This is a genomic window from Streptomyces sp. NPDC037273 (assembly GCF_055603625.1).
The window spans coordinates 57,097-111,843 of the sequence record NZ_JBVJVO010000015.1 but is presented as its reverse complement, the minus strand read 5'-3'; the positions used below and the strand labels follow the sequence as shown (position 1 = coordinate 111,843).

Genomic DNA, 54,747 nt, shown 5'->3' with positions numbered 1-54,747 from the left:
CCTGGTGTCCGTATCTCCCGCGCAGTGATTTCGATGAAGGTGGTGTGCTCTGCGTCACGTTCCAGTTGAATGGCCGCAGCATGGGGGGAGTGCCGGATGAGTGCCTTCACGGGGTCGGCGAGTGAGACCGCTTCTGTTCCGGGGGCGGGGGGAGATCTGCTGGCGGCGTTGTTGGACGGGATGGACGCGGCGTTGTGCGCGTTCGACTCGGACGGGACGGTGACGCACTGGAACAGGGAGGCCGCGCGGATTCTCGGCTGGTCGCCGGGGGAGGCGATCGGGAGGCGCGGGTTCGGCGGGTGGGCGGCGCGGAGTGCGGATGCCGAGGAGACGCTGGGCCGGCTGATGGGGGCGATGAAGGGGCCGGGGCGGCAGGTTCACGAGTTCGTGCTGCTGCGGAAGGACGGCGGGCGGGTGCTCGTGCGGAGCCAGGCGGCGGGGGTGCGGGGGGCGGACGGGGAGCCGGTGGGCGTGTACTGCGCCTTCAGCGAGGTTCACGTGCAGCTCGACCTGGAGCGGTCCGTCGCCTTGAGCGAGGCGCTCTTCGACGACGCGTCCTGGGGGGTCGTGCTCGTCGACGCGGACCTGCGGCCCGCCATGGTCAACGCCCACGCGGCGCGCGCCTTCGGGACCGGGCGTACGGCGCTGCTGGGGCGGCCGCTCGGTGATGTGGTCGTCCACGGCGCCGAGGAGCTGGAGGCGGCGTTCCAGCACGTTCTGGCGACCGGGACGCCCTCCGCGCCCGCCGAGGTGTGGGTGACGCTGCGGACGGCGAAGGGCGAGCGGCGCCGGTGCTGGCGCAGCGGGTTCCTGCTGCTGCCGTCGCCGATGGCGGAGGAGCCCGTGCCGCTCGGGGTGGCGTGGCTCTTCCAGGACGTGACGGAGGAGCGGCTCGCGGCGCGCGAGGCCGACCGGATGCGGTTCCGCTGGAGCCAGCTGCACCGGGCGGGCGCCGCCGCGGCCGAGTGCGAGGACCCCGGCGAGGCCGCCACCGTCCTCCTCGACTTCGCCCTCGCCGGCTTCGCCGACCACGCGCTCGTCGACCGGCCCGCCGGCGAGCGCCGCCTCACCCGCGCGCTCGCCACCCCTGCGGGCTCCGCCCCGGGACCGGCCTCGCCCGTCGTCGGCGGCGGCATCCCGCTCCGTTACGGCCCCCGGCATCCCGCCCTGCAGGCCTGGGACCGCCTCGGCACCGTCCGCGCCACCGCCGGCCGTACCGCAGAGGTCTGGGCCGAGGCCCACCAGTGGCCCGCCGACGCCGCCCACGCCCTCTGCCTGGTCCTCCGCTCCCGCGGCGCGACCGTGGGCGTCCTCACCTTCCTCCGCGCCTCCTGCCGTGCCCCCTTCGAGCGCGAGGACGTCGTCTTCGGCGAGACCGTCGCGGCCCGCGTCGCCGCCCTCCTGGACCTCGGCGACTTCGGCGACCGGGGGTAGCCGCCGCCCCGCCCGTACACCCACTTTTTTGTGGGTACTTGTACGGGTCAGGGCGCCCGGGAGAACCTGGTGGTGGCCCGGACGAGAGGACGACGACGGGGCCTAGGAGGCGGCGGCCGCTTCCGTCATCCGGTCGATCCTGCGATGGCCCCAGTCCGACAACGGGCCGAGCAGCACCGACAGTTCGAGCCCGTACTCCGTCAGCGAGTACACGGTCTTCGGCGGCAGCACGTCGTGCACCTCGCGGTGCACCAGGCCGTCCGTCTCCATCTCGCGCAGCGCCTGTGTCAGCACCTTCTCGCTGATCCCGGGCAGCAGGCGGCGCAGTTCGCCGGGCCGCAGCGGCCCGGGTTCGAGCCGCCACAGCAACGACGTCTTCCACTTGCCGTCGATCACGGCGATCGCCGCCGTCACCCCGCAGACCTCCGTGTCCTGCGCCCTGAGGCGTGTCATACGCGTCCCTCTCGTCCCGACGGCCACTTCTTCTCTACCTCACCCATGTGCAAGGGAGTTCAACCATGCCTTCTTCCCGCCCCGAAGCCCGTACCGACGCCGGCCCTGACGCCCGTCCCGACGCCCGTCCCGACGTCCAGGCCTCCGTCACCGTGCTCGGGCTCGGCCCGATGGGCCAGGCTCTCGCCGGCGCCTTCCTCGACGCCGGCGTCCGGACCACCGTCTGGAACCGCACCCCCGGCCGTGAGGGCGATCTCCTCCGGCGGGGTGCCGTCCTGGCCGGGAGCGCGGAGGAGGCGGTCGCCGCGAGCCCGCTGACGGTCATCTGCCTGGTCAACTACGACGCCACGGACTCCGTCCTCAGGGAGCCCGCGGTCGCGAGCGCCCTGAAGGGGCGGACCCTGGTGAACCTGAGTGCCGACGTCCCGGAGCGGGCGCGCGACACCGGAGACTGGGCGGCCGATCACGGCATCGGCTACCTGGACGGCGCGATCATGACGCCGGCGCCGACCATCGGTACGCCCGCCGGGGTCTTCCTCCACAGCGGCCCCGAGCCGCTCTACGCCGAGCACCGGGCCGTCCTCGACGCCCTCGGCGGCGTCCACACCCACCTCGGCGAGGACATCGGCCGCGCGGCCGCCTATGACGTCGCGCTGCTCGACGTCTTCTGGACGTCCATGGCCGGCTACGTCCACGCCCTCGCGGTCGCCCGGGCCGAGGGGATCTCCGCCCGCGAGCTCGCCCCGTTCGCCCAGGGCATCGCGGCGATCCTCCCGCCCCTCTTCGAGGAATGGGCCGACGACGTGGACAGCGGCACCTACTCCGGCCGGATCAACCCCCTCACCTCGGGCCTCTCCACCATGTCCCACGTCGTCCACGCCTCCGAGGCGCACGGCCTCGACACCACGGTCATGCGCGCCGTGGAGGCCCTCGCCCAGCGCGCCGTCGACCGCGGATACGGCGCCGAGGGCTTCACCCGCGTCACCCAGGTGATCGAGAGCGCCTGACCCCGGGGTCAGGGACCGGGCCGGGCCTAGTGGCGGAAGAAGATGCGGTCGCCGTACTCGGTCATGACGCGGCCGTTCCACTCGTGGCCGCCGTCGACGTTGCCGGAGCGGAGGAGCGGGGGCTCGATGCCGCGGCGGACGAGGTCTTCGGCGGCGGCGGCCATGGTGGCCTGCATGAGGGCGCTGGTGACGACGGTGGAGGCGGGGGCGAAGGGGGCTTCGATGCCCTCGTGGGTGAGCTCGGCGTCGCCGATGGCGATCCTGGAGTCGAGGACGATGTCGCAGTGGTCCTTGAGGTAGCTGCCGGAGACGTGGCGTGACTTCGTCTCGGTGGCGTAGGCCACGGAGGTGACGCCGATGACGGTGAGGCCGAGGGCGCGGGCGTTCATGGCCATCTCGACGGGCAGGGCGTTGCGCCCGGAGAGGGAGATGATGATCAGGACGTCCCCGGCCCTGGCGGGGGAGGAGTCGAGGACGGCTCCGGCGAGGCCGTCGACGCGTTCGAGGGCGGAGCCGAGCGTCGCGGGCATGACGTCGACGCCGACGACGCCCGGCACGGCCAGCAGGTTCATCAGGGCGAGGCCGCCGGCGCGGTAGACGACGTCCTGGGCGGCGAGGGAGGAGTGGCCGGCCCCGAAGGCGAAGAGCCGGTTGCCGTTCTCGACGGCCTCGGCGATCGCGGCCCCGGCGGCGGCGATCTCGGCGGAGTCCTCGTCGCGGACCTGCTGGAGCAGGCGGATCGCGGCGTCGAAGAACTGTCCGGCCAGCTTGCTCTCGCCCATGGCGGCGGCTCCTTCTCGTCGTGGCTGTCGTCGTGGCACTCGTCGAGGTCGCGGATCACGGTGCGGTCTGGACCATTGCTCTGTCAATACCGTCTCACCCCGGTGCGGCCCGGTTGTCGGCCCGATGCGTCAGAATTGGTGGAGGGCCAGCGCACGACTCATCGAGGGGCACGTATGTCCGGACTTATCGACACAACGGAGATGTATCTCCGCACCATCCTCGAGCTTGAGGAGGAAGGTGTGGTCCCGATGCGTGCCCGGATCGCGGAGCGGCTCGACCAGAGCGGCCCGACCGTGAGCCAGACGGTGGCCCGGATGGAGCGGGACGGCCTGGTGGCCGTGGCGAGTGACCGCCATCTGGAGCTCACCGACGAGGGCCGCCGCCTCGCCACCCGCGTCATGCGCAAGCACCGGCTCGCCGAGTGTCTGCTCGTCGACGTGATCGGCCTGGAGTGGGAGCAGGTCCACGCGGAGGCCTGCCGCTGGGAGCACGTGATGAGCGAGGCCGTCGAGCGGCGGGTCCTGGAGCTGCTGCGTCACCCGACGGAGTCGCCGTACGGCAACCCGATCCCGGGCCTTGAGGAGCTCGGCGAGAAGGCCGAGGCCGAGGCGTTCCTGGACGACTCGATGGTCTCCCTGGCCGACCTGGACGCGAGTGGCGGCAAGACCGTCGTCGTCCGCCGGATCGGCGAGCCCATCCAGACGGACGCCCAGCTCATGTACACCCTGCGCCGCGCCGGCGTGCAGCCCGGTTCCGTCGTCTCCGTCTCGGAGTCCCCGGGCGGCGTCCTGGTGGGCAGCAGCGGCGAGGCCGCCGAGCTGGACGCCGAGGTCGCGGCGCACGTCTTCGTCGCGAAGCGCTGACGTAGGCGAAGCGCTGACGTACGCGAAGCGCTGACGTGGGCGATCGGGCGGTACGGGAAGGAGGGACGCCCCTCCTCCCCGTACCGCCCGCTCCCGTACGGCTCAGATGTACGGCGCCAGCACTCCCCACAGGCCGAGCGCGAGGACGCCGAGCGCGGTGAGCGAGCCGAAGAAGTACTGCGTGATCAGGGTGGGGAGCCACTTCCGCTGGACGTGGAGGCCGGGGCGCTGCGGGTCGTAGAGGACGTGGATGTGCTCGGTGGTGTTGCTCGACGCCTCCTGGGAGTACTCGTTCCCGTGGGTGTCGGTGTACTTGTAGTACTTCGAGCGCTTCCCGTTCGGGTAGTAGGTCGCGTCGGCCCGGACGGTGATGCCGCGCTTCCGGAGCACCCACCGGTCTCGCAGCATGCTCACGACGGAGAAGACGCCGAGCCCGCCGATGATCGCCCCGGACGCGCCGAAGAAACCGACCACGGCCATCCCGCCGCCGTGCGCGACGGCGGTCCACCACACATAGCCGGTGTACGCGGCCACGAAGGCGGTGGCCCAGAGGGACACCTTGCCCCAGGGAATCGCCCCGGGGTCGTCCTTGACGGTGACCAGGGCGCTGCCGGCCGGGTCCCGCTCCTCGGGGAGCGCGGCCGTCAGGGCCGTGTGGAACAGCTCGGTGGCGGTCGGGTTGCCGCCCGCGATCGCGTGCGGGGCGCCGTCGGTCAGGACGAGGGTGAGGGTCGTCCCGGTGTCCCGCCGCACCTCCTGGATGACGGCGAGGGGGATCTCCTTGCGCGTGGCGGGCGTCGTGACGACGAGCCGGTCGCCTTCGAGGACGGCCGACTCGACGCCCTTCGTGAGTATCTGGGGTGACAGCACGCCCTGTTGACCGGCGAGGGGGTGCTCCGGTTGTGCGGTACCCGGTCACGAAGGCGTATCGACCAGGCGTGTTGTGACCCGGGAGAGGTCAACACACCCCCGCGCGCCCCGTTTTACGCCGGAATGCTCACGCCCGCGCCCTCTCCGTGCCACGCTGGTAGGAGCCGGGCGTGGAGGGGGTGGGGCCATGAGGGCAGCGGACGACAGAGGGCCCCGGCGCCTTCCGGCGCCGGGGCCTGTCCTCCCCTGTGCTGACCTGGAGCCCCGAGCTCTCAAGGTCAATCCCCTCGGACCGTTTTCCCCGAGCGGTCCGCCTCCCGTTGAAGATCTCCCCTCGGCAGCGGGAGTCAATCCTTGAGTCCTGTCACTCGAACGAGGGGTGTTGGGTGGCAGGAGCGCATTTTCGAATGCGAGTTCGATAGTCTGGCGAGGTTCGACGGAAAGAGGGGGTGCCAGGGACATGGCGCGACGACTCGACGTCACCGGGGCCGACGGCGTACGGCTGGCGGCCTGGGACTTCACCGCCGGGGCCACCGGCCCCGGCGTCTTACTCCTCCACGGCCTCATGGGCCATGCCGCCCACTGGTCCCCGGCCATCGCCCACCTGACGGGCGTGCCGAACCCCGGCCGGCCCGGCCCCGGCGACCGCCCCGCAGGCGCCGCGCTGCCCCGTGTCGTCGCGCTCGATCAGCGTGGCCACGGCCGCAGCGGCCGGCCGCCGGGCGGTGTGTTCACCCGTGAGGCGTACGTGGCCGACGCGGCCGCCGCGATCGAGCAGCTCGGGCTCGGCCCGGTCACCCTCATCGGCCACAGCATGGGCGCCCTGACGGCCTGGCAGCTCGCGGCGGAGCGGCCGGACCTGGTCCGCGCGCTGGTGATCTGCGACATGCGGGCCTCGGCGCTCGGCGCGGCCTCGCAGCGCGAATGGCAGGACTGGTTCCGCCGCTGGCCGGTCCCCTTCCCGACGCTCGAAGCGGCCCGCCGCTGGTTCGCCGAGGACGACCCGTGGGTCGAGCGGCCCAACCCGGCCCGGGGCGCGTTCTTCGCCGAGGTCATGGTGCGGCACCCCGACGGCTGGCACCCCGTCTTCGATCCCGCCCACATGCTCACCTCGCGCGAGACCTGGGTCCACGACGCCCACTGGGACTCCCTCGCCGAAGTCCGCTGCCCCACCCTCGTACTCCGCGGCCTCGACGGCGAACTCGGCCGCGCCGAAGCGCAGGAGATGGTCCGCGTCCTCCCGCACGGCTCCTACGCCGAGATCCCCGACGCCGGCCACCTCCTCCACTACGAACACCCCGCCGCCTGGCACACCGCCGTCTCCCCCTTCCTCACCGGCCTCCTCACCCCCTGAGACCGCCGCACGGACCCACACGGACCCACGCGGACTGGACGCAGACCCACACGGACCGGACATCGCACCGTGACCCAGGTCACCCTTGAGGTTGACCCTGGGTCAGGCCGGAGGCTCATCGCAACGGCCCGCTGCCGAAGCGGGCCCCGCGAATCCGGAGGAACCCCATGTCCATCGACCTTCCCGCCCCGCACCAGGACCGCCCCGAGCTGCGGAAGGCGATCGAGGAGATCGCCGGCTCCGGACTCCTCGGCGTGCAGCTCCGCGTCAACGACGAGCGCGGCGAGTGGGTCGGCAGCGCCGGAGCCCGCCGTCTCGGCGCCGACGCCGAGCCGCTCACCGACGGCCACTTCCGCATCGGCAGCAGCACCAAGAACTTCGTGGCGACGGTGGTCCTCCTGCTCGTGGCCGAGGGCCGGATCGGCCTGGACACCCCGGCCGTCGACCACCTGCCCGGCGTCGGCCTCGACCGGCGCGTCACGGTCCGCATGCTCCTGCAGCACACCAGCGGCGTCTTCAGCCACACGGGCGAGCTGTACGAGGACGGGACGATCGTTCCGGGCGTCCCCTGGCGCGGCCAGGAGTGGGTGGAGAAGCGATTCCACACCTACCGCCCCGAGGAGCTCGTACGCCTGTCGCTGTCCAAGCCGCCGCGGTTCGAGCCGGGCTCCGGCTGGAGCTACTCCAACACCAACTACGTGCTCGCCCGCATGGTGATCGAGAACGTCACCGGCCGGACCTTCGCCGAGGAGCTCCAGCGGCTGGTCACGGGCCCGCTCGGCCTCACCGGCACCGTGGCGCCCGGCGCCTCGCCGGAGATCCCCGAGCCCCACAACCACGGCTACTACCGCTACGACGACGCTGCCGGACACGACAGGACGATCGACGTCACCCGCCACAACCCCACCTGGGTCGCCGCCGGCGGCGACATGATCTCGACCACCCGCGACCTGCACACCTACTTCTCCGCCCTGATGGCCGGCCGGCTCCTCCCGCCCGGACCGCTCGCCGAGATGCGCACCCCGGAGCCCACGATCGGCTACGGCCTCGGCCTGTTCGCCCAGGACCTGGGACCGGGCGCCGGCACCGTCTTCCACCACAACGGCGCCACCATCGGCTCGGCGGCCCTGATGTACAGCACGCCGGACGGCCGCACCACCATGACCGCCGGACTGACCTACGTGGACGACGCCGCCATGTCCGTGGCACCCGCCTTCCAGACCGCCCAACAGCTGCTCGTATCCGCGGTGTTCGGCGGCGGCCGGCCCGGTCCGGCGGGGCCGGAGGCCTGAACACCCGGGCCCCGTACGCTTCGAGACCGGGCCACCTGACGTCACGTCGGACCGGACCAGTCCGGACCAGACCCCGGACCGGAATGGAAAGCAAGGAACGGAAGGAAAGGGAGCGCAATCGCATGCGGACGACGGGCGGGGTCACGATCGGGCAGGCGGCGGAGTTCGTCGGCGTCACGGTGAAGACCGTGCGGCACTATCACAAGCAGGGGCTGGTCGAAGAGCCTCCGCGTGACACCTCCGGCTACCGGCGCTACGGCTCGGACGCGCTGCTGCGGCTCGTACAGGTGCGGACGCTGGCCGCCGCCGGGGTGCCGCTGGCCGAGGTCGGGCCCCTGCTCGACGCCGACGCCGGCGGGTTCGCCGACGCGCTCGCCGACGTCGCCCGGCAGCTCACCGGACGGATCGCGGAGCTGACCGCCCGCCTCGACACGCTGCACCGGCTCGCCGAGGGCGACCGCGCCCTGCTGCCCGAGCGCGCCTGCGCGGTCCTCGACCGCATGCACGGCCTCGGTTTCGCCCCCGACTACGTGGCCGCCCAGCGCGAGGCCCTGGTCCTGGCCAGGGTGCTGGTGCCGGAGGGCTTCGACGGCTTCCTGGACCAGCTGGAACACCGCCTGGACGACCCCGGGTACGTCGACCTCGCCAAGCGCGGCCACGAGGCCGAGAGCTGGGAACCGGACGACCCGAGGATCGAGGAGCTCGCCACCGCCATGGCCGACCACTACCTCGCCCACCCCGCCCTCCTGGGCACCCCGGCCGCCCACCGCGCCTGGAGCAAGGCCTCCGCCCAGTACCGCCTGATCGACAACCACGGCGGCGACCGGGCCCCGGTCGCCGCCCGCCTCACCGCCCTCACCGAAGCCCGGCTCCGCGCGGGGGGCGTGCCGCTGCCGCGCCCCTGAAAAGGACCCGCGGGCGGCTCGGCGGAGCAGGTACGTTCCTGCCATGTCACAAGCACCCAAGACCGAGGCACCCAGGCAGCCCGTCACCGCGGACGACCTCGAACTCTCCGTACGGCTCGCCGTGCAGACCCTGGCCGAGGCGCCGCGGGAGGCCTGGGAGGTCAAGGCCGGTTCCCTGGAGTGGGACTGCTGGGAGACCGTCGAGCACCTCAGCGACGACCTCTTCGCCTACGCCGTACAACTCGGCCCCGCCGCGCCGCCGATGACCGGGGAGGTGCCGTTCGTCTGGGAGAGCCGGCGCCCCGGCGGCCCGGCGAACGCCGTCCACGCCGACCGCGCGGCCGGCCCGGAGGGACTCCTCCAGGTCCTTGAGGCGAGCGGCGCGCTGCTGGTGGCGATGGCGCGCACGAAGCCGTCGACGACCCTCGCGCACCACTGTTACGGGGCCTCCGACCCGGAGGGCTTCGCCGCGATGGGCATCGTGGAGACCGTGGTCCACACGTACGACCTGGCCCAGGGTCTGGGACTCGACTGGACCCCGCCGTCCGACATCTGCGCCCGCGTGCTCGCCCGCCTCTTCCCCGACGCCCCGTCGACCACGGAGCCTTGGCCGACCCTCCTGTGGGTCACCGGCCGCACGGACCTCGAAGGCCGCCCCCGCCTCACGAAGTGGCGATGGGACGGCACGCCCCGGGCGTAGCACCGGGGGAGGAGAGGGGCGCCGTCCGGCGCCCCTCTCGGTCCGGGTCCTGGACGGGCGCCGTCCGGCGCCCCTCGCGGTCCGGGTCCTGGACGGGATCCGTCCGGCGGCCCTCGCGGTCAGGTCCTAGGCGGGCTGCGGGGCGGCCGTCCCCGCGGCCGCGGTCGCGGCGCCGCGGGTCTCCCGCATCAGCATGAGGCCGTTGACGACCATGAGGGTCGCGGTCAGGCAGTGGACGCCGAGGGCGGTGGCCACGGAGCCGTGGTGGGCGAGGATGTTGGCCATGTCGCCGTACGCGGCGAAGGCCTCGACGACCATCGCCCATGCCAGTGCGCGGCGCTGGCCGGTGATCAGCAGGGCGGCGAGGACGAGGGCCATGACGACGTCGCGGATTCCCTTGACGACCAGGAAGCCGCCGCCGTCGCCGGGGGGCCAGTTGGGGAGGCCGTAGCCGGGCGCGATGCTCTCCGGGCTGACGATGTACTGCGTCCCGAAGGAGAGGATGAAGAGTACGAAGACGGCGACGAGCACGGTGTTGATCTTCTTCAGCGACACGGTTCTTCTCCCGACGTGAGGCGTGGCGTGGCGGGGCTGTGCCCGGATCATGTGCCTGGATCAGACGAGGGCGGCGACCAGCAGGGTGAAGGCGGCGATGATGACGGCGACGCGGCCGTAGTGGTAGCGCTGCCAGCGCTGCAGCTGCTCCTGCCAGTCGGCGGGGCGGTTCTCGGGGGTCCAGGTCTTGTTGCGGTTGTTGATGGGGACGAGCAGCAGCACCGACATGAGCACGCTGACGACCAGGAGTCCGGCGGCGGTGACGACGAGCGTGGTGCCGCCGTCGCCCCATCCGGCGACGGCCCATATCGCGCTGAGGACGAGCGAGCCGATGTACCAGAAGGGCATCAGGGCGCCGAGCATCCGGCCGCCGTGGGCGTGGCCGAGCTGGCGGCTGTCCTCGGGGAGCGCGTCGAGGATGCGGTTCATGACGAAGAGGACGGAGAACTCCACCCCCACCATCAGTCCGACGACGACGGTGGTGACGACCTGGAGCGTGCTGAGCATGACGATCCCTCCGAGATCTAGCGCTGCTAGCTGTTGAGGCAACGCTAGCGCTGCTATCGCTCGATTGTCTAGCGGTGCTAGAATTTCTGTATGTCGGTAAAGGAACGCAAGGAGCGCGAACGGGCCGAGCGCGAGCGCCTCATCGTGGCGACGGCCCGCGAACTCGCCGAGCAGCAGGGCTGGGACGCGGTCACCACCCGCAAGCTCGCCGAGCGCATCGAATACAGCCAGCCCGTCCTCTACAGCCACTTCCGGGGCAAGCGCGAGATCATCGGCGCCGTCGCCCTGGAGGGCGCCGCCGAACTGGCCGGCGCGGTGCGGGCCGCGGCCTCCGCCGCGAACGGCCCCCGCGAGCGGGTCGCCGCCCTCGCCCACGCCTACCTCGACTTCGCCGAGCGCCACCCGGCGGTCTACGACGCCCTGTTCACCCTCGACGGCGGCCTCGCCTACGCCCGGGAGGACACCCCCGAGCCCCTCAAGGACGGTTTCGCCGCCCTCCTCGAATCCCTCGCCGAAGTCGCCGGCGAGGACGTCCCCCCAGGTCTCTTCACCGAGGTCTTCTGGTCCTCCCTCCACGGCCTCGCGACCCTCACCCGAACCGGCCGCCTCCTCCCCGAGGACGCCGAACCGCGGGTCCGGCTCCTGGTCGACCGCCTGGCCGTGCTCTGAGGGCCGGCCCACCCGCCCGCGGATCGCCGCCATCCACTGACAGGATCCACTGAGCCATCCACTGACAGGAGATGTCAGTGGATGGCCCCTAACCTGCGGCACATGAGCATCGTGGAACTTCGCCAGTACACCCTGCACCCCGGCACCCGCGAGGTGCTGATCGAGCTCTTCGAGCGCGAGTTCGTCACCGGACAGGAGGCCGTCGGCATCACCGTCGGCGGCCGCTTTCGCGACCTCGACGACCCGGACCGCTTCGTCTGGCTGCGCTCCTTCCCCGACATGGCACACCGCCGCCGCGCCCTGGAGGCGTTCTACGGCGGGCCCGTCTGGCTGGAGCACCGCGACGTCGCCAACGCCACCATGATCGACAGTGATGACGTCCTGCTGTTGCGCGGCCCCGGCTTCACGCCGGAGCCGCGCGCGGGCGAGGTGATCGCGACCGTCTGTCACCCCGCCGAGGCGGCGGGCTTCGACGCCTACGCCGCCCGCCATCTGGGGCCGGGCCACGCGCTCCACCGCACCGAGCACGCCGAGAATGACTTCCCCCGCCTGCCCGTCCGGACCGGCGAGGACGTCCGCGTGTGGTTCGGCGACACCGAGCCGGCCCCCTGGCCGGCCCGGCGGCTGCGACTGGAGCCCGTGCGCCTCACCTGAGGCCGGCCAGCAGTTCCGCGAACATCCGGGGCCGGCTGAAGTAGCCGACGTGCGAGGCCGGGAGGGTGTGGACGTCGAAGGGACGGTGCGGGGTCAGGGCGTCGGCCTTGCGGATCATGTGGTCCTGGACGGTGAGGGGGAGGCCGCGGTCGGCGGAGAGGCGGACGTACGTGTGCGGTACGCGCCCCCAGGTGTCCGGCTGGGCCAGCGCGGCCGGCTCCATCACCGCGTACGTCTCGTCCGGGTCGAGGGAGTCGAGCAGCAGACGGAACTGGTGATCCGTGGAGTCGGCCATGACGGCGGCCTTCAGCGCCGCGAAGAGGTCGGGGTCGCCGTGGGCGGCCCGCCAGTTCAGCCGGGCGACGCCCGGACCGCGTGCCCCCTCGTCGGGCACGGCGATCCGGGCGACCGCCGCGTCCAGCAGGTTGTCGTCGGGGACGCCCCAGGGTTCGGTCAGCATGGCCGGGTCGCTGAGGCAGAGGGCGGACAGGTAGACCACCCGGTGGAGCAGGTCCGGTACGGCGTTGGCGACGGCGGTGACGGTCAGGCCGCCGAGGCTGTTGCCGACCAGGACGATCGGCCCGGACCCGGCGAGCCGGCGGAGGGTGTCCACCACGTGGCGGACGTTGTCGCCCAGGGTGACACCGCTCAGCGCGGAGGGCGCGGCGGCGAGTGCCGCGAGGTCCTGGGGCTGTCGGTAGTAGGCGGCGGGAGTGTCGGCGAGGTCGCCGTGGCCCGGCAGGTCGACGGCGTGGGAGCGGTGCCCGAGCAGGGCCAGCTCGTTCTGCAACGGGCCCCAGGCCCGGGCGTTGCTGGAGCCGCCGTGAAGGAATACGAAGGTGGGGCGCGAGTCTGCGCGCATGCTGAAGATCCTCGTCATCCGGAGGTGAGGTGGGAAGGGCAGGCGGGTGACCCGGTACCGGCGGCGATGGCGCCGGCGGCACGGTCAGCGCGTCGAACGGACGCGGATCGCCTGCCGGTTGTGGATGACGGAGGAAGTCATGACTCAGACCTTCGTGTTCGGGTGCCAGTCCTCGGCGAGCAGGCCGAGGAGGACTTCGTCGAGGAATTCACCGAGGACCCAGGCGGAGGAGCGGAGGACGCCTTCGCGGGTGAAGCCGTTGCGTTCGGCGGAGCGGAGCATGGCGTGGTTGTCGGCGAGGGTCTCGATCTGGAGCCGGTGGAGGCCGCGGACGACGAAGCCGTAGTGGCAGAGGGCGGCGACGACGTCGGTGCCGTAACCCTTGCCGCGGGCGGAGGGGAGGAGGCCGAGGCCGATGTGGGCGCAGCGGTTGTGGGTGTCGATGCCCCAGAGGTTCGCGCTGCCGATCAGCGTGCCGCCCTCCAGCTCGACGACGGAGAACGGGACCCGGCTCGGCTCCGTGTCGTCCACGGCGAGCCGCGCGTCCTTCGCGCCGGGCGACACCGGCCGCCACGGGCCGCCTTCCGCCCGCGCGGAGTTCACCACGTCGTCGTACAGCTCGGTCCGCAGGATCGGGACGTCTTCCTCGTGCCGGGCGCGGAGCCCGACCTTTCCGCCGGTAAGCATGTACGTGTCCTATCCGACCGCCCGCGCCGTCGGCAATCCAATAACGCCGTCCTACGGCCTGCGGGCCAGCAGGTGGGCGTCCAGGAAGCCGCGTTCGGAGGCCGGGTCGTGGAGCAGGCGGGCGAAGGGGGTGAGCCCGGCGGCCGTGAGGAGGGCGGCGAGGCGGTCGGGCGTCCAGGCGTAGGCGGGGGTCACCTTGTGGTCGAAGCGGACCGGGCCGGCGTCCGGTCCCTGCGCCCCGAAGAACGACACCAGGATGAGGCCGCCCGGTGCCAGGGCGCGTACCTGCTCGGCGAGCAGCGCCGGCAGTTCCTCCGGCGGGGTGTGGATCGTCGAGTAGTGGGCGAGTACGCCGCCGAGCTCCCCGTCCCCGACCGGCAGGGCCTCCATCCGCGCCTCCTGGAAGCGCAGTTCCGGGTGGGCCCGCCGGGCGTGGGCGATCATGCCGGGCGAGAGGTCGAGGCCGAAGGCGTCAAGGCCCAGTTCGTTCAGCAGGGCCGTCAGGTGGCCGGGGCCGCAACCGACGTCCGCCACGCGCCGGTTGTCCGTCGCGCGGACGAGCTCGGCGAAGGTGCCGATCATGGCCCGCGCGAACGGCTGCCCTTCCATGCGGGGGTCCGCGAACAGCGATGCGTACAGCTCGACGACGCCGTCGTAGGCCGCCTTGGTCTCGTTCCGGTGATCCGCCACGGAGAGGACTGTAGACACCCCTTAGGGCGCGACGCGCCGCAGGATGTAGAACCTCCCGTCGTCGGGGTCGCCCAGGACGGCGTACAGCTTGGGGACTTCGCGGGTGCCGTAGACGTCGAAGGTGTCGAGGGGCCCGGCGCAGGTGGCGACGGTGAGGTCGATGTGCCGGATGTGCGGGGCGTCGGCGGGGTCGTGGTTCCAGGTGCCCGTGCCGGTGCATTCGCGGACCTCGGGGCCGTCGGGGTTCGCATAGCTGTAGGTGTCGAGGCCGGTGGTGCGTGCCGTGCCGTCCGCGGTGAGCGTGAGCGTGCCGCCCTGGCCGTCGGAGTACGTACCGGCGACCTGTCCGGCGTTCAGGCGCGGCGGTTCGTAGCCGAGTCCGGCGTACAGGGCGATTCCGGCGAGGGTGAAGGCGCTGACGCCTGCGAGCGTCCCGTACAGCGTGATCCGCCAGAACATGGTGGTGCCGGAGAGCCGCGGCCGGCTCGGGCTTTCGGGCAGCAGCAGCCGGCGGGCGACGAGGGCGGGGGCGGTGAGCGCGGCCGTCGCGACGAACCAGCCGGCGAGGCCCGCGAGGGGCCCGGCCTCCGCGAGTACGGCCACGGCGAGGACCGGCGGTACGGCTCCGGCGGCGGCCGCCACCGGCACCCACCACCACGCCTCCCGCCCCGAGAAGCGGCGGCCGAGCCAGGCGGCGGCGGTGAGGAGCGGCTTCACGACGGTCGCGGCCAGGACGGCGCCGAGGACGTAGAGCAGGGCGATCACGAAGGGCGAGAACACCACAAGGAGGCCGAGCCCCATCGGGTTGACCCCGGAGAGCGGCCCCTCCTGCGTCTGCCCCCAGGCGAGGGCGCCGATCAGCGCGATCACCACCTCGGTGAACAGCACGGTGGCGACGGCGGTGACCACGGCACCGAACCGGTCGTCCGGAACGGTCGGCTGCCACGTTTCTGAACGCATTCAAATCCCCTCCGGTGCCCATCATGCACCACCCGCGGACCACCGCGAAGGGCGACTCCTGTTCGTCGAGGGCTACCGGCCGCCGGTCGTCACCGCGGTCCGGCGCTCGCCGCCCACTGTTCGCGGGTGAGGCGCCAGACCTGGTCGAGGCCGGTCTCGGCGGGCGCGGTGGGGGTGTGGGGCCGCTGGAGGTGGCGGGTGAAGCCGAGGCGGCCGGGGACCAGGCCGCTGGGGGTGTTGGCGGCGTCGTGGACGACCTCGACGGCCACGATCCCCGGGAGGCGGAAGGCCTGCTCGGTCAGGGCGCGGGCGGCGCGGGTCGCGATGCCGCGGCCGGTGGCGGCGGGATGGAGCCAGTAGCCGATCTCCAGGGTGTCGGCGGTGGTGTGCTCGTCGTGGCGGTGGAGGCCGCAGGAGCCCACGATGGCGCCGTCGAGGAGCACCGCGTAGCTGTACTCCTCGCCACGCACCCACCGCCCCGCCCGCCCGGCCAGGAACTCGGCCGTCCTGGCCGGGCTGTGCTCCGCGACCCACGGCATCCACGGCCGCAGGTGCTCGACCGACTCCTCGGTCACCCGGCACAACTCCGGAAGGTCCCTCTCCCCTTCGAACGCGCGGAGCACCAGCCCCTCGCCGAGCTCGATACGGGTGTCAGGAACGGTGTGGCTCTGGGCTGTGTCCATGCGGCGAGGATCGTCGCCGGCGTCGCCGCGCCGCAACGGGATTCCGTGCCGCGCGCCCCGGAGCGGACCGGCGACCTGCGGACCTGCGGACCCGCGGACCGACGGACCCGCGTCCTAGCGGACGACGTCGAAGACGTTCTTCTGCAGGCCGTTGGAGTACACCTCGTGCTCGACCAGCTTCAGCTTCTGGGTGTCCTTGTCCGTGGTGCTGAAGAGGCGCTTGCCCGCGCCGAGGAGCAGCGGGAAGACGAGCAGGTGGTAGCGGTCGATGAGACCGGCGTCGGCGAGGCCGTGGTTCAGGGTGGCGCTGCCGTGCACGATGATCGGGCCGCCCTCGGTCTCCTTGAGCGCGGCGACCTCGTCGAGGGAGCGCAGGATCGTGGTCTCGCCCCAGTTCGTGACGAGGTCGTCCTCGGTGAGCGTGGTCGAGACGACGTACTTGGGCATCACCTTGTACTCGGCGAACTCGTCCATGCGCGGCCACACGGGGCTGAACGCCTCGTAGCTGGTGCGGCCGAGCAGCAGCGCGGCCGACTCCTTCTGCTCGCGGTCCTTGATTTCGTACGCCTCGGGGACGAACTCGACGTCCTTGAACGTCCAGCCGGAGTTGCGGTAGCCGGGCTCGCCGCCGGGGCTGTCCACGACGCCGTCGAGGGAGATGAAGGCGGTGCTGATCAGGGTGCGCATCTGGGGTTCCTTCGGGGTTCGTGGTCGCTTCATGGGGTCAGACAGTGCGGCCCCGCCGAACTCATCGGCGCCGGGCCGGGTTTCTCGGGAATCTTCAGGCGCGCCGCGCCCCGGCGGGCGCAGGCGCGGCCGGACACCGGCACGCTCGGTGGAAGGAAGCGGCCCCCGACTGCTCGTCATGGCCGGCAGATGGACGGTGACGTCCACGGCCCCGCCGCCGAACCGGCCTTCCGGGCGCGGGGCGTCGACCCGCAGGACCTGGTTCTCGTACGAGACGACGGTCTCCTCGGCGGCGCGGACGTCCCGCTTCTTGCCGGCACTGGCGGGCCGGACCTCGACCGCGACCTCGGAGCCGTTCCCGGCGACGTTCCGGACGCGTCCGGCGGGGATGTCGAGGGAGAGGGCGATGCGGGTGAACGCGACGATGGCCCGCTCGGACACCGAGCGGGCCATCGGGGCCGTACGAAGGCGGGAAGCGGCGGGCTCAGCCCTTGCTGACCGCCGTGAGGATCTCCGGCAGCCGCTTGGCGGTTCGCGGCGCGGCGAGCTTCAGGCCCGCGAAGGTCAGGCCGGCGCCGAAGAGGGCGCCGGCCGGGAGGAGGAGCCACAGGAGGGAGTGCTGGTCGGAGACGTGCAGGTAGATCGTGGCGGCGATGAGCGGGGAGCAGAGGACGCCCGCGAGGAGCATCCCGCCCATGATGGAGATCCAGGCGAGGGCGCCCTGGCCGGGGGCGACGTTCTTGTAGCCGCTGTCCTGGGGGATGGAGTACGGGAAGCTCGCCGAGGTGACGGCCCCGGTGCCGACCATGGCGCCGAGGAGACCGAGGGCGAGACCGAGGGCCTCGGGGAAGGCGGACCAGTCACCGAGGACGGCGGCGGTGAGGCCGGTCACGAGGACGGTGAAGGGGAGCGTGACGGCGAGGAGCGCCAGGGCACGCGCGCGGAGTTCGGCGTAGGCGTCGGCGGCGGTGGAGAGGGTCTGCGAGACCATCCAGAACGCGGAGCTGTCCTGGCCGAACTGGTTGTACATCAGCATGCCGAGCATGCCGGAGGCGAAGCAGGCGAAGTAGATAGAGCCCGAGCCCTGCAGGGCGTTGAAGAGCGGGACGATCACGCCGATGGCGAGCGAGGTCACCCAGGCGGCCTTGGTCTTCGGGTCGCGCCAGATGTAGCGGAGGCTGCGCTCCATCACCGCGCCCGTGCGGCCGGCCGGCAGGAGCCGGGCGAGCCGGCCCGCGCCGGTCTTGTCGCGGGCGCCGGCGTCGGAGGCGGCGCCGATGGTGGAGCCGTCGGGCTCGACCATCAGGCGTACGAGGCTCCGCCGCCACCAGTGGACCAGGGCGGCCAGCGTCGCCGCGGTGAGCAGCAGCCGGACCGCCGCGACCGCGTGGTCGCCGCGGCTGGCGGAGTCGACCGCGCCGATCGCGGCGGCGGGCGGCAGCCAGCCGACGACGGCCGTGGCGGGTTCGAGGGACTCCAGGCCGCCGGCCCGGCCGAGGCGCTGGGCGCCGAAGTTCACGAGCTGCATGCCGACGGCGATGATCAGGCCGCTGAGGAGCGCGAGGTCCCGGCCCTTGCGCGAGGTGAGGAGCCGGACGTTGGCCGCGGCCACGGCCCGGGACAGCGCCACGCAGGTCACGGCCGTCAGCGGGACGGCGAGGACGGCGAGGACGGTGGCGGCGGCGCCGTGGGCGACCGACAGGGCCGCCCCGAGCGCGAGGACGAAGGTCAGGGCGGGCCCGACGCCGACCAGGGAGGCCACGAGCAGGGCCCGTACCAGCGGCCGGGGCTGGAGCGGCAGCATCACGAGCCGCGAGGGGTCGAGGGTCTCGTCGCCGCTCGGGATGAACAGCGGCATCACCGTCCAGGACAGCGCGAGGGTCCCGGTGAGGAGGATCGCGATGCTCGCCGCGTCCGCGCTGCCCCGCATGAGGACGAAGGCGAGCACCATGCCGGCGGCGAGGACCGTCCCGAAGACGATGGTCAGGATGTACGCGGCCGTCCGCCCGCCCGACTGCCGCAGCCCGTTGCGCAGCAGCGACAGCTTGAGCCGTACGAAGACCGAGGTGAGCGACGGTACGGGAGTGGCGGGCGGAGCGGTGGAGGTGGACGCGCGCATCACCGGGCCTCGCCCGGGGTGCCCGCGGCGCCGCCGCCCAGCCAGTCCAGCGAATCCCCGGCCGCCGCCCGGCCGTTGGCGCCGACCAGTTCCAGGAACGCGGCCTGGAGCGAGGGCGCGTCGCCGCGGACCTCGGCCAGCGTGCCCTGGGCGCGGATCCGCCCGGCCGCCATGACGGCGACCCAGTCGCAGAGCGACTCGACGAGCTCCATCACATGGCTGGAGAAGACGACGGTGGCGCCGGAGGAGGTGTAGCGCTCCAGGACGCCGCGGATGGTCTGCGCGGAGACCGGGTCGACGCCCTCGAAGGGCTCGTCGAGGAAGAGGACCTCGGGGTTGTGGAGCAGCGCGGCGGCGAGGCCGATCTTCTTCCGCATGCCGGTGGAGTAGTCGACGACCAGCTTGTTCTGCGAGCCGGTCAGGTCGAGTACGTCGAGGAGCTGTGCGGCCCGCTTGTCGACCTCGGCACCGGGCAGCCCCCGCAGCCGTCCGCTGTACGCGAGGAGTTCGCGGCCCGAGAGCCGCTCGAAGAGCCGCAGGCCCTCGGGGAGGATGCCGATGCGCGCCTTGACCTCGGCGACCGAGTCGGGTCCTGCCCAGACGTCGTGCCCGGCGACCAGGACGCGTCCGTGGTCGGGCCGCAGCAGGCCGGTGATCATGGAGAGGGTGGTGGTCTTGCCGGCGCCGTTGGGCCCGACGAGCCCGATGAACTTGCCCGCGGGCAGTTCGAGATCGATCCCGTTCACGGCGATCTGCTGGCCGAAACGCTTCCACAGGCCCTCGATACGCACCGCGGGCACCGCACCGGCCCCCGGTGCGGTGCCCGCTGCGGCACCCGCCTTGTCGAACGCTCCGTCAAATGCCTGGTCAGGCATGGTCTGTCAATCCTTAGGTCGTCCCCGTCATCCTTACGGGGACCACCCTACGTTCGGGGCAGACCGGCCTCCAGGCTCAGGACGTGCGGCTCCTGGCCTCGGCCGCTTCCCGGCCACACGCGTACGCGAGGGGGCTGATCAGCTCCTCGGCGTCCGGCAGCCACCGGTTCGCCGGGGTGGGGCGGCGCGCCCACTGCACCGCGCCGAAGCCGCCGATCCGGGTCGGCGGGGCGGCCACGTAGTGCCCCTCGCCGCGGGTGGCGAGGTCGATCGAGGCGGGCGTCCAGCCCAGCTTGCGCACCAGGTCGGGCACCTTGGCGGCGGCACCCGGCAGCACGAAGAAGAACATCCGGCGGTCCGGGGTGCAGGTCACGGGGCCGAGCGTCAGCTCCATCCGCTCCATGCGCGCGAGCGCGAGGAACCCGGCGGACTCGGCGACCTCGATCGCGTCGAAGGTCCGGCCGGTCGGCAGCAGGATCGACGCCTTCGGCGTCTTCGACCACATGCGCCGCGCCCCGACCCCGCTCCCGGTGGCCTGGGTGGACCAGTCGGGTTTGACCGCGTGGGCGCCGGGGACGGCGCACGCCTCCGCGCCGCAGGAGCATCGCTCCCTGCCCTCGACGGCCTCAAGCCAGGTCCCGGGGAACACGTCCCAGTGCCGCTCTTCCGCGTACCGCACGGCGCTGTCCAGCAGTTGCTCGCCTCGCTGCTGGGGGATCTGTGCGGCTTCCGTGACTCCGATGGTCTCTTCCACGGTGAACACAACTCCCCCCGTCACCTGGGGTTACGGGCGTGACGGCCGGGGTGTTGACGCATCGATCCTGCACGCGGGGCGCATGGGTGCACTCGCGGGGGCGCGCGGCGGGCCGGGGAGCGGGGGTGGGTACCCACAGGTGGGGGCGCCGGTCGCGAAGTCGCGGCCGACGTGTCCGGTTTCGCGTGTTCACATCGGCATTGACCGGATATCCACCGGGCAGTGATCACTTCACCGGTGATCACCGCACGGCCTCAGGGGGTACTCATGGCAGCCAGGCCACTCGTTCCGCGTCAGCTCAACGAACGGCTCCAGGCGCTCATTCAGGAGGCGGCCTGTTCCAACGCCGGCCTCGCCCGCAGGGTGAACATGGTCGGCGCGGAGCGCGGCCTCGACCTGCGGTACGACAAGACGTCGGTGGCGCGCTGGCTGCGCGGGCAGCAGCCGCGCGGCCGGGCGCCCGGGATCATCGCCGAGGCGCTGGGCCGCAAGCTGGGGCGCACGGTCACCATCGACGAGGTCGGCATGGCCAACGGCCGCAACCTCGCCGCCGGGGTCGGCCTCCAGTTCGCGCCGACCGTGCCCGGGGCGATCGAGCAGGTCTGCGAGCTGTGGCGCAGCGACGTGGGACGCCGGGACTTCCTCGCCGGCTCCACGGTGGCGGCCTCCGCGCTCGTCGAACCCAGCAGGGACTGGCTGATCACCGTCCCCGACCCGCACGTCGCCCGGCTCGCGGGCGCCCGCGTCGGAGTCGCCGACGTGGCGGCCGTCCGGGAGATGACGAGCGCGCTCGTCGACCTCGACCGGCGGTTCGGCAGCGGGCACGTGCGCCCGGTGGTGGTGCACTACCTCAACAGCGTGGTGTCGGGCATGCTGTCCGGCTCCTACCGGGAGGCGGTGGGCCGGCAGCTGTTCGGGGCGGTCGCGCGCCTCACCGAACTCGCCGGGTACATGGCGGTGGACACCGGCGAACCGGGCCTGGCCCAGCGGTACTACATCCAGGCCTTGCGCCTCGCCCAGGCCGCCGGCGACCGGGGCTACGGCGGGTACGTCCTGGCCGCGTCCATGAGTCATCTCGCCGCGCAGCTCGGAAACCCGCGCGAGATCGCCCAGTTGGCGCGGGCCGCGCAGGAGGGCGCGCGCGGGAAGGTGCCGCCGCGGGCCGAGGCGATGTTCTTCGCGGCCGAGGCGCGGGGGCACGCGCTGCTCGGCGACACCGTCGCCTTCGAGGCGGCGGCGGGCCGTGCCGTACGGGCCCTGGAGCAGGCCGATCCGGAGTCGGGCGACGACCCGGTGTGGATCGCCCACTTCGACGAGGCGTACCTCGCGGACGAACTCGCCCACTGCCACCGGGACCTGGGGCAGGCGGACGCGGCGGCGCGGGCCGCCGAGCAGTCGATCGCGGGGCACCCGGAGACCCGGGCGCGGCGGCGCGCGATCGGTCTCGCGCTGCTCGCGGCGGCCCGGGTCCAGCAGCGCGAGGTCGAGCAGGCCTGCCGCACGGGCACCCGGGCCCTCGAACTCCTGGGCACCCTGCGGTCGTCCCGGGGCGCCGAGTACCTGGAGGACCTGCGGGACCGCCTGGAGCCGTACGCGGGGGAGGCGGTGGTGCGGGAGTTCGGGGCGCGGATGGACCTGGCGGCGGCGTAAGGCGGGTCCGGCGGGGTGCCGCGCGGTGTGAAAGAAGCTTGTGTAACCGGGCTCACACGTGTGTGCGGAGCCCCGGGCGCACCCGGTAGCGTGAGCCGACGATTCCGTAGGTTTATCAGTAGGAGTCCCGGTGACGCAGAACGGACAGGGTCCGGAGCCGCAGTACCCGGCGGTGCCCCCGGCGCACGACGGCGCCCGCGCGGGAGCACAGCCGTGGGACGGCGCCTGGGGTCCCGCCGGCGCGCAGCCGGGCGGGCAGCCGCTGCCGCCCGCGCAGCCGCTGCCCCCGGAGGCGGCGCCGGGCGCCGCCGCCGACATGCAGTCGACGCAGTACCTCGCGCCGATCCCGCCGCAGCAGGCCCCGCAGGCTCCTCAGGCCTTCCCGCACCAGGCGCCCCAGGGTGCCCCGCCCTTCCCGCCGCAGGCCTCGCAGGGCTTCCCGCAGCAGGCGGCCGCGCCGCAGCCCGGGTACGGCTACCCGCAGCCGGGCGCGCCGGCCGCCGACATGCAGGCGACCCAGCACATCGCGCCGGTCCCGGGCGCGCTGCCGCCGACGCGGGCCCCGCAGCCCGGGTACGGGTACCCGCCGCCGGCCGCCCAGGCCGCCGGGGACATGCAGGCCACCCAGTTCATCGCCCCGGTGCCGCCGCAGCAGGGCGGGGGCGCGGCGACCCAGTTCCTCGGCACGGGCCCGCTCCCGCAGCAGGGGACGCAGCAGCCCGCCGGGGTCGCGGGCGCCTCGGACGCGACCCAGTACATCGCCCCCGTACCGGCGCAGGCGCCGCCCGGTGAGCGGCAGCCCCCCGCGGAGTTCGACAGCCTCTTCCGCACCGAGGCGCCGCAGCCGCCCCGCGCCCCGCAGCCGGCCGCCCAGGGCTATCCGCAGCAGGCCCCGACCGCGTACCAGCAGGCACCTCAGCAGGGCTACCAGCCGCCGCAGGGGCCGGGCGGGCAGCAGTACGGCTACGAGGACGCCTACTACGACGACGAGCCCGCGCCGCGCCGCAAGTCGCCGGTCGCGCTGATCGCCGCCGTCGTCGTCGGCTGCGCGGTCGTCGGCCTCGGCGCCGGCGCGCTGCTCAGCGGCGGGGACGACGAGAAGGACCCCAAGGCCGGCGGGCAGAACGTGGCGGCGAGCTCCGCCGCGCCCTCCTCGGGCGCGCCCACCGGGCAGGCGGCCGACCCGGCGGAGCCGCAGGCCCAGGAGCTGAGCAAGCTGCTCGCGACCAGCAGCAGCAGCCGCGAGACGGTGATCAGCTCGGTCGCGTCCATCAACCAGTGCAAGAACCTCGACCAGGCCGCGAACGACCTGCGGGGCGCCGCGGAGCAGCGCCGCGGACTGATCACCAAGCTGCAGGCGCTGTCCGTCGACAAGATCCCGGACAACGCGGCGCTGACGGCGGCGCTCACCCAGGCCTGGCAGGCCTCGGCGGCGGCCGACGACCACTACGCGGCCTGGGCCGACCAGATGAAGGCCAAGAAGGCCTGCAAGGGCGGCAAGGCCCGGTCGACCAACCAGCGGGTCGCGGGCGACGCGAAGAGCGGCGAGGCCACCACGGCCAAGAAGAAGGCGGCCGGGCTGTGGAACCCGACCGCCGCGAAGTTCGGACTGGAGAAGCGGACCTACACCCAGCTGTAGCCGGGTCAGGGGGCGCTGAGGACGGTCTCGCCGACGTCGACGAAACCGGGCTTCTGCGCCACCAGCCGGCCCTGGCGCACCACCTGGAACGTCACCTCGTGGTTGACGATCCGCGGGAAGCCGGGGGCGCCGAGCAGGTCCTCGTACCTCCAGCGCAGGACGGGCGTCAGGCCGCCGGTGTCGATCCGCGCGCCCCGGTCGAGGGCGTGGCTGATCTTCTCGGCCGTGACGTCCTCCTCGTCGAGGCCCTCGACGACCTCCTTGAGGACCGTGTACGCGATCCAGGTGGTCTGGACGCCGGCGTCGGCCGGGTCGACCCGGTTGTCGGCGAAGGCGTGCTCCTGGATGACCTTGCGCATCGGCGCCCAGCTCTTGTCGTCCGCCTCCGGGTACCAGCCGGTGACGTAGGCGCCCTCGAAGGGGCTGTGGGCGCCGCCGGTGCGGTCGATCACGGGCTGGGCGACGCTGCCGAGGACCGAGGAGATGCGGACGGCGTTCTCCCGGCCGCCCTTCGCGTCGTTCCCGCCGTCCTTCCCGCCGCTCTCCGGGAGGCGGCGGAAGGAGTCGAAGAAGGTCTGGGTGCGCTCGCCGAGCACGGCGGTGACGCAGCCCGCCTCGTGGCCCGCCTTGGTGCGCGCCCGGTCGGCCTGCGCGGAGTACTCGGCGGCGTCCTCCTGGGCAGGGATGTCGACCGCGCTGCGGTGACTTGCCTTGCGGAGGCCGGAGTTGAGGAGTCCGGGCAGCTTGTCCCCGGCGATGGTGTCGGGCCGGACGAGGGAGACCCTGCGGCACGACTCGGCGAGCTGCATGCCGTGCCCGGCGATCAGGGAGGCCTGCCCGCCGTTGACGGGGTAGGAGAGCGGGCTCGTGAACTCGTCCTCCGAGATGCCGTAGCCGCCGATGTACGGGATGCCGGCGGCCTCCAGCGGGGCCATGAAGGCCCGGCCGTTCTGGCTGTACGAGCCGACGACCGCGACCGCCTTCTCGCGCACGGCGCGGCGGGCGCACTCGGCGGCGCCGGCCGAGGTGTTCTGTTCGTTGCAGGTGAGGACGCGCAGTTCGTGGCCGTCGATCCCGCCCTGTGCGTTGACCCACCGTGCGTAGGTCTGGGCCATGGCGGGCATTCCGGGCATGTTGGTCGCCCTGGTCTGGTCGGGAGCCCAGGTCATCACCGTGACGGGCTCCCTGGAGCCCCCCGTGGCTCCAGGGAGCATGCCGCACCCGGTGAGCAGTGACGCTCCGGTCGCTGCGGTCGTGACGTACGCGAGGAGTGGGGTCAGTCGCCTACCGGTCATGGGCATGCACATTTCCGCCTCATGGGTAACGCGGGAGTGAGCACGGTTCAACGATGGGTGACGTGAAGGTGAATTACGGGGGTCAGGGCCGGATGAGGAGGGGGCGAGTCCGCTTATGCCGCACGGGAACGTACGATCGAAACGTGTCCAGTCCAGTCTCCGGTTCGGTTAACTCTTCCCGTCGCGGCCGTCGCTCCTCCACCATGGGCGGCATGCCGCTCAACGACATGCCGTGGTGGCGCTGGCGCATCAACGTGCGTTCCGCGCTGCACATGCTCTCCGACCCCGGGTTCCACGAGACGACCTGGCAGGCCGGCCTTGACGGGTACGGCGACGTCACCGACGCCGTCTACCGCCTGGTCGAGGACACCTGGCTCGACAACTGGTCCGCCGAGAAGTACGTCGGCGCCGTCTTCCGGGACAGCGGCGAGGCCGCCCTCGTCGACGTCGCCGTCCTCCGCGTCCTGCGGATCATGCACCAGGTCGGACCCGACGCCCCCGTCTCCGCCTACCTCGAACACCCCGGCTGGCCCGAAGCCGTCCGCGCCGCCCGCGAGGCACACGTACGGATGGCACAGGCCGACGGCGACGACCCCGACGCGCCCCCGCGCACCCTCGACGTGATCCGCATCATGACCCGGTCCTGAGCGGCCCGCGCCCCGCTCGCGGGCGGCTCGCGTCCCGGGCTCGCGCACGGCTCGCGGCCGGCTCGCCCGGCGCTCGGGAAGCGTCCGAAACGCGTTCCGCCTGACGGACAGGGGGTCACCCGGCCCATCCCGGTGTGGCAGGCTGCCGGAATGACCGATCAGTATGTCCTCACCCTCTCGTGCCCCGACAAGCAGGGCATCGTGCACGCCGTGTCGAGCTACCTCTTCATCACCGGGTGCAACATCGAGGACAGCCAGCAGTTCGGAGACCGGGACACGGGTCTCTTCTTCATGCGCGTCCACTTCTCCGCCGAAGCGCCGGTGAACGTGGACAAACTGCGGGCCAGCTTCGCCGCGGTCGGCGACTCCTACGCCATGGACTGGCAGATCCACCTCGCCGACCAGCCCATGCGGGTCGTCCTCATGGTCTCCAAGTTCGGCCACTGCCTCAACGACCTGCTGTTCCGCTCCCGGATCGGCGCGCTCCCCGTCGAGATCGTCGCCGTGGTCTCCAACCACACCGACTTCGCCGAACTCGTCGGCTCCTACGGGCTGCCCTTCCGGCACATCCCCGTCACCAAGGACACCAAGGCCGCCGCCGAGGCCGAACTCCTCGAACTCGTCCGCGAACAGAACGTCGAGCTCGTCGTCCTCGCCCGCTACATGCAGGTCCTCTCCGACGACCTCTGCAAGCAGCTGTCCGGCCGCATCATCAACATCCACCACTCCTTCCTCCCGAGCTTCAAGGGCGCCAAGCCCTACCACCAGGCCCACGCCCGCGGCGTCAAGCTCATCGGCGCCACCGCGCACTACGTCACCGCCGACCTCGACGAAGGCCCGATCATCGAGCAGGAGGTCGAACGCGTCAGCCACGCGGTCACCCCCGACCAGCTCGTCGCCATCGGCCGCGACGTCGAATGCCAGGCCCTCGCCCGCGCCGTCAAATGGCACGCCGAACGCCGCATCCTCCTCAACGGCCGCCGCACCGTCGTCTTCGGCTGACCCGACCGACCCGCTGGACCGGGCCGCCGGACCGGCCCTACAAGCGGCTGAGGGTGGTGGCCGCCGTCAGGACGTCGTGGATCGCCTGGCGGTCCCCGTCCTGGCCGGCGGCGGCCTCGGACGGCGAGATGTGCCCGGCGACCAGCTGGCAGAACTCGACGCCGTCCATCGCGACCTGCGCGACGGAATGATCCGGGGAGCCGAGCGCGGCCGGGGAGTCCAGCGGGATGTACCAGTGGCCGCCGCCCGCGCCCTCGACCTCCAGATGCAGCGAGCGGCCCGGAGCACCCGCCGCGACCAGATGGCGCGCGGGCGCCGCGAGGCCCGAACGGCGGCGCGCGGCGAGAGCCGCCGGCAGCAGCCGCGCCGCCAGGTCGATCATGCCGTGCAGATGCGCACCGCTCGGCGGCGCGTACGGATAGGCGATCGCGTTCGCGATGTCGTCGGCGTGCACCCAGCACTCGAAGGCCCGCTCAAGGAGCGAGTCCCGCAGCGGCAGCGCGAAGTCCTTGTACGTCACCGTGAGGTCGGCGACACCGCGCCCCGCGAAGGACACCGTGCGGATCAGCGTGTGGCTCTGCTCCCGCCACGGATCCCGCAGCGCCCGGTTCGGCGGCCGGTCGAGCCCCGCCCAGAACGCCTCCGTCCGCTCCGTCGCCGACAGCTCCGGCACACCCGCGCCCAGCGGATCGTCGAGACCGAGCGCCGACGACACCAGACCGTCGACCGCCAGGAGATGGCCGATGACACCCGCGACGGTCGTCTTGCGCCGGACGACGCGGTCCTCCTCGTACCACTTCAGCCGCACCGGCGCGTGCCACTCGGACTCGCCGATGTCCCGCAGGAGCGCGTCCAGCCGGGCCGTCTCCGCGTCGTAGGGCGTCACCCAGTCGGGGACCGGGATACGGGCGGGCCGGCGGCCCAGGCAGTTCTCCAGGACCCGCGAGCGGAGCAGCGGGTCGAGGTCCAGGTCCCGGTCCTCGTGCAGCAGCGCGACCGCGTCCCGCAGCCGCAGCGCCTCGTCGGCGCACGGCGCGCACCCGGTGAGATGGTCCTCGACGGCCTTCGTCTCCGCGCTGGAGCACGCCGACAGCGCCCAGGCCCCGAGCAGGGACTTGAGCACCGCGTGCGACAGGGCCGGCGCCTCGGGTTCGACGTCGTCGACGGGCGCCGCCGGTGTCGCCGAGAGGTCCGCGTGGTCGTCGGCCGCCGCGCGCGGGCCCGGTATCCAGGGGGCGCGGGCGAGGCCGTCGGGGTCGTCGTTCGCCGAGTTCACAGGGCGGGTCCGTAGCCGGGCGGGGAGGAGCCGCCGAGGGGGCGGGTGTTGGCGGTGGAGAGGAGCTGCAGGCCCAGCCGGAGGCGGCGCCGGGCCTCGTCGTCGGTGACGCCCAGGTCGGCGGCGGTCTGGCGGTAGTCGCGCCGCTGGAAGTAGGCGAGTTCGAGCGCGGCACGCAGCGGGGCCGGCATGGACGTCACGATGTAGTCGGCGCGGGCCGCGACATTGGCCCGGCGGACCTTCTGCTCCAGCTCCTCGGCGGAGCCGAGCCCCGTCTCCGCGTAGGCCGTCGCCTCGGCCTGGCGCAGCCGGTGGACGGCCTGCCGCTGGGTGAGCCGGGCGACCCACGAGCGCATGTTGCCCTGCTTGGGGTCGTAGGCGTCGGGGTTCTCCCAGATGTAGCCGAACACCTCGCGGGTGACCTGGTCGGCGGCCGCGTCGTCGTCGAGGACGCGGTGGGCGAGGCTGTGCACCAGGGACGCGAACCGGTCGTAGAACTCGCCGAGCGCGGCCGCCTCCCCGCGCGCGAGCCGCTGCTGCATCCTGCGGTCCCAGCGCGGTGGTGTGTCCATCGCCATCCGACCCCTCCGCCCCTCCCGGTCCCAGGCCCCGCCTCTTCCCTTCCCAAAGTAGTGCGCCGCACCGACGACGTACGCCTGTTTGCCGCAAGTGCGCCCTTGACGCGGGTGCTGATGGTAAGGAACGCGTCATCCACCGGCCCAGGGGTTTCGCCCGGTCACGGCGGGGCAGGCGGCGTCCGTGACAGCGATCGAGGTCGACGAGGACGAGTACGGCTCCTGGACGGTTCTGCGCGTCCGGGGAGAACTGGACCTGGTCACCTCTCCCCGGATACGCCGCAGCGTCCACGACGCCGTCGCGGGCGGCCGGCACGACCTGGTGGTCGACCTGTCGGGCGTGCGGTTCTGCGACTCGAGCGGCGTCGGCGTCCTCATCGCCGCCCGCCGCCTGCTCCGCTCCTGCGGCGGCCGCCTCCGCCTGATCCTCCCCGGGGACGAGACCGGCTCCGGCGACGGCCACGTCGACCGCGTGCTCTCCGCGCTCGGCGTCCGGCGCCTCTTCGACGTGTACGAGGACGTGCCGGCGGCGCTCAGCGGGGCGCCGGGCCGAACTGTTCCCTGAGCCGGTACTTGAGCACCTTGCGCAGCGTCTCGTTGCGGGGGAGCGCGTCCATCAGCTCCAGCTGCTCGGGCAGCTTGTGGACGGAGAGACCCGCCTCCCGCAGGAAGGCCGTCACGGCCGGCAGGGTCAGCGGCTCCGCGCCCGGGGGCTGTTCGACGACGGCGCAGACGCGTTCGCCGCGTTCGGCGTCGGGGAGGCCGATGACGGCGGCGTCGCCGACGCCGGGGTGACGGTGCAGGAGGTCCTCGATCTCCTTGGCCGAGATGTTCTCTCCCTTCCGGATGATGATGTCCTTGATCCGGCCGGTGAGCACGAGATGGCCGGTGGGCGTCAGGTGCCCCACGTCACCGGTGACGAGGAAGCCGTCCTCGTCGAAGGCGGCGGCCGTCTGGGCCGGGTCCAGATAGCCCTGGCAGACGGCCTCGCCGCGCAGCCGGACCTCGCCGCCCTCGGTGATCCGTATCTCCATGCCGGCCGGCGGGCGGCCCTCGGTCGTGGCGAGGTTCTCGTCGGTGTCCTCCGGGTCGCCCATGGTGATCATCGGGACCTCGGTCATCCCGTACCCGTGGGTGAGCCGGCAGCCCAGCTCCTTCCGCACCGCGTGGTAGATCTCCGGCGGCTTGGGCGCCCCGCCCCCGGCGAGGAGCCGCAGCGTGGGGATGACGGGCTTGCCGGGCGTCTTGCGCTGCTCGGCGAGGAACATCGAGTAGAACGCGGTGGAGCCGCCGGCGACCGTCACCCCGTGCCGGTTGTACTCGTCGAGCGCGTCGGGCAGCGCGAACTGTTCGAACATCACGGCCGGGAACCCGTACAGCAGCAGCATCACCGTGTAGTCGGGCCCCGCGATGTGCGCGTACGGGAACGCCATCGACCCCACGTCCCCCTCGCCGAGCCGCAGCGCGTGCGCGAGGCACGCGCCGCCCGCGATCAGCGAACGGTCCGTGTGCAGCACCCCCTTGGGGTCGGAGGTCGTACCCGAGGTCCAGTAGATCCAGCGGACGTCGGTACCTGACGACGGCGGCGGAGGCAGCACGGCCGGGTCCCCGTCCGGCAGCTCCCCGTACGCCTCGAACACCCCCCGCGCCCCGAGCCGCCGCGCCATCTCCCCATGGTCGAACCCCCGCCAGACCCCCGGCACGGCGAAGTGCTCCGCCCCCGACTCGCGCAGCGCGAACCCCACCTCCTTGTCCCGGTAGAACGGGATCACCGGCGTCTGTACGGCCCCGATCCGCGCCAGCGCGAACGTCAGCACCGCCGTCTCGATCCTCGTCGGCAACTGCCACGCCACCACCGACCCCGCCCGCACCCCCCTCCCGTACAACCCCGCCGCACACCGCTCCGCCCGCTCCCGGAGCCCGCCGAAAGTGAGCACCCGATCGCCCTGCAGCAACACCGGCCTCTCCGGCGTGAGCACGGCCCGGCGTTCGACGAGCTCCCACAGCGTGCGGGACTCGCCCAGGGCGTGTGCGGTCTCGTTCATCCCGTACTCCTCACGGCTGACGATCCGTCAGATAGTCCGGTGAGCGTAGAGGCCCGACGCTTGTCGGTCCAGGGGTCCGGGGATAGCCTGAGAGCGTCAGATCTGACGGGTCATCAGAAACGGGAGAGGGCTCCATGACGGAACTGCCCCGCATCATCAGCGTCGACGACCACGTGATCGAGCCGGCCCACCTCTTCGAGACGTGGCTGCCGGAGAAGTACCGGGAGCGGGGGCCGAAGGCGCTCACGGCCGGGATCGGGGAGCTTGCGTATGTGGGGGGGAAGTACCAGATCACGATGGATCCGGAGGGGCCGCCTACGGACTGGTGGATCTATGAGGACCTGAAGTTCCCGTACAAGCGGAACATCGCGGCGGTGGGCTTCGACCGGGACGAGATGACGTTGGAGGGGATCACGCGGGAGGAGATGCGGCGGGGGTGCTGGGACCCCAAGGCGCGCCTCGCGGACATGGACCTCAACCACGTGGAGGCCTCGCTCTGCTTCCCCACCTTCCCGCGGTTCTGCGGGCAGACGTTCGCGGAGGCGCACGACAAGGAGGTGGCTCTGGCCTGTGTGCGCGCGTACAACGACTGGATGGTCGAGGAGTGGTGCGGGGACAGTGGGGGCCGGCTGATCCCGCTGTGCATCATCCCGCTGTGGGACATCGACCTGGCGGTGACGGAGATCCGGCGGAACGCGGCGCGCGGGGTCAGGGCGGTCACGTTCTCCGAGATCCCCACGCACCTGGGGCTGCCGTCGATCCACTCCGGCTACTGGGACCCCTTCTTCGCGGTCTGCCAGGAGACCGGGACCGTGGTGAACATGCACATCGGGTCCAGCAGCCAGATGCCGGCCGCCTCGCCCGACGCGCCGCCCGCCGTCCAGGCCAGCCTGAGCTTCAACAACGCGATGGCCTCGATGATGGACTTCCTGTTCAGCGGGGTCCTGGTCAAGTTCCCCCGCCTCAAGCTCGCCTACAGCGAGGGGCAGATGGGGTGGATCCCGTACGCCCTGGAGCGCGCCGACGACGTGTGGGAGGAGCACCGGGCCTGGGGTGGCGTCCGCGACCTGATCCCGGAGCCGCCGTCGACGTACTACTACCGGCAGATCTTCTGCTGCTTCTTCCGCGACAAGCACGGCATCGCCTCGCTGGACGTCGTCGGCCGCGACAACGCCACCTTCGAGACGGACTACCCGCACGTCGACTCGACCTTCCCGCACACGAAGGAGGTCGCGCTCGACCACGTGCGGGGCCTCGACGACGAGACGGTCTACAAGCTGATGCGCGGCAACGCCATCCGCATGCTGGGCCTCGACTTCGACCGGGACCTCAAGGACCTCAAGGACCTCAAGAACCTCAAGGGCCGGTCCTGATGGATCTCGCGTGCTCGGAGGAAGAGGAGGAGTTCCGGGCGCGGCTGCGCGGGTGGCTCACCGCCACCCTGCCGACGCTCCCGCCGAAGCCCGATCCGCTCGACTGGCCGGCCCGGCGCGCGTACGACTGCGGCTGGCAGCGCCGGCTGTACGACGCGGGGTACGCGGACGTGCACTGGGACGCGTCGCCGACCCAGCGGCTGATCTTCCTGGAGGAGACCGAGCTGGCGGGGGCGCCGTACGTCGGCGCGAACTTCGTCGGGCTCCTGCACGCGGGGCCGACGATCGCCGCCGAGGGTACGGCGGCGCAGCGCGAGCGGTGGCTGCCGCCGGTGCTGCGGGGGGACGAGGTGTGGTGCCAGGGGTTCAGTGAGCCCGGCGCGGGTTCGGACCTGGCCTCCCTGCGGACGAAGGCCGTGCGGGACGGGGACGAGTACGTCGTGACCGGTCAGAAGATCTGGACCTCGCACGCCGAGGTCGCCGACTGGTGCGAACTCCTCGTGCGGACGGACCCGGACCCGGCGGTGTCGAAGCACCGGGGGATCAGCTGGCTCGCCATGCCGATGGACGCGCCGGGCGTGACCGTGCGGCCGCTGCGGACGCTGGCGGGGTCGACGGAGTTCGCCGAGGTGTTCCTCGACGAGGTGCGGGTGCCGGTCGCGAACCGGGTGGGGGAGGAGAACGACGGCTGGCGCGTCACGATGGTGACGCTCTCCTTCGAACGGGGCACGGCCTTCGTCGGCGAGGTCGTCGCCTGCCGCCGGCTCCTGGGCGAGCTGGCCCGTACGGCGCGGAAGAACGGCACCTGGGACGACCCCGTGCTCCGGCGGCGGCTGGGCAGGCTGTCGGCCGAGTTCCAGGCCCTGTGGCGGCTCACCCAGGCCAACGTCAGCGAGGCGCAGGCGACCGGCGGGGTGCCGGGGGCGGGCGGCTCCGTCTTCAAGCTCCACTACTCGCACGCCCGCCAGGAGCTGTACGAGGCCGCCGCCACGGTCCTCGGGCCGGACGCGCTCGACCTCGACCGCGACTGGACCCTCGACCGGCTCTCCTCCCTCTCGTACACGATCGCCGCCGGCACCTCCCAGATCCAGCGCAACATCGTCGCCGAGCGGATCCTCGGCCTGCCGAAAGGTCGGTGACCCGCCCCCATGGACTTTCGACTGACCGAGGACCAGCGCGCCCTGAGCCGGGGTGTACGGGAGCTCCTGGCGCGCCTTTTCGACCGGGAGGCGCTGCGGGCCGCCGTGGACTCCGCCGGTTCACCGCGCCTCGACCGTGACCTGTGGCGGGAGCTCGGTGCGGCCGGGCTCTTCTCGCTGCGGCTTCCCGAGGCGGACGGCGGGGTGGGTCTGGGTCTCCCGGAGGCGGTTCTCGTCTTCGAGGAGGTCGGGAGGGTGCTGCTGCCGGGGCCGGTCGTGGCCACGCATCTGGCGGCGGGGGTGGTGCCGGGCGCGGCGGAGGGTTCCGTCGTGGTGACGGCCGCGTCGGAGGGTCTGGTGCCGTGGCTGGAGGAGGCGGACGTGGTGCGGGGGGAGGTGGCGGGTGCGGTGGCCTTGCGGTCGGTGGATCCGCTGACGCCGCTGCACCGGGTGCCGGAGCGCGCGGGCGCGACGGCGGGGGAGGCCGTTCTGCTGATCGCCGCCGAGCAGGTGGGCAGCGCCGGGCGGACCACCGAGATGGCCGTGGCGTACGCGGGGGAGCGGGAGCAGTTCGGGCAGGTGATCGGTGGCTTCCAGGCGGTGAAGCACCTGTGCGCGGGGATGTTCGTGCGGGCGGAGCTGGCGCGGGCGGCGGTGCGGGCGGCTGCGGTGACCGGGGACGCCGTGGAGATCGCGGGGGCGAAGCTGCTCGCGGACGAGGCGGCGACGGGGAACGCGCGGGACTGTCTGCAGGTGTTCGGCGGGATGGGGTTCACCTGGGAGGCGGACGTGCACCTGCATCTGAAGCGGGCGTGGGTGCGGGCGCGGCTCGGGATGACGGGGGCGCGGGCGGAGGAGGAGGTGGCGGCGGCGCTCTAGGGGGTGACGGTGCTCTGGCGGGTGACGGTGCTCTAGGGGGTGACGGTGCTCTGGGGAGTGACGGTGCTCCAGGGGTGTCCGAGCGGTCGCGGTGTGTGTTCGATTCGTGACGGAATGTCGATATCGGGTTGTGTCCTTCGGAGGGGCCGTCACGGCCCGGAGTCGGCCTCCGGCTCCGGTACTCTCCGTGGGATGCGCGTGCTCGTTGGCCCGGATCGTCCCGGTGTCGCCCCTGGGGCGGCCCCGTGGCCGGGAATGCCCGCCGTTCGCGCTCGGCGTTCGACTCCCCGCAGCGTGCGTCGCACAGTATGGACCATGCGTACTCCTTCGCGCTGGAATATGCCCGAAGCGCTTGTTGCGGTGACTGTACGTCAACCATGCTGTCCCATAAGGGAATCACGTTCCGTAAAGGTGTGTCCGCCGGTTCGGATGGTGTGAGCGGTGCAGGTGCTTCAGGTGCAGTTGGAGGTCGGGCCGGACCCGGCGGAGGTCGGCAGGGCCCGGAGGTGGGCGCGGTCACGTCTCGCGGGTTCGGGTATAGGTGATGACGAGCCGCTGGCCGAGACGCTGGTGCTGCTCATCTCGGAGCTCGTGACCAACGCCGTGGTGCACACGGGCTGTCCGGCCGTGCTGCGGATGCTCTTCGCGGCGGAGGGCGGTGTGCGGGTCGAGGTGGCCGATGCGAGCGACTGTCCGCCGCGGCCCCGGCACGCGGAGGGCGACGACACCAACGGGCGGGGCCTGGAGCTGGTCGACGGGCTCGCGGACCGCTGGGGCTGGCAGCCGGAAGGCGCCGGCAAGAGCATCTGGTGCGAGGTCGACCGGGCCCCGGCGGCTCCCTCGCACGGGCAGGGCGCGGTGTCGCCCGGCCGGGTGCACTGTTGACGGTTCGTTCCGTTTTGCCCACTCTGGTGTGAGCGATTCGTGGCGAGGGGAGCCGAGGGCCGTGTGCCCTCGGCGTGTGCGGGTCGTGGCCGGGTGGCGGCGGTCCGTGCCGTGCTCGGGGCGCGCGCGAGCGCGCCGCCGCCCGTGGGGACCGCTAGAGGATCGCGACCGGCGCCACCGGTGTGCCCGTGCCGCCGACGAAGGGCTCGGGCATCGCGGAGAGCAGGAAGGCGTAGCGCCGTTCTTGTGCACAGGCTGTGGACAGGCCTTCGAGGTTCCAGTTCTGGCCCTGGAGCATCCCCATCTCGACCAGGTCAAGGGCGTGCACCGGCAGCCACAGGTCCTCGATCTCCGGCGGGAAGATCTCGAAGGTGAGCGTGTCGTTGGCGACGGCCGCGACGTCACGGGCGTGGAACCACTCGGGCGTGCGGACCGAGAGGCCCGGTGAGGGGAACGCGTAACCGTGCTTGTCGCCGGCGAGGTACGCCTGCACCTGGCCGGTCCGTACGAGGACGATGTCGCCGGAGCGGACGGTGACGCCGCCGAAGTCGGCGGCCTCGTCGAGGTCCTCGGGGGTGACGGCGTGGTCGCCGGGCAGCCGGTCGAGTCCCTTGGCGGCGGCGACGTCCAGGAGGACGCCACGGCTCACGATGTGCCGGGCGGTGTGGATGCCGCTGAACTCGGAGCGGCCGTGCGGGGTGATGGTGTCGGCGGGGCGGCCGTTGTAGATGCGGCCGGAGTGCGAGACGTGGGTGAGGGCGTCCCAGTGGGTGCCGGCCTGGAGTCCGAGGGTCACGGCGTCGTCGCTGGTGGCGACGGTGCCGGGGCCGAAGAGCTCCTGGTTGACCTGGACCATGACGTGGAGCGGGTTGACCCGGCCGGGGATCATCCCGGTCTGGACGCCGTCCTGCTCGAGGTCGAGGGCGAGCGGGACGCGCCGGCCGGTGCGGACGGTGGCGGCGGCCTCGCGCACCACCTCGTCGGTGACGAGGTTGAGGGTGCCGATCTCGTCGTCCTGGCCCCAACGGCCCCAGTTGTTGACGCGCTTGGCGATCTCGTGGAATGCGGCGGGGAGAGACATCGGGGCCTCCGGGGTCTTGTTTTCCGGTATCTGACGGACCGTAGAATCCTGACGACGAACGAATCTAACGGACCGTCAGAAAGTGCGGGAAGGGGCCGGGCGTGGGGAACTTCTTGGCTGGCAAGGTCGTCGCCGTGACGGGAGCGGGGCGCGGGATCGGCCGCGCGGTCGCCCTCGCGTGCGCGGCGGAGGGCGCGAAGGTCGTCGTCAACGACTACGGCGTCTCGATCGAGGGCGGCGAGCCGACCTCCGAGGTCGCGCTCTCCGTCGTGAAGGAGATCGAGGCGGCCGGCGGCTCGGCCGTCGCGGTCGCCGACGACATCTCGACGATGGCGGGCGGGCAGCGGATCGTGGACGTCGCCCTCGCCGAGTACGGGCGGATCGACGGCGTCGTCTGCGTCGCCGGCATCCTCCGCGAACGCATGCTCTTCAACATGTCCGAGGAGGAGTGGGACCCCGTCGTCGCCACCCACCTCAAGGGCACGTTCACCGTCTTCCGGGCGGCCTCGGCCGTCATGCGCAAACAGGGCACGGGCACGCTCATCGGCTTCACCAGCGGCAACCACCAGGGCTCCGTCGCCCAGGCCAACTACTCGGCCGCCAAGGGCGGGATCATCTCCCTGGTGCGGAGCGCGGCCCTCGGCCTCCACAAGTACGGCGTCACCGCGAACGCCGTCGCACCCGTCGCCCGCACCCGCATGTCCGCCAACGTCCCCATGGAACTCAAGGAGATCGGCGAGCCGGAGGACGTGGCCGCGCTCGTCGTCTACCTGCTCTCCGAGCGGGCACGCGCCGAGAAGATCACCGGCCAGGTCTACACGATCGCCGGCCCGAAGATCGCCGTCTGGGCCCAGCCCCGCGAACTCCGCGCCGGATACGCCGACGGGGCCTGGACCCCCGAGCGCATCGCCGACTTCCTCCCCGGGACCGTCGGCACCGACCCGATGCCCATGCTCGCCCGACTGGAGGAGATGGCCCGCGCCGCCGCGGCGGGCGACCGCCCCAACGCCGTGAAGGAGAACGGGTCATGAGAGGCGTCGTGTTCGACGGCAAGTCCGTCCAGGTCGTCGACGACCTGGAGGTGCGCGACCCCGGGCCCGGCGAGGTCCTCGTCGGCATCGCCGCGGCCGGGCTCTGCCACAGCGACCTGTCCGTGGTCGACGGGACCATTCCCTTCCCGCCTCCCGTGGTGCTCGGGCACGAGGGCGCCGGCGTCGTCGAGGCGGTCGGGGCCGGCGTCACCCACGTCGTACCCGGCGATCACGTGGCCCTGTCGACGCTGGCGAACTGCGGGGCGTGCGCGGACTGCGACCGGGGGCGGCCGACGATGTGCCGGAAGGCCATCGGGATGCCGGGGCAGCCGTTCTCGCGGAACGGGCAGCCGGTCTTCCAGTTCGCGTCGAACTCGTCCTTCGCCGAGCGGACCGTCGTCAAGGCCGTGCAGGCCGTGAAGATCCCGAAGGACATCCCGCTCACCTCCGCCGCCCTCATGGGCTGCGGCGTCCTCACCGGCGTCGGAGCCGTACTCAACCGCGCCAAGGTCGGGCGCGGCGAGACCGTCGTCGTCATCGGCACCGGCGGCATCGGCCTCAACGTCCTCCAGGGAGCCCGGATCGCCGGCGCGCTCACCATCGTCGCCGTCGACACCAACCCGGACAAGGAGGCCGTGGCCCGGCAGTTCGGCGCCACCCACTTCCTCGGCTCCGCCGACGGCGTCCGCGCGATCCTGCCGACCGGCGCCGACCACGTCTTCGAATGCGTCGGCCACACCGGACTCGTCCGCACCGCGATCGACCTCCTCGACCGCCACGGCCAGGCGATCCTGCTCGGCATGACCGCCCCGACGGCCGAAGCGAGCTTCCCGCCCGCCGCCATGTTCCTCGACAAGTCCATCCTCGGCTGCCGCTACGGCTCCTCCCGCCCCCAGAAGGACCTCGCCCTCTACGCCGAGCTCTACCGCACCGGCACCCTCCTCCTCGACGAACTCGTCACCACCACCTACCCCGTCGAGGACTTCGCGCGGGCCGTGGAGGACGCGGAGCGGGGAAAGGTGGCGCGGGGGGTGCTCACTTTCTGAGGCGCACGGAGGGAGCGGCGACGGGGCCCTTGTCCATGTACAGATAGGGCGGGTCCTCGTTGCTGCGGTACCAGGCCCAGCAGACCCCCGCCCAGGGCGCGAGCATCCCGACGAGACCGAGGAGGAACGCCGTACCTCCCGAGGGGTACCCGAGGAGGAACGGCACCGCCGAGGCGGCGCCCACGCCGAAGGCGCCGAGGGCGGGCAGGTGGACGGCCGGCTGGTAGCGGCGTGCGTCGTCCACCGTCTCGACGCCCATGTACATGCCGATCGTCATGAAGATCCCGCCGAAGAAGCAGAGCGCCCAGATCCACACCACGGAGAACAGCGCCCCCGGGCCCGCCCCGAGCGAGTCGCTCGTCCGCACGCCCAGGTCGGGCCGGCCCGGAGCGAACGCCAGGTACTCCTTCCCGCCGGGCTCCGGGGCCCCGGTGGTCTCCACGCCGGTGAGGGACACCTCGCGCGGGCCGGCGGTGAACGGCACGGAGAAGACGACCATGGACCGGTAGACCGTCACCTCGTTGACGCTCATCCGGGTGTCGACCGGCGTCCCCACCACCCGTACCACCGTCGCCTCGCGCAGCCCGCCGCCGGACTCCCGCATCACCTGGGCCCACTCGGCCGCCGCACGGTCGGGAAGCGTCGCCTGGGTCATCCCCGCCGCCGAGAGGACGGCCGTGCACCAGGCGAGCGAGAGCGGCAGCAGATACGAGGTCCTGCCCGGCGCGGGACGTGGCTCGCCGACGTACAGGCGGGCCTTGTGGTGCGCGAACACCCAGAGACCGGCACACGCCACCGTCCCCACGAGCAGCCCCAGTTCGAGCCACCGCGGCCGGCCGGGACCCGGGTCGCGGAGCAGCGCCGTCAGCCCCAGCGCCCAGCCGAGCCCGAGCCCGAGCCATCCCGTGAGGCGCGTCCAGGCCGACCGGCCCGGTCTCCTGCCGCGCTGCCGCCGCTCCATGTCCGCCCCCCAGGTGTGTCGAGGGCGGCAGCATATGCGGGCCGCGATATCCCCTGGGGGACAGCACCGTCGGCGGGTTACGGTCCCTGCCATGTCCTACCGTGAGCTCGCCGTCCGCCCCGTCCTGGCCTGGGCCGCCGTCATGGTCACCAGCCGGCTGCCGATCGCGATGGCACCGCTCGCGGTGGTCTTCCTGGTCCGGGAGCGGCCCGGCGGGTATTCGCTCGGGGCGGTGCTCGCAGCCGTGTACGTGCTCGGCGAGATCGTGGGCGCGCCCCTGCTCGGGATGCGGATGAAGGCCGAGAAGGCGAGGCCCCAGCTGGCCGCCGGGCTCGCGGCCGGCGCCGCCGGCTTCCTCGGGATGGGGCTCCTGCCCGGCGCCCACCCGGTGGTGCTCGGCGCCCTGGCGCTGCTCGCGGGGATCGGGCCCGCGGCGGTGCCCGGCGGGCTACGGGCGCTGCTCACGAGCCTGGTGCCGGAGCGGGCCGTGACACAGGCGATGAGCATGGAGACCGTCCTGACCTTCGGGATCTGGGCCGCCGCCCCCGCCCTCGCCACCGGGCTCGCGCTCGGCGTCGACCCGGCCGTGCCGCTGCTCCTCCAGGGGGTGCTGCTGGCCGTGTCCGTCGTCGGGCTGCGGATGCTGCCGGCCGGCTGGGCCGCCGAGCCGCAGGAGGAAGGCACGTCCATGCGGCGGGCGCTGCTGCGGGCCTGGCCGGTCTACCTGCTCGGGGCGGCCGGCCTCACCCTGCTCGCGCTCGCCGAACTGGTACTGCCCGCCCTGCTGGAACAGCGGGGTATCGGCATCGGATGGGCGGGGCCGCTGCTCGCCGGGTTCTCGCTCGGGTCGGCCGCGGGCGGGTTCGTGTACGGCCTGCGGAAGTGCTGGCCCGGCTCGCTGTCCGCCCAGTCGACGGTCCTCGTCCTCGCCGTGTCCGCGGGCGTCGCGCTCGTCGCCGTCCTCCCGTGGCCGGCCGCCCTCGCGACCGCCCTCGTCGCCGCCGGCGTCCTCCAGGCCCCCTCGGGCCTCGCCCGCACCCTCGCCCTGCGGGAGATCCTGCCGCCCTCCGCGCTCGCCGCCGGCTACTCGGTCATGTACGCGGCCATCGGCACCGGCTACGCCGTCAGCGGCACCCTCGCGGGCGGCCTGCTCAAGGTGGTGGCCCCGTCGACGGCCATCCTGTGCGGCGTGGTCCTCACCGTGCTGCTCGCCGCGGCCGGCGGCCTCGGCGAGCGGCGGCTGACCCGCCGCACCCAGGCGGAGAGGGAGGCCCGGACGGCGTCGGCGCCGGAGGGTCCGGCGGCGTCCGCGCCCGGGGGTCAGACGGCGTCCGGGCCGGAGGGTCCGGCGGTGTCCCCGCCCGGGGGTCAGACGGCGTCCGCGCCGGAGGGTCCGGCGGTGTCCCCGCCCGGGGGTCAGACGGCGTCCGCGCCGGAGGGTCCGGCAGCGCCCCCGCCCGGGGGTCAGACGGCGTCCGCGCCGGAGGGTTCGGCGGCGTCCGGGCCGGAGGGACAGACGGCGTCCGCGCCGGAGGGTTCGGCGGTGTCCGCGCCTGCTCGGAAGGTCCGCCGGTAGGCGGTCGGGGTCACTCCGATCGCGCTCATCAGGTGCACGCGCAGCGACTGCGCGGTGCCGAAACCGGCGTCCTGGGCGACCCGGTCGACCGGGAGGCCGGTGGACTCCAGGAGGTGCCGGGCGCGTTCGACGCGCTGCTGGGTGAGCCACTGGCCGGGGCTGATGCCGACCTCGTCGCGGAAGCGGCGGGTGAACGTCCGCACGCTCATCGACTCCTGCCCCGCCAGGTCCCGCAGCTGGATCGGCTCGTGGAGGTGCGCGAGGGCCCAGGCCCGTGCGGCGGTCGTGGTGTGGGTGCCCGCCTCGGGCATCGGGCGCTCGATGTACTGGGCCTGGCCGCCGTCCCGGTGCGGCGGTACGACGGTCCTGCGGGCGACGTCGTTGGCGACGGCCGTGCCGTGGTCGCGGCGCACGATGTGCAGGCACAGGTCGATGCCGGCGGCCACGCCCGCCGAGGTCAGCACGTCGCCGTCGTCGACGAACAGGACGTCCGCGTCGACCCGTACGGACGGGAACAGCCGCTGGAAGTGCTCGGCGGACGCCCAGTGGGTCGTCGCCGGACGCCCGTCGAGGTACCCGGCGGCGGCGAGCACGTAGCCGCCGGTGCAGATGGAGACGAGCCGGGTGCCGGGCCTGATGTGCGCGAGCGCGGCGGCCAGTTCCCCGGTGAGCCTGCCCTCCTCGTAGACGGGACCCAGCTCGTATGAGGCCGGTACGACGACCGTGTCGGCGGTGGCCAGGATCTCGGGACCGTGCTCCACGTACACGGCGAAGTCCGCGTCGGTGGGGACGGCGCCCGCCACCGGGGCGCAGGTGACGATCTCGTACAGCGGCCGTCCGCCGGCGTCCTTGGCGCGCCCGAAGATCCGGTGCGGGATGCCGAGCTCGAAGGGGAGGAGCCCGGGCAGGGCGAGGACGGCGACGCGGTGCGGGTGGCGCACGGGCGGTGCTCCCTCCGAAAATCGATGGTGGTCCAGACCACTTCTGCGGTAGTTCTGCTTGTCCGTGACGGACAACACGTACAAGTCTGAGGCCACCGAGCGGATTCCCGTCCAGGACTCCGCCCCCGCCGGGCCGCCCGCACTCTGGAACCGTAACTTCCGGCTCTTCTTCGTCGCCCGCGCGGTCGCCGTCTTCGGCGAGGGCATGGTCCCGGTCGCCTTCGCCGCCGGACTCCTCGGCGCCGGCCACCCCGGCTCCACCGTCGGCTACGCGCTCGGCGGCTGGACCGCCGCCTTCGCCCTCTTCGTCCTCTTCGGCGGCGTCCTCGCCGACCGCTTCACCGCCCGCCGCATGATGATCCTCGCGGACCTCCTGCGCCTCCCCGGAGCCGCCGTCCTCGCCGTCTCCTTCACCCTCGGCAGCCCGCCGCTCTGGGCCGTCTACACCCTGTCCGTCGCCGCCGGCATGGGCGCCGCCCTCTTCCAGCCCGGCGTCGCCTCCACGATCCCCCGCATCGCCCCCGACGTGCAGCGCGCCAACGCCGTCCTCCGCGTCGTCGAAGCCCTCATGACCATGGCGGGACCCGCCGCCGCCGGCCTCCTCGTCGCCGCCTGGAACGCGGGCGCCGCCTTCGCCGTCAACGGCCTGACCTTCGCCGTCAGCGCCCTCTGCCTCGCCCTCCTGCGCATCGCCCCGCTCCCCTCCGACACCGCGCGCCGCGACTCCCTCGGCGCCGAACTCGCCGGAGGCTGGCGCGAGTTCCGCTCCCGCAGCTGGCTCTGGGGCGTCATATCCATCTGGACGGTCTACGGGCTCACCGTCGCCGGCCCCATGGTGCCGCTCACCGCGAGCCTCGTCACCGAGGACCACGGCTCCGCCGCGTACGGCGTCCTCATGGCCGTCAACGGCGCCGGCAGCGCCGCCGGCGGCCTCCTCGCCCTCCGGCTCCGCCCCGTCCGCCCGCTCGCCTCCGGCGCCGTCGCCCTCCTCGGCCTCCCCGTCAACCTCGCCCTCCTCGGCCTCGGCGCCCCCCTCGCCCTCCTCGCCGCCGGCCAGTTCATCGGCGGCGCCGCCTTCGCCTTCTGGCTCGTCATGTGGTCCACCACCGTCCAGACCCACGTCCCCCAGGAGGCCCTCAACCGCATGCACGCCTACGACGTCGCCGGCTCCCTCCTCATGATGGGCGTCGGCCGTACGCTCTCGGGCCCCGTCGCCGCCGCCGTCGGCACCCAGCAGGTCCTCCTCACCGGAGCCGGCATCGCGGTCCTGGTGGTGGCGGCGCTGCTGGTGACGCGGCCGATCAGGACGCTGAGGAGGCTCTGAGCACCTCGGAGGGCGGGTGATGGCCCGACCCGCCGGCCCCATCCGTTGGCCCGACCCTTTGGCCCGATCCATGGCCCAACCCTTTGGCCCGATCCTTTGGAAAGCTGTCATCCGGGCCAATGGTGGCGGTCCCCGTCCGGACGGGATGCTCGGTGGCATGGCCCAGACAACCGAGCGTCCCGCAGGTCACGCACCCGACCGCCCGCCCCTCCGCACCCCCCGCGTCCACCGCGCCTGGTTCGTCGCGGCGGTCACCTTCGTCACGATCATCGGCGCCGCGGCCTTCGCGTCGCTGCCGGGCCTCCTCATCGAGCCCCTCCACGAGGAGTTCGACTGGTCGCGCGGCACGATCGGCTTCGCCGTCTCGGTCAACCTCGCCCTCTACGGGCTCACCGCCCCCTTCGCCGCCGCGCTCATGGACCGCTTCGGCATCCGCCGCGTCGTCGCCGTCGCGCTCACGATCATCGCCGGCGGATCGCTCCTCACCGTCTGGATGACCGCCGCCTGGCAGCTCGTCCTCTATTGGGGCGTCCTCGTCGGCCTCGGCAGCGGCTCCATGGCCCTCGCCTTCGCCGCGACCGTCACCAACCGCTGGTTCGTCGGCCGCCGTGGCCTCGTCACCGGCATCCTCACCGCCGCCGGAGCCTCCGGCCAGCTGGTCTTCCTGCCGCTGCTCTCCTGGCTCGTCGAGCACCACGGCTGGCGCCCCGCCGCCGTCACCGTCTCCCTCGCCGCCCTCGCGGTCGTCCCCTTCGTGTGGCTGCTCCTGCGCGACCACCCGGCGGACGTCGGCCTCGCCCCGTACGGCGGGGAGTACGCCGAGAAGCCCGCCCCCGTCACCGGCGCCGCCCGCCGCGCGGTCACGGTCCTCTTCAAGGCGGCCCGCACCGGCCCCTTCTGGCTCCTCGCGGGCACCTTCGCGATCTGCGGCGCCTCCACGAACGGCCTGGTGAAGACCCACTTCGTGCCGGCCGCCCACGACCACGGCATGCCGGTCACCGCCGCCGCCGGACTCCTCGCCGTCATCGGCGTCTTCGACGTCGTGGGCACCGTCGCCTCCGGCTGGTTCACCGACCGCTTCGAGGCCCGCCGCCTCCTCGCCGTCTACTACGCCCTGCGCGGGATCTCGCTCCTCTTCCTGCCCATGCTCCTCGCGCCCACCGTCCACCCGCCGATGCTCTTCTTCATCGTCTTCTACGGCCTCGACTGGGTCGCCACCGTCCCACCGACCATCGCCCTCTGCCGCGAGCAGTACGGCGAGGACTCCGCCATCGTCTTCGGCTGGGTCCTCGCCTCCCACCAGGTCGGCGCCGCCGCCGTCGCCTTCGCCGGCGGCCTCGCCCGCGACATCTTCGGCAGCTACGACATCGTCTGGTACGCCTCCGGCGCCCTCTGCGCCGCGGCCGCCCTGATGGCCCTGATCATCCGCCGCCCCGCCCCCGCGCCCGCGCCCGCTATGACGGCGTGAAGCGCCCGAACCGCCCCTGATGGAACAGGAGCGGGGCGCCGTCCCGCTCCGCCCCCAGCGCGTCGACGCGGCCGACGACGATGAGGTGGTCGCCGCCGGTGTGGACGGTGGTGATCGTGCAGTCGATCCAGGCGGGTGCGCCGGTGAGGCGTGGGGAGCCCGTGACCGGGGCCGGAGCCCAGTCGACCCCCGCGAACTTGTCCGCGCCGCTGACCGCGAAGGAGCGGCACAAGGCCCCCTGCTCCGCTCCCAGGACGTTCACGCAGAACGTGCCCGCCGCCGCGATCCGCGGCCACGTCGTCGACGTCCGGGCGACCATGAAGGCGACGAGCGGCGGGTCGAGGGAGAGCGAGGCGAAGGACTGGCAGGCGAAGCCCGCCGGCCCGCCCGGATCGAGCGCGGTCACGATCGTGACCCCGCTCGCGAAGTGGCCGAGGACCCGGCGGAACTCGGCCGGGTCGACCGGTGGCCTCTCGTCCTCGCGCACCGCGCGAAGCGCCGGCCGGGGCAGTGGTTCCACGGCCGTCGGCGAACCGGCCGCTCTCAGGTGTCGGACGGCGGTGGCCGCCATCCCCGCGTGTCCCATCACACCGCCCATTGAAACTGACGGTTCGTCAGATGGGAAGCCTTGGGTACGCGGAAGGGGGAAGCCCTCGGGCGACGGCCCCACCGTCGCCCCAAGGGCTTCCCCCTCGTCCTCCGCATCCGCGCACGTGGATCAGCCGGCGACGGCCCCCGTGGACCGGGTCCAGGCGACACCCGGCGTATGCCCCGTCCGGTAGGCCGTCACCTTCACGGTGATCCGCATCCCGCGCTGCGCCTTCGTCAGCGTGAACCACGACTTCGTCGCCCCGCTGATCGCCCGCCCGTTCGCGTACCACTGGTACCCGTACGAGCTCGGCACCGGCGTCCACGTGCCCTTCACGACCGTCAGCGTCCGCCCGACCCGCACCGTCCCCGACACGTACGGCGCGACCGTCGCCTTCGGCGCGAGACCGGCGGCCACGGTGTAACCAGCCGTCGTGTACGAACCGTCGAGGTGCCCCGTGCGACGCGCGGTCACCGTGACCGTGAGCTTCTTGCCGAGGACCGACGCGGCCGGGACGTACGACGCCCCCGTGGCCCCCGCGATCGCGACCCCGTTCGCCCGCCACTGGTAGGCATACGAGGTCGGCACGGGCGCCCAGGTCCCGACGACGGCCGTCACCTTGCTCCCGACACGCGTGGCGCCGGACATCGCGGGCACCTTCGTCGGCTTGGGCGCGATTCCCTTGACGACTGTGGAGCCGCTGACCGCGGTGAGCGTCGGCTGCCCCGCCTTGCGGACGGTGACGGCGACCGAGAGCTGCTTGCCGAACGTCTCCGGCGGCAGGATGTACGAGGAGGCCGTGGCGCCGGGGACGGCGACGCCGTTCACCCGCCATTCGTACGCCGGCGAGTCCACCGGCAGCGACCACGAACCCGCCGTGGCCGTCACCTTCCCGCCGACGACCGCCGTGCCGGAGACGCTCGGCGCGGTGGTGCAGCGGAGGGGGGCGACGACCGTGAACGTGCCCCCGTCGTACTCCCGGCCCGTGTGCGTGAAGACGCGCAGGCCGCGCGCACCGACGCTCACGCCCGTCAGATCGAGGGCTGCCGTCAGGCTGCGTCGGTCGGGGGCGACGGACACGGTCGTGGACCGCCGCCACACGCCGTCCGTCCCGAGAACCCCCACCTGGTCCTGCTCGTGCAGAGCGGCTCCGGTCAGCGTGACGGTGATCTTCCCCGCGCCGCCCGTGGAGGGACTGACGGTGCCGATGCTCGGCTGCTCGGTGCCGCAGTACGAGTTGAAGCACGTGGCCGTGAGCCGTACGGCCGTGGGTTCCGGCGCGGGCCGCGCGGGGAGTCCGATGACGAGCGTCGAAGGCTGGGAGACTCGCGGCCACGCGTACCCCGGAAGGGAGCAATGGTAGGTCCTGCCCGCCAGGGAGTACGGGCCGCGGCAGGTGTTCGCGGAGCTCGCCGGCGTGTAGAGCGAGGCACTCGGCGCGACCTCGTAGGAGACGGTCGGCGTGAACGCCAGGTCGAAGTCGTCGCTCTCGGCGGTCGGCAGCACCGCGCAGAGGGCGCTGTGCTGCTCGTCCAGGGTGTCGACGAGCGGCCCGAACCCGTAGGCGACGTTCGGGACCTTGACGCACTCGGGCGCCGGACCCGCCGCCGTGCCGATGCGCAGCGCGTCGAACCGGTAGGTGGACGTGGTCGACCGGCCCCTGCTGATGAGCACCTGGTAGGCGCTGGAGCCGGTGGCCGCGCAGCCCCCGTCGCGGTTGGGGCAGACGAACTCACCGTTCGCGCCGAACGCGGTGAACTCCGCCCTGCCCGACGCGTCCCGGATGCCCAGGTGCAGGGTGTCCGCCGCGTCGTCTGTGGTCACCCGCAGGCACTGGAAGGTGTCGCCGGCGGGCAGGGGACCGCCGGTGGACGGGCCGCCGACGGCGGTGGCCGGGGTCGTGGCGCAGCCGGTCGCGGTGGCGGTGAGGTCCTGACGGGACACGGTGCGGGTGGTGCCCCAGGTGGCGCCGGAGAGGAGCACCGTGTGTGCGAGCCCGGGGGTGAGGGCGCACGAGTCCCAGTCCGATCCGCCGGACGTCAGGAGGCAGACCCGCTTCCCGGTCGTGTCGAAGACCGAAAGGTCTCCGGACCCGTTGTACGGGGCGAACCGGAAGAGCTCTCCCGCCGTGTGGTCGTCGGCGGGGATCGAGAGGCACTGGGCGAAGCCCTCTGCTCCGATCGTGACCCGTGCCTTGGGGCTCTCGGCGGTGAAGTCGCCGGCCGGGAGGACCGGGCAGGCACTCTCGCTGTCGGTGCGGTGCAGGCCGACGTGGTACGTGCCCGTCATTGCCGGGGAATTGAGGATGGTGCCGTACATGGTGGCCAGGGCGCGGTACGGACCGGGGCCGGTCAGCACGCACAGACCCGCCGTCACGCTGTAGGCCGAGCAGATCTCCTCGCCCGTCGCGTCGGCGACCGTCAGCTCGGGGCGTGGTGCGGAGACGCCCCACGACGTGAACCCGGCGACGTGCGCGCCCTCGGGCAACGGCAGCTTCAGACAGTCGACCTCGCCGGTCACGTCGAACGTGCCGTCGGTGTTTCCGCCGACGGCGGCGTCGGTGCAGCCCGCGTCGGAGGAACGGTCGAGGATCAGGACCGGCTTCTCCGTGCGCACGGTGTAGCGGATCCCGGCGTTCAGGGTGCACCTGCGCGTCCATGCCTCGCAGGCCACGTGACCCTCAGGGTCGTACACGGCCAGTCGCCGGGCCTCGGAGGCGGTGGTCTCGTAGACGTCGTACAGGGCGGTCGCGCCGGCGGTGAAGGTCGCACACGACGCTGCTTCGGACGCGGTCGGCGCCGATCCGAAGGCGTGTACCGATACGGCCGCGCACTCCTCGGGGACGGCGGGTGGTTCGGTCGGATCCGGGGTCGGCTCGACCGTCGGGGTCGGCGCGGGGGTGGGGTCCGTCGTCGGGTCCGGCGTGGGATCGGCCGTCGGGTCCGGGGTGGGATCGGCCGTCGGGTCCGGTGTCGCCGGTGGTTCGGGCGCGGGTGCCTCCGGGGCCGGCGTGAGGGCCGCGCCGGCGGATGGCGGTGGTGGCGCGGCGAGCGCCGGGCCCGTCGTGAGCAGGGGGCCGATGAGGGCCGTCAGAAGAGCGGGGACCAGGAAAAGGGATCGTGCCGATCTTCGGTTTCTTGTACGCGAGCGCGCGAGGTTGAGCATTCCGTTCCCCCCGGAGCGGCCTGGTGTGGCATATGCACGGCACACCTTAGGACCCGGGGGGACGGCATCGGTCAGCGCCCCTCGTACGTGGGCTCCCGCCGCTCCACGAAGCTCGCCACGCCCTCCTTCGCGTCCCGGGTGGTCATGTTGAGCTCCTGGGCGGTGGCCTCGGCGGCGAAGGCGGTGGTGCGGTCGGTGTCGAGGGAGCTGTTGACGAGCTGTTTGGTGAGGGCGAGGGCGCGGGTGGGGCCTTGGGCGAGGCGCTCGGCCCAGGTGCGGGCGGTTTTCTCCAGGTCTTCGGGTGGGACGACCCGGTTGACCAGGCCCAGGCGCTCCGCCTCGGCGGCGGGGAGGGCGTCGCCGAAGAACATCAGTTCCTTGGCGCGCTGGGGGCCGATCAGGCGGGGGAGGAGGTAGGCGCCGCCGCCGTCGGGGACGAGGCCGCGGCGTACGAAGACCTCGATGAAGCGGGCGGGTTCGGCGGCGATGACGAGGTCGCAGGCGAGGGCGAGGTGGGCGCCGATGCCGGCCGCCGTGCCGTTGACGGCGGCGATCACCGGCTTCTCGCAGTCCAGGACGGCGCCAATGAAGCGCTGGGCGCCGAGCCGGATCATGCGGGCCACGTCGCCGGCGACCTGTTCGCGGTCGGTGGACGGGGAGCCCCGCAGGTCGGCGCCCGCGCAGAAGCCGCGGCCGGTGGCGGTGAGGACGACGGAGCGGACGGCGGGGTCGGCGGAGGCGTCGGCGAGGAGGGCGATGATCCGCTCGCGCTGGTCCCAGGTGACGGCGTTCATCGCTTCGGGGCGGTTGAGGGTGATCCAGGAGACGCCGTTCTCGACGACGTGCAGCACATCGGGCATGGCGGGGGCTCCTATCGGCAGACCGCGAGCGCGTCGAGGGCCACCGCGCCCTGGCCGCGTGGTAGGACCATCAGCGGGTTGATGTCGAGTTCGGCGAGGTCGCCGTCGAGTTCGAGGGCCATGCGCTGGACGCGCAGGACGACCTCGACGAGGGCGTCGACGTCGGCGGGGGGCGCGCCGCGGACGCCGTCGAGGAGGGCGTGGCCGCGGAGTTCGGCGAGCATGGAGCGGGCTTCGTGCTCGTCGAAGGGCGGGACGCGGACGGAGGTGTCGTCGAGGACTTCGACGAGGACCCCGCCGAGGCCGACGGTCACGGTCGGTCCGAACAGTTCGTCGCGGGTCACGCCCACCACCATTTCGATGCCGCGGCCGACCATCTGGCAGACCAGGATGCCGTCGAGGTCGATGGACTCGAAGCGGGCGATGTCGGTGAGTTCGCGGTAGGCGTCGCGGACCTGGCTCGCCGAGGTCAGCCCGACTTTGACGAGGCCGAGTTCGGTCTTGTGGGCGAGCTGGGCGCCGGAGGCCTTCATCACGACCGGGTAGCCGACGAGGCCGGCGGCCCGGACGGCCGCCGCCGCGCTCGTCACGAGCTGCTCGCGCGGCACCCGTATCCCGTACGCCCTGAGCAGCTGCTTCGCCGCGTGTTCGCTGAGCCGCCGGCCGGGCCGCATGAGGGCCTGGGCCTTGCGGAAGGAGGGGGAGGGGGTGCGGGGGGCCTCGTCGAAGGGGGAGCGGTAGCCGGCCGTGAACCGGTGGTGGTCGAGGTAGGCCTTCACGGCCCCGATGCAGTTCCCGAAGGTACGGAAGGTGGCGACGCGCGAGGAGCCGAGCAGGGTCGTGCGGTACGCCTCCTCCGTCCCGACCGGCGAACCCCACACCACGCACACCAGCTTGTCCGTCGCCTCGGCCGCGTCGACGAGGTCCTGGGCGAGCTTGTCGCTCATGGGTGGGAAGGGTCCGGTGATGGGACAGATGAGGACGCCGACGGACGGGTCGGCGAGGATCGCGTCGATGATCTTCCGGCCGCGCCAGTCGCCGACCGGGTGCCCGCCGTTGTCGACGGGGTTCGCGACGCTCAGGTACTCGGGTATCCACTGGTGCAGTTCGTCCTGCTTGGCCTGCGGCAGGGTGGGGAGTTCGAGGCCCGCCGCCGTGGCCAGGTCGGCGAAGTGGGCACCCGTACCGCCGGAGATCGAGTAGACGACGACGCCGTCCGCGACCGGCCGGCGGGCGCGGGCGAGGAGCGTCGACGTGTCCTGGAGCTGGTCGAGCCCGTCGACCCGGATGACCCCGAACTGGCGCATGGCCGCGTCCACGACCCGGTCGGCTCCGGTGAGCTTCCCGGTGTGGGAGGCGGCCGTACGGGCCCCGGTCTCGGTCCTGCCGACCTTCACGGCGACCACCGGCACGCCCTGGCGCGCGGCCCGGTCGGCGGCGAGCAGGAACGACCGGCCGTCCTTCAGGCCCTCCACGTAACAGGCGATGGCGCCGACCTCGGGAAGCCCGGAGAAGTACGAGATGAAGTCGGCGGTCTCCAGGTCGGCCTCGTTGCCCACGGGCGCCCAGTGGGAGATCCGGACGCCGATCTCCTGGAGCGTGAAGACGGGCCGCCCCTGGTGGCCGGACTGGGTGATGAGCGCGACCGCCGGGCCTTCGAGGTCCTCGCGGAACCGCTCGAAGGCGTTCAGGTTGGTGTTGGGGCCGAGCAGCCGGAGTCCGGACCGGGCCACGGCGGCGGCGAGACGTTCCTGCGCGGCGGCGCCCTCCTCGCCGGTCTCGGCGAAGCCGGACGCGAACGCGACGGCGAACCTCACCTTCGTGTCCGCCAGTTCCTCGATGACGGGCAGGGGGTCGCCCACCAGGAGGACGGCCAGGTCGACGGGTTCGGTCAGCGCGCCGACGGACGGCACGCAGTCGATCCCGAAGACCGTCTCACGGGTCGGGTGCACCGGCACGAGGCGTGCGCCGACCCGCTCGGCCCAGGCGAGCAGCTGCCGGGTGATCCCGGTGTTGGGCCGGCCCTCGGCGTCCGAGGCACCGACGACGGCGACGGACTGCGGCCGGAAGAAGCGTTCGAGGTCCGGGACCAGGGCGTGCAGCGGACGCCCGCTGACATCGCGGTCGCCTGGTGCGGCGGTGACGCCGTGCACGGCGGCCCGGGACGATTCGCCGCAGGCGACCACGCGGGCGCGGAGATCGGTGGTGAAGGTGCCGTGAGTCGATCCAAGCATTCGTTCCGCCCGCCCCTTCACCGATCCCGTATACACCTGACGCTTAGTCAGATTACAGAACTGACGCCCAGTCAGGAATGGGTGTGCGGCGCCCGTCCCCGATCCGCCCGCCGAGACCCGTGCAACCCTTCGACCCGATGGCGGGTCTCACCTCTCGGACGACGTGCCCGAAACGTCCGACGTCAACCGCAATGGGGGGATCACTTGACCCGCACCACCAGCCGCCGAGGCCGCCGCCGCGCACTCGCCACCGCCCTGGCCGCCCTCGCCACCTCCGCCGCGCTCACCATGACGGTCACCGTCCCGGCCCAGGCCGCCGAGGGCGCGCCGAAGGCCCGCGTGGCCTTCACCGAGTACACGTACGTCGACGGCGTCGGCCGACGTGCCCTCGTCACGGTCAACGCCGACGGCACCGACCGTCGCGTCCTCACGCCCACCGGCCCGGGCCTCACCGCGCCCGACATCAACGGGGTCGTCTTCTCGCCCGACGGCACGCGCATCGCCTTCATCAACAGCAAGAACCACAGCATCTGGATCGCCGACGCGGACGGACGCAACGCCCGCCTCGTCCGCCAGGGCTTCTATTACCCCGAGGGCCGTCCCGACGAGGTGATCGGGTGGACCCCCGACGGCAGGGCGCTCTACTTCAGCCTCTGGAATGAGTCGTACCCCCACACGGACACGGCTTTCATGATGCGGGTCGGAGTCGACGGCTCCGGGCTCGACTTCGTCTTCAACCAGGCGCGCCTCCCGGGCGCCGAGTTCGACGTGGCCTGGGACGGGCGCATCGCCATGGGCACCAACACCCACATCAGCGTCTGGGACCCGCGCAAGGGAGGCGAGCCGGAGGTCGTGGCCGACGGCTATTCCCCGACGTTCTCGCCGACGGACCGGCGGATCGCGTTCAGCCGGGAAGGCATCCATGTCCTGGACGCCGGCGGCGAGTACACCCTGTCCGAGCGTGTGAACGCCTCCCAGCTCGACTGGTCGCCGGACGGCTCGCAGCTCGCGTACGTCGAACAAGGCGTCGGCCTCCACGTCGTGAGCGCCACCACGTCCGGCGCCACCCCCAAGCTCCTCTCGGCCCCCGGCACCAGTGTCTACAACGTCTCCTGGGCCCCGCCCCGCGGCTGGAACCCCCACGGCACCTTCCGCCGCGACTACGGCGGCGACGGCCGGCCCGACCTCCTCGCGGTCGGCACCGACGGCGTCCTCTGGCGCTACGACGGCAACGGCACCGGCGGCTACCAGCCGCGCCGGAAGGCCGGCTGGGGCTGGAAGGGCTACCGCTTCACCGCCGCCGGCGACCTCAACGGCGACGGCCGTCCCGACGCCCTCGCCCAGGACGCCGGCGGCGGCCTCTGGCGGCTCGACGGCAACGCCGCCGGCGGCTTCGCGCCCAAGGTGAAGGTCGGCACGGGCTGGAAGGACTTCAAGGTCACCGGCGTCGGCGACCTCACCGAGGACGGTTACGCCGACATCCTCGCCGTCGACGGCGTCGGAGCGACCTGGCAGTACCCGGGCAACGGCCGCGGCGGCTTCCAGGCCCGCGAGCGGGTCGGCACCGGCTACACCGGCCAGCGCTTCACCGGCGTCGGCGCCTTCACCCACAGCGGCTACCAGAACCACCTCGGCCTCTACCCGTCCGGCGACCTCTACCGCTACGAGCGCGGCGCCGCCTACAAGATCGGCTGGGGCTGGAAGAACCTCACCCTCACCGGCGCAGGCGACCTCTCCGGCGACGGCGTCACCGACGTCCTCGCCCTGGGCGCCGACGGCGTCCTGTGGCGCTACGACGGCGACGGCAACGGCGGCCTGAAGCCCAGGATCAAGGCGGGCTGGGGCTGGAAGGGCCTGAACCTGTTCTGACCTCCGCTGTGACTACCTCGACCGCGCGATCCGGCGCGCGATCCGCTCCGCGTCCAGCGCCAGCTCGCGGAACATCCCGCTGATCGGGTTCGTGAAGCCGGTGAAGTACAGGCCGGGCGCCTCGCGCGGGGAGCGCGCCCCGTGCGCCACCGGCCGCCCGTGGGCGTCGAGCACGTCCAGGTGGCCGAGGAGGGGTTCGAGGGCGCGGCGGTAGCCGGTGGCGGCGATGACGGCGTCGGGGGTGAGGCGGCTGCCGTCGGCGAGTACGACGTCGCCGCCCTCGAAGGCTTCGACGGCGGCGACGATCTCGACCTTGCCGGACCGTACGGCGTCGATGAGGCCGACGTCCTGGACCGGGACCGCGCCTTCGCGCTGGCGGGTGGCGAGGCCGGAGGTCGGGCGGGGGAGGCCGTGGGCGGAGAGGTCGGGGGTGGCGAGGCGGGCCATCAGGTGGCCCATGCGGTCGACGAGGGCGACCGGGAGGCGGCGGACGAGGATGCCGGTGCGCTGGGCGGGCCAGCCGGCGGTGGTGCGGCGCACGATGTGCGGGACGGTCCGTATCGCGAGCCGTACGCGGGCCGCGTCGCCGTCGGCGAGGTCGGCGGCGATCTCGGCGCCGGTGTTGCCCGCGCCGACGACGAGGACGTCCTTGCCCTTGTACGGCTCCGGGTTGCGGTAGCCCTTCGCGTGGTTCAGCTCGCCCTCGTACGCGTCGCGGCCGGGCCAGTCGGGGACGTGCGGGGTGTGGTTGTAGCCGGTCGCCACGACCACCGCGCGTCCGGTGAGCCGCCGGCCGCCCGTCGCGTGCAGGACCCAGTCGGTCCCGGCGCGCTCCACGCGGAAGACCTCGACGCCGGTCACGACCTCCAGCTCGTGCCGCTCGGCGTACTTCTCCAGGTAGCGCACGACGTCGGCGCGGGCCACCCAGCGGCCGAACGAGCGGGGCATCTTCAGGCCGGGCAGTGCGGAGAGCCGCCGGGTGGTGTGCAGCCGCAGCCGGTCGTAGTGGGTGCGCCAGGAGGCGCCGACGGCGTCGGACTTCTCCAGGACGACGGCCCGGACGCCCCGCGCGCCCAGGGCGGCGGCGACGGCGAGTCCACCGGGTCCGCCGCCGATGACGTACACGGGGTGGACGGGTGGTTGGGGGGTGGTGGTGACCATGAATGCTGAGCGTAATGACGTGTACACGCAGTGGGTCTCGGTCAAGAGGGATTTCGGTTGCGAAACGGTCACGCGGGACGACCGGCGCCCCCCATGGCCTCCGGTCGCACCCTCGCACGCCCCGCCTCTTGCGCTCGCCGCCCACCCTGCGCTGAACTGACGTACCGTCAGATCAGGCTCTTCCAGGGAGCGCGCATGCAGACCGTCTGGCTCACCGGCGCCGAATGGCTCGCCGTCCTCCGCATAGGCCTCGGCCTGTGGTGGCTGGAGAGCTGGCGCCACAAGGACAAGAAGGGCTGGTTCGAGCGCGGCACCGGCATCGCCTGGGCCGCCGACGTCGCCGGCAAGCACAAGTGGCCGCAGGTCAAGAAGGGCTTCGAGACCGTCGTCGCCCCCCGGCCCAAGCTCATGGCGTACGTCGTCGTCTACGCCGAACTCGCCCTGGGCCTCGGCCTGATCGCCGGGTTCCTCACCCCGGTCGCCCTGGTCGGCGGCCTCCTCCTCAACCTCCTCTACCTCGTCCTGATGATCCACGACTGGGCCGAGCAGGGGCAGAACGCGATGATGGCGCTCATCTCCCTCGTCGCGCTCCTCGCCATGTCCTGGCAGACCTGGTCCCTCGACTCCGCGATCGGACTCTTCTGATGACGACGAACGCCGCCACCCCCGACAT

Annotated in this window: 52 protein-coding genes (1 of these 52 only partly in view); 26 read left to right on the top strand and 26 right to left on the bottom strand. The window is 72.8% G+C overall.

The window, feature by feature from the left end:
• Positions 1-96: 96 nt before the first annotated feature.
• Positions 97-1,434 (top strand): PAS domain-containing protein, encoded by a 1,338-nt coding sequence (locus ACZ7G1_RS31245; RefSeq protein WP_470876720.1) that lies wholly within the window; start codon positions 97-99, stop codon positions 1,432-1,434.
• Positions 1,435-1,536: 102 nt separating this feature from the next.
• On the opposite strand, the gene ACZ7G1_RS31240 is transcribed toward ACZ7G1_RS31245, so the two are convergent.
• Positions 1,537-1,887: a winged helix-turn-helix transcriptional regulator gene (locus ACZ7G1_RS31240; RefSeq protein WP_470876722.1), complete on the bottom strand. Its 351-nt coding sequence runs from the start codon at positions 1,885-1,887 to the stop codon at positions 1,537-1,539.
• A 170-nt stretch (positions 1,888-2,057) separates the two neighbouring features.
• On the opposite strand from ACZ7G1_RS31240, the gene ACZ7G1_RS31235 reads away from it, so the two are divergent.
• Positions 2,058-2,894 carry an NAD(P)-dependent oxidoreductase gene (locus ACZ7G1_RS31235; RefSeq protein ID WP_470877092.1) on the top strand — a complete coding sequence of 279 codons (837 nt, stop codon included), beginning with the start codon at positions 2,058-2,060 and terminating at the stop codon, positions 2,892-2,894.
• 26 nt (positions 2,895-2,920) lie between these two features.
• On the opposite strand, the gene ACZ7G1_RS31230 is transcribed toward ACZ7G1_RS31235, so the two are convergent.
• Positions 2,921-3,676, bottom strand: a complete 756-nt coding sequence (locus ACZ7G1_RS31230) for an SIS domain-containing protein (protein WP_470876724.1) — start codon at positions 3,674-3,676, stop codon at positions 2,921-2,923.
• Between the two features lie 174 nt (positions 3,677-3,850).
• Here ACZ7G1_RS31230 and ACZ7G1_RS31225 point away from each other — a divergent pair, with 174 nt between their 5' ends.
• A complete protein-coding gene (locus tag ACZ7G1_RS31225) occupies positions 3,851-4,540 on the top strand; it encodes a metal-dependent transcriptional regulator (protein ID WP_053644941.1) in 690 nt (229 codons plus the stop codon).
• Between the two features lie 102 nt (positions 4,541-4,642).
• On the opposite strand, the gene ACZ7G1_RS31220 is transcribed toward ACZ7G1_RS31225, so the two are convergent.
• Positions 4,643-5,410, bottom strand: a complete 768-nt coding sequence (locus ACZ7G1_RS31220) for a hypothetical protein (protein WP_470876726.1) — start codon at positions 5,408-5,410, stop codon at positions 4,643-4,645.
• Positions 5,411-5,870: 460 nt separating this feature from the next.
• Between ACZ7G1_RS31220 and ACZ7G1_RS31215 the strand changes: the two genes are divergently transcribed.
• The 4 genes from ACZ7G1_RS31215 (at position 5,871) to ACZ7G1_RS31200 (ending at position 9,661) form a co-directional block, all read left to right on the top strand.
• Entirely contained in the window at positions 5,871-6,764 is an 894-nt protein-coding gene (locus tag ACZ7G1_RS31215; RefSeq protein ID WP_470876728.1) for an alpha/beta fold hydrolase, read from the top strand.
• A gap of 167 nt (positions 6,765-6,931) precedes the next feature.
• Entirely contained in the window at positions 6,932-8,056 is a 1,125-nt protein-coding gene (locus ACZ7G1_RS31210) for a serine hydrolase domain-containing protein (RefSeq protein WP_470876730.1), read from the top strand.
• A gap of 122 nt (positions 8,057-8,178) precedes the next feature.
• Entirely contained in the window at positions 8,179-8,961 is a 783-nt protein-coding gene (locus tag ACZ7G1_RS31205) for a MerR family transcriptional regulator (protein ID WP_470876732.1), read from the top strand.
• A gap of 43 nt (positions 8,962-9,004) precedes the next feature.
• Positions 9,005-9,661, top strand: a complete 657-nt coding sequence (locus ACZ7G1_RS31200) for a maleylpyruvate isomerase mycothiol-dependent enzyme family protein (RefSeq protein WP_470876734.1) — start codon at positions 9,005-9,007, stop codon at positions 9,659-9,661.
• Between the two features lie 126 nt (positions 9,662-9,787).
• Here the strand turns inward: ACZ7G1_RS31200 and ACZ7G1_RS31195 are convergent, their stop codons facing one another.
• Both ACZ7G1_RS31195 and ACZ7G1_RS31190 read right to left on the bottom strand, forming a co-directional pair.
• Positions 9,788-10,216, bottom strand: a complete 429-nt coding sequence (locus ACZ7G1_RS31195) for a DUF4267 domain-containing protein (RefSeq protein WP_470876736.1) — start codon at positions 10,214-10,216, stop codon at positions 9,788-9,790.
• A gap of 60 nt (positions 10,217-10,276) precedes the next feature.
• Positions 10,277-10,723, bottom strand: a complete 447-nt coding sequence (locus ACZ7G1_RS31190; protein WP_470876738.1) for an anthrone oxygenase family protein — start codon at positions 10,721-10,723, stop codon at positions 10,277-10,279.
• Positions 10,724-10,813: 90 nt separating this feature from the next.
• On the opposite strand from ACZ7G1_RS31190, the gene ACZ7G1_RS31185 reads away from it, so the two are divergent.
• Together ACZ7G1_RS31185 and ACZ7G1_RS31180 are read left to right on the top strand one after the other, a co-directional pair.
• Positions 10,814-11,392 carry a TetR/AcrR family transcriptional regulator gene (locus tag ACZ7G1_RS31185; protein ID WP_470876740.1) on the top strand — a complete coding sequence of 193 codons (579 nt, stop codon included), beginning with the start codon at positions 10,814-10,816 and terminating at the stop codon, positions 11,390-11,392.
• Positions 11,393-11,494: 102 nt separating this feature from the next.
• Positions 11,495-12,046, top strand: a complete 552-nt coding sequence (locus ACZ7G1_RS31180; RefSeq protein ID WP_470876742.1) for an NIPSNAP family protein — start codon at positions 11,495-11,497, stop codon at positions 12,044-12,046.
• Here the strand turns inward: ACZ7G1_RS31180 and ACZ7G1_RS31175 are convergent.
• The 9 genes from ACZ7G1_RS31175 to ACZ7G1_RS31135 all read right to left on the bottom strand — a co-directional run bounded on the left by ACZ7G1_RS31175 (position 12,039) and on the right by ACZ7G1_RS31135 (position 20,372).
• The gene (locus ACZ7G1_RS31175) at positions 12,039-12,908 is read right to left on the bottom strand and encodes an alpha/beta hydrolase (protein ID WP_470876744.1); all 870 of its coding nucleotides are present in this window, start codon (positions 12,906-12,908) and stop codon (positions 12,039-12,041) included. The genes ACZ7G1_RS31180 and ACZ7G1_RS31175 overlap by 8 nt on opposite strands.
• A 144-nt stretch (positions 12,909-13,052) precedes the next feature.
• Positions 13,053-13,595, bottom strand: coding sequence for a GNAT family N-acetyltransferase (locus ACZ7G1_RS31170; protein ID WP_470876746.1), 543 nt, complete (start codon positions 13,593-13,595; stop codon positions 13,053-13,055).
• 51 nt (positions 13,596-13,646) lie between these two features.
• A complete protein-coding gene (locus ACZ7G1_RS31165) occupies positions 13,647-14,285 on the bottom strand; it encodes a class I SAM-dependent methyltransferase (protein ID WP_470876748.1) in 639 nt (212 codons plus the stop codon).
• A gap of 21 nt (positions 14,286-14,306) precedes the next feature.
• On the bottom strand, positions 14,307-15,245 hold the full coding sequence (locus ACZ7G1_RS31160; protein WP_470876750.1) for a hypothetical protein: 939 nt from the start codon (positions 15,243-15,245) through the stop codon (positions 14,307-14,309).
• A gap of 89 nt (positions 15,246-15,334) precedes the next feature.
• Positions 15,335-15,928, bottom strand: a complete 594-nt coding sequence (locus ACZ7G1_RS31155; RefSeq protein ID WP_470876751.1) for a GNAT family N-acetyltransferase — start codon at positions 15,926-15,928, stop codon at positions 15,335-15,337.
• Between the two features lie 114 nt (positions 15,929-16,042).
• Positions 16,043-16,615: a dihydrofolate reductase family protein gene (locus ACZ7G1_RS31150; RefSeq protein WP_470877093.1), complete on the bottom strand. Its 573-nt coding sequence runs from the start codon at positions 16,613-16,615 to the stop codon at positions 16,043-16,045.
• Between the two features lie 484 nt (positions 16,616-17,099).
• On the bottom strand, positions 17,100-18,734 hold the full coding sequence (locus ACZ7G1_RS31145) for a transporter (protein WP_470876753.1): 1,635 nt from the start codon (positions 18,732-18,734) through the stop codon (positions 17,100-17,102).
• The gene (locus tag ACZ7G1_RS31140) at positions 18,734-19,609 is read right to left on the bottom strand and encodes an ABC transporter ATP-binding protein (RefSeq protein ID WP_470876755.1); all 876 of its coding nucleotides are present in this window, start codon (positions 19,607-19,609) and stop codon (positions 18,734-18,736) included. Before ACZ7G1_RS31140 ends, ACZ7G1_RS31145 begins: the two co-directional genes overlap by 1 nt.
• 76 nt (positions 19,610-19,685) lie before the next feature.
• Positions 19,686-20,372 (bottom strand): bifunctional DNA primase/polymerase, encoded by a 687-nt coding sequence (locus tag ACZ7G1_RS31135; RefSeq protein WP_470876757.1) that lies wholly within the window; start codon positions 20,370-20,372, stop codon positions 19,686-19,688.
• Positions 20,373-20,630: 258 nt separating this feature from the next.
• Between ACZ7G1_RS31135 and ACZ7G1_RS31130 the strand changes: the two genes are divergently transcribed.
• Together ACZ7G1_RS31130 and ACZ7G1_RS31125 are read left to right on the top strand one after the other, a co-directional pair.
• Entirely contained in the window at positions 20,631-22,013 is a 1,383-nt protein-coding gene (locus ACZ7G1_RS31130) for a transcriptional regulator (protein WP_470876759.1), read from the top strand.
• A gap of 130 nt (positions 22,014-22,143) precedes the next feature.
• Positions 22,144-23,652 (top strand): hypothetical protein, encoded by a 1,509-nt coding sequence (locus tag ACZ7G1_RS31125; RefSeq protein WP_470876761.1) that lies wholly within the window; start codon positions 22,144-22,146, stop codon positions 23,650-23,652.
• A 5-nt stretch (positions 23,653-23,657) separates the two neighbouring features.
• Here the strand turns inward: ACZ7G1_RS31125 and ACZ7G1_RS31120 are convergent, their stop codons facing one another.
• Positions 23,658-24,947: an ABC transporter substrate-binding protein gene (locus ACZ7G1_RS31120; RefSeq protein ID WP_470876763.1), complete on the bottom strand. Its 1,290-nt coding sequence runs from the start codon at positions 24,945-24,947 to the stop codon at positions 23,658-23,660.
• 203 nt (positions 24,948-25,150) lie between these two features.
• Here ACZ7G1_RS31120 and ACZ7G1_RS31115 point away from each other — a divergent pair, with 203 nt between their 5' ends.
• Both ACZ7G1_RS31115 and purU read left to right on the top strand, forming a co-directional pair.
• Complete coding sequence (locus tag ACZ7G1_RS31115; protein ID WP_470877094.1) at positions 25,151-25,594, top strand: SCO4402 family protein; 444 nt, start codon at positions 25,151-25,153, stop codon at positions 25,592-25,594.
• Between the two features lie 150 nt (positions 25,595-25,744).
• Positions 25,745-26,596 (top strand): formyltetrahydrofolate deformylase, encoded by an 852-nt coding sequence (purU, locus tag ACZ7G1_RS31110; RefSeq protein ID WP_470876765.1) that lies wholly within the window; start codon positions 25,745-25,747, stop codon positions 26,594-26,596.
• Positions 26,597-26,633: 37 nt separating this feature from the next.
• Here purU and ACZ7G1_RS31105 read toward each other — a convergent pair whose 3' ends face one another.
• Both ACZ7G1_RS31105 and ACZ7G1_RS31100 read right to left on the bottom strand, forming a co-directional pair.
• Complete coding sequence (locus ACZ7G1_RS31105; protein ID WP_470876767.1) at positions 26,634-27,872, bottom strand: maleylpyruvate isomerase N-terminal domain-containing protein; 1,239 nt, start codon at positions 27,870-27,872, stop codon at positions 26,634-26,636.
• Positions 27,869-28,450, bottom strand: a complete 582-nt coding sequence (locus ACZ7G1_RS31100; protein WP_470876769.1) for a sigma-70 family RNA polymerase sigma factor — start codon at positions 28,448-28,450, stop codon at positions 27,869-27,871. The genes ACZ7G1_RS31105 and ACZ7G1_RS31100 overlap by 4 nt, the downstream gene beginning before the upstream one ends.
• Before the next feature lie 181 nt (positions 28,451-28,631).
• On the opposite strand from ACZ7G1_RS31100, the gene ACZ7G1_RS31095 reads away from it, so the two are divergent.
• Positions 28,632-29,012 carry an STAS domain-containing protein gene (locus ACZ7G1_RS31095; RefSeq protein ID WP_470876771.1) on the top strand — a complete coding sequence of 127 codons (381 nt, stop codon included), beginning with the start codon at positions 28,632-28,634 and terminating at the stop codon, positions 29,010-29,012.
• Here ACZ7G1_RS31095 and ACZ7G1_RS31090 read toward each other — a convergent pair.
• Positions 28,981-30,492 carry a class I adenylate-forming enzyme family protein gene (locus ACZ7G1_RS31090; protein WP_470876773.1) on the bottom strand — a complete coding sequence of 504 codons (1,512 nt, stop codon included), beginning with the start codon at positions 30,490-30,492 and terminating at the stop codon, positions 28,981-28,983. The genes ACZ7G1_RS31095 and ACZ7G1_RS31090 overlap by 32 nt on opposite strands.
• A 134-nt stretch (positions 30,493-30,626) precedes the next feature.
• Here ACZ7G1_RS31090 and ACZ7G1_RS31085 point away from each other — a divergent pair, with 134 nt between their 5' ends.
• From ACZ7G1_RS31085 to ACZ7G1_RS31070, 4 genes are all read left to right on the top strand, one after another.
• A complete protein-coding gene (locus ACZ7G1_RS31085) occupies positions 30,627-31,865 on the top strand; it encodes an amidohydrolase family protein (RefSeq protein WP_470876775.1) in 1,239 nt (412 codons plus the stop codon).
• Positions 31,865-33,004 (top strand): acyl-CoA dehydrogenase, encoded by a 1,140-nt coding sequence (locus tag ACZ7G1_RS31080; RefSeq protein ID WP_470876777.1) that lies wholly within the window; start codon positions 31,865-31,867, stop codon positions 33,002-33,004. Before ACZ7G1_RS31085 ends, ACZ7G1_RS31080 begins: the two co-directional genes overlap by 1 nt.
• Before the next feature lie 9 nt (positions 33,005-33,013).
• Positions 33,014-33,883 (top strand): acyl-CoA dehydrogenase family protein, encoded by an 870-nt coding sequence (locus tag ACZ7G1_RS31075; RefSeq protein WP_470876779.1) that lies wholly within the window; start codon positions 33,014-33,016, stop codon positions 33,881-33,883.
• 441 nt (positions 33,884-34,324) lie between these two features.
• Positions 34,325-34,768: an ATP-binding protein gene (locus tag ACZ7G1_RS31070; protein ID WP_470876781.1), complete on the top strand. Its 444-nt coding sequence runs from the start codon at positions 34,325-34,327 to the stop codon at positions 34,766-34,768.
• Positions 34,769-34,922: 154 nt separating this feature from the next.
• On the opposite strand, the gene ACZ7G1_RS31065 is transcribed toward ACZ7G1_RS31070, so the two are convergent.
• Complete coding sequence (locus tag ACZ7G1_RS31065; RefSeq protein ID WP_470876783.1) at positions 34,923-35,849, bottom strand: cyclase family protein; 927 nt, start codon at positions 35,847-35,849, stop codon at positions 34,923-34,925.
• A gap of 101 nt (positions 35,850-35,950) precedes the next feature.
• On the opposite strand from ACZ7G1_RS31065, the gene ACZ7G1_RS31060 reads away from it, so the two are divergent.
• Together ACZ7G1_RS31060 and ACZ7G1_RS31055 are read left to right on the top strand one after the other, a co-directional pair.
• Entirely contained in the window at positions 35,951-36,880 is a 930-nt protein-coding gene (locus ACZ7G1_RS31060) for an SDR family NAD(P)-dependent oxidoreductase (RefSeq protein WP_470876785.1), read from the top strand.
• Complete coding sequence (locus tag ACZ7G1_RS31055) at positions 36,877-37,926, top strand: Zn-dependent alcohol dehydrogenase (protein WP_470876787.1); 1,050 nt, start codon at positions 36,877-36,879, stop codon at positions 37,924-37,926. Before ACZ7G1_RS31060 ends, ACZ7G1_RS31055 begins: the two co-directional genes overlap by 4 nt.
• Here the strand turns inward: ACZ7G1_RS31055 and ACZ7G1_RS31050 are convergent.
• Positions 37,916-38,887, bottom strand: coding sequence for a hypothetical protein (locus ACZ7G1_RS31050; RefSeq protein WP_470876789.1), 972 nt, complete (start codon positions 38,885-38,887; stop codon positions 37,916-37,918). The genes ACZ7G1_RS31055 and ACZ7G1_RS31050 overlap by 11 nt on opposite strands.
• 91 nt (positions 38,888-38,978) lie before the next feature.
• On the opposite strand from ACZ7G1_RS31050, the gene ACZ7G1_RS31045 reads away from it, so the two are divergent.
• The gene (locus ACZ7G1_RS31045) at positions 38,979-40,463 is read left to right on the top strand and encodes an MFS transporter (protein ID WP_470876791.1); all 1,485 of its coding nucleotides are present in this window, start codon (positions 38,979-38,981) and stop codon (positions 40,461-40,463) included.
• Here ACZ7G1_RS31045 and ACZ7G1_RS31040 read toward each other — a convergent pair.
• A complete protein-coding gene (locus tag ACZ7G1_RS31040; RefSeq protein ID WP_470876793.1) occupies positions 40,352-41,404 on the bottom strand; it encodes a GlxA family transcriptional regulator in 1,053 nt (350 codons plus the stop codon). The genes ACZ7G1_RS31045 and ACZ7G1_RS31040 overlap by 112 nt on opposite strands.
• 58 nt (positions 41,405-41,462) lie before the next feature.
• Here ACZ7G1_RS31040 and ACZ7G1_RS31035 point away from each other — a divergent pair, with 58 nt between their 5' ends.
• On the top strand, positions 41,463-42,728 hold the full coding sequence (locus ACZ7G1_RS31035) for an MFS transporter (protein WP_470876795.1): 1,266 nt from the start codon (positions 41,463-41,465) through the stop codon (positions 42,726-42,728).
• A gap of 157 nt (positions 42,729-42,885) precedes the next feature.
• The gene (locus ACZ7G1_RS31030) at positions 42,886-44,196 is read left to right on the top strand and encodes an MFS transporter (protein ID WP_470876796.1); all 1,311 of its coding nucleotides are present in this window, start codon (positions 42,886-42,888) and stop codon (positions 44,194-44,196) included.
• Here the strand turns inward: ACZ7G1_RS31030 and ACZ7G1_RS31025 are convergent.
• From ACZ7G1_RS31025 to ACZ7G1_RS31010, 4 genes are all read right to left on the bottom strand, one after another.
• Positions 44,183-44,794 (bottom strand): flavin reductase family protein, encoded by a 612-nt coding sequence (locus ACZ7G1_RS31025; RefSeq protein WP_470876798.1) that lies wholly within the window; start codon positions 44,792-44,794, stop codon positions 44,183-44,185. The two genes, ACZ7G1_RS31030 and ACZ7G1_RS31025, sit on opposite strands and share 14 nt — an antisense overlap.
• Before the next feature lie 120 nt (positions 44,795-44,914).
• Positions 44,915-47,950: a hypothetical protein gene (locus ACZ7G1_RS31020; RefSeq protein WP_470876800.1), complete on the bottom strand. Its 3,036-nt coding sequence runs from the start codon at positions 47,948-47,950 to the stop codon at positions 44,915-44,917.
• Positions 47,951-48,021: 71 nt separating this feature from the next.
• A complete protein-coding gene (locus tag ACZ7G1_RS31015) occupies positions 48,022-48,810 on the bottom strand; it encodes an enoyl-CoA hydratase/isomerase family protein (RefSeq protein WP_470876802.1) in 789 nt (262 codons plus the stop codon).
• 11 nt (positions 48,811-48,821) lie between these two features.
• Entirely contained in the window at positions 48,822-51,044 is a 2,223-nt protein-coding gene (locus ACZ7G1_RS31010; protein ID WP_470876804.1) for an acetate--CoA ligase family protein, read from the bottom strand.
• 204 nt (positions 51,045-51,248) lie between these two features.
• Between ACZ7G1_RS31010 and ACZ7G1_RS31005 the strand changes: the two genes are divergently transcribed.
• Complete coding sequence (locus tag ACZ7G1_RS31005; protein ID WP_470876806.1) at positions 51,249-52,913, top strand: FG-GAP-like repeat-containing protein; 1,665 nt, start codon at positions 51,249-51,251, stop codon at positions 52,911-52,913.
• Positions 52,914-52,925: 12 nt separating this feature from the next.
• Here ACZ7G1_RS31005 and ACZ7G1_RS31000 read toward each other — a convergent pair whose 3' ends face one another.
• Positions 52,926-54,074: a flavin-containing monooxygenase gene (locus ACZ7G1_RS31000; RefSeq protein WP_470876808.1), complete on the bottom strand. Its 1,149-nt coding sequence runs from the start codon at positions 54,072-54,074 to the stop codon at positions 52,926-52,928.
• A gap of 195 nt (positions 54,075-54,269) precedes the next feature.
• Between ACZ7G1_RS31000 and ACZ7G1_RS30995 the strand changes: the two genes are divergently transcribed.
• Both ACZ7G1_RS30995 and ACZ7G1_RS30990 read left to right on the top strand, forming a co-directional pair.
• Positions 54,270-54,719, top strand: a complete 450-nt coding sequence (locus ACZ7G1_RS30995) for a DoxX family membrane protein (protein ID WP_470876810.1) — start codon at positions 54,270-54,272, stop codon at positions 54,717-54,719.
• Positions 54,719-54,747, top strand: partial view of a Zn-ribbon domain-containing OB-fold protein gene (locus tag ACZ7G1_RS30990; protein ID WP_470876812.1) — the start only. The gene runs 370 nt beyond the window's last position; 29 of the gene's 399 nt are visible here — the first part of the coding sequence; it begins with the start codon at positions 54,719-54,721; its stop codon lies beyond the right edge, outside the window. The genes ACZ7G1_RS30995 and ACZ7G1_RS30990 overlap by 1 nt, the downstream gene beginning before the upstream one ends.

What these genes read in the sequence shown, in the direction of transcription:
- ACZ7G1_RS31245 (WP_470876720.1), top strand. Translation starts at nt 97, where the DNA reads ATGAGTGCCTTCACGGGGTCGGCGAGTGAGACCGCTTCTGTTCCGGGG.
- ACZ7G1_RS31240 (WP_470876722.1), bottom strand. Translation starts at nt 1,887, where the DNA reads ATGACACGCCTCAGGGCGCAGGACACGGAGGTCTGCGGGGTGACGGCG.
- ACZ7G1_RS31235 (WP_470877092.1), top strand. Translation starts at nt 2,058, where the DNA reads ATGGGCCAGGCTCTCGCCGGCGCCTTCCTCGACGCCGGCGTCCGGACC.
- ACZ7G1_RS31230 (WP_470876724.1), bottom strand. Translation starts at nt 3,676, where the DNA reads ATGGGCGAGAGCAAGCTGGCCGGACAGTTCTTCGACGCCGCGATCCGC.
- ACZ7G1_RS31225 (WP_053644941.1), top strand. Translation starts at nt 3,851, where the DNA reads ATGTCCGGACTTATCGACACAACGGAGATGTATCTCCGCACCATCCTC.
- ACZ7G1_RS31215 (WP_470876728.1), top strand. Translation starts at nt 5,871, where the DNA reads ATGGCGCGACGACTCGACGTCACCGGGGCCGACGGCGTACGGCTGGCG.
- ACZ7G1_RS31210 (WP_470876730.1), top strand. Translation starts at nt 6,932, where the DNA reads ATGTCCATCGACCTTCCCGCCCCGCACCAGGACCGCCCCGAGCTGCGG.
- ACZ7G1_RS31205 (WP_470876732.1), top strand. Translation starts at nt 8,179, where the DNA reads ATGCGGACGACGGGCGGGGTCACGATCGGGCAGGCGGCGGAGTTCGTC.
- ACZ7G1_RS31200 (WP_470876734.1), top strand. Translation starts at nt 9,005, where the DNA reads ATGTCACAAGCACCCAAGACCGAGGCACCCAGGCAGCCCGTCACCGCG.
- ACZ7G1_RS31190 (WP_470876738.1), bottom strand. Translation starts at nt 10,723, where the DNA reads ATGCTCAGCACGCTCCAGGTCGTCACCACCGTCGTCGTCGGACTGATG.
- ACZ7G1_RS31185 (WP_470876740.1), top strand. Translation starts at nt 10,814, where the DNA reads ATGTCGGTAAAGGAACGCAAGGAGCGCGAACGGGCCGAGCGCGAGCGC.
- ACZ7G1_RS31180 (WP_470876742.1), top strand. Translation starts at nt 11,495, where the DNA reads ATGAGCATCGTGGAACTTCGCCAGTACACCCTGCACCCCGGCACCCGC.
- ACZ7G1_RS31175 (WP_470876744.1), bottom strand. Translation starts at nt 12,908, where the DNA reads ATGCGCGCAGACTCGCGCCCCACCTTCGTATTCCTTCACGGCGGCTCC.
- ACZ7G1_RS31170 (WP_470876746.1), bottom strand. Translation starts at nt 13,595, where the DNA reads ATGCTTACCGGCGGAAAGGTCGGGCTCCGCGCCCGGCACGAGGAAGAC.
- ACZ7G1_RS31160 (WP_470876750.1), bottom strand. Translation starts at nt 15,245, where the DNA reads ATGCGTTCAGAAACGTGGCAGCCGACCGTTCCGGACGACCGGTTCGGT.
- ACZ7G1_RS31155 (WP_470876751.1), bottom strand. Translation starts at nt 15,928, where the DNA reads ATGGACACAGCCCAGAGCCACACCGTTCCTGACACCCGTATCGAGCTC.
- ACZ7G1_RS31150 (WP_470877093.1), bottom strand. Translation starts at nt 16,615, where the DNA reads ATGCGCACCCTGATCAGCACCGCCTTCATCTCCCTCGACGGCGTCGTG.
- ACZ7G1_RS31145 (WP_470876753.1), bottom strand. Translation starts at nt 18,734, where the DNA reads ATGCGCGCGTCCACCTCCACCGCTCCGCCCGCCACTCCCGTACCGTCG.
- ACZ7G1_RS31140 (WP_470876755.1), bottom strand. Translation starts at nt 19,609, where the DNA reads ATGCCTGACCAGGCATTTGACGGAGCGTTCGACAAGGCGGGTGCCGCA.
- ACZ7G1_RS31130 (WP_470876759.1), top strand. Translation starts at nt 20,631, where the DNA reads ATGGCAGCCAGGCCACTCGTTCCGCGTCAGCTCAACGAACGGCTCCAG.
- ACZ7G1_RS31120 (WP_470876763.1), bottom strand. Translation starts at nt 24,947, where the DNA reads ATGACCGGTAGGCGACTGACCCCACTCCTCGCGTACGTCACGACCGCA.
- ACZ7G1_RS31115 (WP_470877094.1), top strand. Translation starts at nt 25,151, where the DNA reads ATGGGCGGCATGCCGCTCAACGACATGCCGTGGTGGCGCTGGCGCATC.
- purU (WP_470876765.1), top strand. Translation starts at nt 25,745, where the DNA reads ATGACCGATCAGTATGTCCTCACCCTCTCGTGCCCCGACAAGCAGGGC.
- ACZ7G1_RS31100 (WP_470876769.1), bottom strand. Translation starts at nt 28,450, where the DNA reads ATGGCGATGGACACACCACCGCGCTGGGACCGCAGGATGCAGCAGCGG.
- ACZ7G1_RS31090 (WP_470876773.1), bottom strand. Translation starts at nt 30,492, where the DNA reads ATGAACGAGACCGCACACGCCCTGGGCGAGTCCCGCACGCTGTGGGAG.
- ACZ7G1_RS31085 (WP_470876775.1), top strand. Translation starts at nt 30,627, where the DNA reads ATGACGGAACTGCCCCGCATCATCAGCGTCGACGACCACGTGATCGAG.
- ACZ7G1_RS31080 (WP_470876777.1), top strand. Translation starts at nt 31,865, where the DNA reads ATGGATCTCGCGTGCTCGGAGGAAGAGGAGGAGTTCCGGGCGCGGCTG.
- ACZ7G1_RS31075 (WP_470876779.1), top strand. Translation starts at nt 33,014, where the DNA reads ATGGACTTTCGACTGACCGAGGACCAGCGCGCCCTGAGCCGGGGTGTA.
- ACZ7G1_RS31065 (WP_470876783.1), bottom strand. Translation starts at nt 35,849, where the DNA reads ATGTCTCTCCCCGCCGCATTCCACGAGATCGCCAAGCGCGTCAACAAC.
- ACZ7G1_RS31055 (WP_470876787.1), top strand. Translation starts at nt 36,877, where the DNA reads ATGAGAGGCGTCGTGTTCGACGGCAAGTCCGTCCAGGTCGTCGACGAC.
- ACZ7G1_RS31050 (WP_470876789.1), bottom strand. Translation starts at nt 38,887, where the DNA reads ATGGAGCGGCGGCAGCGCGGCAGGAGACCGGGCCGGTCGGCCTGGACG.
- ACZ7G1_RS31045 (WP_470876791.1), top strand. Translation starts at nt 38,979, where the DNA reads ATGTCCTACCGTGAGCTCGCCGTCCGCCCCGTCCTGGCCTGGGCCGCC.
- ACZ7G1_RS31030 (WP_470876796.1), top strand. Translation starts at nt 42,886, where the DNA reads ATGGCCCAGACAACCGAGCGTCCCGCAGGTCACGCACCCGACCGCCCG.
- ACZ7G1_RS31025 (WP_470876798.1), bottom strand. Translation starts at nt 44,794, where the DNA reads ATGGGCGGTGTGATGGGACACGCGGGGATGGCGGCCACCGCCGTCCGA.
- ACZ7G1_RS31020 (WP_470876800.1), bottom strand. Translation starts at nt 47,950, where the DNA reads ATGCTCAACCTCGCGCGCTCGCGTACAAGAAACCGAAGATCGGCACGA.
- ACZ7G1_RS31015 (WP_470876802.1), bottom strand. Translation starts at nt 48,810, where the DNA reads ATGCCCGATGTGCTGCACGTCGTCGAGAACGGCGTCTCCTGGATCACC.
- ACZ7G1_RS31010 (WP_470876804.1), bottom strand. Translation starts at nt 51,044, where the DNA reads ATGCTTGGATCGACTCACGGCACCTTCACCACCGATCTCCGCGCCCGC.
- ACZ7G1_RS31000 (WP_470876808.1), bottom strand. Translation starts at nt 54,074, where the DNA reads ATGGTCACCACCACCCCCCAACCACCCGTCCACCCCGTGTACGTCATC.
- ACZ7G1_RS30995 (WP_470876810.1), top strand. Translation starts at nt 54,270, where the DNA reads ATGCAGACCGTCTGGCTCACCGGCGCCGAATGGCTCGCCGTCCTCCGC.